Annotated in this window: 49 protein-coding genes, 6 tRNA genes, 3 rRNA genes, 2 other RNA genes and 2 pseudogenes (2 of these 62 cut by a window edge); 15 read left to right on the top strand and 47 right to left on the bottom strand. The window is 49.5% G+C overall.

Annotated features, from left to right (window positions below):
- The 9 genes from ftsZ to FBF24_00830 all read right to left on the bottom strand — a co-directional run.
- A protein-coding gene (gene ftsZ / locus FBF24_00870) for a cell division protein FtsZ (GenBank protein ID QCT40445.1) crosses the window boundary here: on the bottom strand, window positions 1–705 show its 5' portion. The gene continues 486 nt to the left of window position 1, outside the view; 705 of the gene's 1,191 nt are visible here — the first part of the coding sequence; it begins with the start codon at window positions 703–705; its stop codon lies beyond the left edge, outside the window.
- A 53-nt stretch (window positions 706–758) separates the two neighbouring features.
- Window positions 759–1,982, bottom strand: coding sequence for a cell division protein FtsA (gene ftsA, locus FBF24_00865; protein QCT40444.1), 1,224 nt, complete (start codon window positions 1,980–1,982; stop codon window positions 759–761).
- Between the two features lie 21 nt (window positions 1,983–2,003).
- On the bottom strand, window positions 2,004–2,771 hold the full coding sequence (gene map / locus FBF24_00860) for a type I methionyl aminopeptidase (protein QCT40443.1): 768 nt from the start codon (window positions 2,769–2,771) through the stop codon (window positions 2,004–2,006).
- Window positions 2,759–3,310, bottom strand: coding sequence for an oxidoreductase (locus FBF24_00855; GenBank protein ID QCT40442.1), 552 nt, complete (start codon window positions 3,308–3,310; stop codon window positions 2,759–2,761). The genes map and FBF24_00855 overlap by 13 nt, the downstream gene beginning before the upstream one ends.
- Window positions 3,311–3,333: 23 nt before the next feature.
- Window positions 3,334–3,792, bottom strand: coding sequence for a GatB/YqeY (locus tag FBF24_00850; protein QCT40441.1), 459 nt, complete (start codon window positions 3,790–3,792; stop codon window positions 3,334–3,336).
- Window positions 3,792–4,010 carry a hypothetical protein gene (locus FBF24_00845; GenBank protein ID QCT40440.1) on the bottom strand — a complete coding sequence of 73 codons (219 nt, stop codon included), beginning with the start codon at window positions 4,008–4,010 and terminating at the stop codon, window positions 3,792–3,794. The genes FBF24_00850 and FBF24_00845 overlap by 1 nt, the downstream gene beginning before the upstream one ends.
- Before the next feature lie 130 nt (window positions 4,011–4,140).
- Window positions 4,141–4,746, bottom strand: a complete 606-nt coding sequence (locus tag FBF24_00840) for a hypothetical protein (protein QCT40439.1) — start codon at window positions 4,744–4,746, stop codon at window positions 4,141–4,143.
- Window positions 4,747–4,946: 200 nt separating this feature from the next.
- A complete protein-coding gene (gene recJ / locus FBF24_00835; GenBank protein ID QCT40438.1) occupies window positions 4,947–6,584 on the bottom strand; it encodes a single-stranded-DNA-specific exonuclease RecJ in 1,638 nt (545 codons plus the stop codon).
- Window positions 6,584–6,886, bottom strand: coding sequence for an ArsR family transcriptional regulator (locus FBF24_00830; protein QCT40437.1), 303 nt, complete (start codon window positions 6,884–6,886; stop codon window positions 6,584–6,586). Before FBF24_00830 ends, recJ begins: the two co-directional genes overlap by 1 nt.
- A 165-nt stretch (window positions 6,887–7,051) precedes the next feature.
- Between FBF24_00830 and priA the strand changes: the two genes are divergently transcribed.
- From priA to fmt, 3 genes are read left to right on the top strand one after another with little or no spacing between them, the layout of a single operon-like run.
- Complete coding sequence (gene priA, locus FBF24_00825) at window positions 7,052–8,995, top strand: primosomal protein N' (GenBank protein QCT40436.1); 1,944 nt, start codon at window positions 7,052–7,054, stop codon at window positions 8,993–8,995.
- A gap of 23 nt (window positions 8,996–9,018) precedes the next feature.
- Window positions 9,019–9,594 (top strand): peptide deformylase, encoded by a 576-nt coding sequence (gene def / locus FBF24_00820; GenBank protein QCT40435.1) that lies wholly within the window; start codon window positions 9,019–9,021, stop codon window positions 9,592–9,594.
- A gap of 1 nt (window position 9,595) precedes the next feature.
- Window positions 9,596–10,471 (top strand): methionyl-tRNA formyltransferase, encoded by an 876-nt coding sequence (gene fmt / locus FBF24_00815; protein QCT40434.1) that lies wholly within the window; start codon window positions 9,596–9,598, stop codon window positions 10,469–10,471.
- Between the two features lie 31 nt (window positions 10,472–10,502).
- Here fmt and FBF24_00810 read toward each other — a convergent pair whose 3' ends face one another.
- The 6 genes from FBF24_00810 to FBF24_00785 form a co-directional block, all read right to left on the bottom strand.
- Window positions 10,503–10,952 (bottom strand): hypothetical protein, encoded by a 450-nt coding sequence (locus FBF24_00810; GenBank protein QCT40433.1) that lies wholly within the window; start codon window positions 10,950–10,952, stop codon window positions 10,503–10,505.
- Window positions 10,953–11,048: 96 nt separating this feature from the next.
- The gene (locus FBF24_00805) at window positions 11,049–11,342 is read right to left on the bottom strand and encodes a hypothetical protein (GenBank protein ID QCT40432.1); all 294 of its coding nucleotides are present in this window, start codon (window positions 11,340–11,342) and stop codon (window positions 11,049–11,051) included.
- Between the two features lie 28 nt (window positions 11,343–11,370).
- Window positions 11,371–13,545 (bottom strand): hypothetical protein, encoded by a 2,175-nt coding sequence (locus tag FBF24_00800; protein ID QCT40431.1) that lies wholly within the window; start codon window positions 13,543–13,545, stop codon window positions 11,371–11,373.
- A 151-nt stretch (window positions 13,546–13,696) separates the two neighbouring features.
- Window positions 13,697–15,463 (bottom strand): translation initiation factor IF-2, encoded by a 1,767-nt coding sequence (locus FBF24_00795; GenBank protein QCT40430.1) that lies wholly within the window; start codon window positions 15,461–15,463, stop codon window positions 13,697–13,699.
- 70 nt (window positions 15,464–15,533) lie between these two features.
- Window positions 15,534–16,604 (bottom strand): S1 RNA-binding domain-containing protein, encoded by a 1,071-nt coding sequence (locus tag FBF24_00790; protein ID QCT40429.1) that lies wholly within the window; start codon window positions 16,602–16,604, stop codon window positions 15,534–15,536.
- A 122-nt stretch (window positions 16,605–16,726) separates the two neighbouring features.
- Window positions 16,727–17,170 (bottom strand): hypothetical protein, encoded by a 444-nt coding sequence (locus tag FBF24_00785; GenBank protein QCT40428.1) that lies wholly within the window; start codon window positions 17,168–17,170, stop codon window positions 16,727–16,729.
- A gap of 76 nt (window positions 17,171–17,246) precedes the next feature.
- On the opposite strand from FBF24_00785, the gene FBF24_00780 reads away from it, so the two are divergent.
- Window positions 17,247–18,050, top strand: a complete 804-nt coding sequence (locus FBF24_00780) for an ROK family protein (GenBank protein QCT40427.1) — start codon at window positions 17,247–17,249, stop codon at window positions 18,048–18,050.
- On the top strand, window positions 18,016–18,492 hold the full coding sequence (locus FBF24_00775; GenBank protein ID QCT40426.1) for a hypothetical protein: 477 nt from the start codon (window positions 18,016–18,018) through the stop codon (window positions 18,490–18,492). Before FBF24_00780 ends, FBF24_00775 begins: the two co-directional genes overlap by 35 nt.
- Window positions 18,493–18,536: 44 nt before the next feature.
- Here FBF24_00775 and FBF24_00770 read toward each other — a convergent pair whose 3' ends face one another.
- From FBF24_00770 to FBF24_00730, 9 genes are all read right to left on the bottom strand, one after another.
- Complete coding sequence (locus FBF24_00770; GenBank protein QCT40425.1) at window positions 18,537–18,812, bottom strand: hypothetical protein; 276 nt, start codon at window positions 18,810–18,812, stop codon at window positions 18,537–18,539.
- A 459-nt stretch (window positions 18,813–19,271) separates the two neighbouring features.
- Window positions 19,272–21,164 carry a hypothetical protein gene (locus FBF24_00765; GenBank protein QCT40424.1) on the bottom strand — a complete coding sequence of 631 codons (1,893 nt, stop codon included), beginning with the start codon at window positions 21,162–21,164 and terminating at the stop codon, window positions 19,272–19,274.
- Window positions 21,165–21,252: 88 nt separating this feature from the next.
- Window positions 21,253–21,361, bottom strand: a 5S ribosomal RNA gene (gene rrf / locus FBF24_00760).
- Window positions 21,362–21,551: 190 nt separating this feature from the next.
- A 23S ribosomal RNA gene (locus FBF24_00755) occupies window positions 21,552–24,665 on the bottom strand.
- Between the two features lie 277 nt (window positions 24,666–24,942).
- Complete coding sequence (pyrD, locus tag FBF24_00750; GenBank protein QCT40423.1) at window positions 24,943–26,082, bottom strand: dihydroorotate dehydrogenase (quinone); 1,140 nt, start codon at window positions 26,080–26,082, stop codon at window positions 24,943–24,945.
- A gap of 20 nt (window positions 26,083–26,102) precedes the next feature.
- Window positions 26,103–26,795, bottom strand: coding sequence for a hypothetical protein (locus tag FBF24_00745; GenBank protein QCT40422.1), 693 nt, complete (start codon window positions 26,793–26,795; stop codon window positions 26,103–26,105).
- Window positions 26,796–26,883: 88 nt separating this feature from the next.
- Window positions 26,884–26,960: transfer RNA gene (locus FBF24_00740), tRNA-Val, on the bottom strand.
- A 76-nt stretch (window positions 26,961–27,036) separates the two neighbouring features.
- A tRNA-Ile gene (locus FBF24_00735) sits at window positions 27,037–27,113 on the bottom strand.
- A 51-nt stretch (window positions 27,114–27,164) separates the two neighbouring features.
- A tRNA-Ala gene (locus FBF24_00730) sits at window positions 27,165–27,241 on the bottom strand.
- Window positions 27,242–27,305: 64 nt separating this feature from the next.
- Between FBF24_00730 and FBF24_00725 the strand changes: the two genes are divergently transcribed.
- Window positions 27,306–27,542: a hypothetical protein gene (locus FBF24_00725; protein QCT40421.1), complete on the top strand. Its 237-nt coding sequence runs from the start codon at window positions 27,306–27,308 to the stop codon at window positions 27,540–27,542.
- A gap of 277 nt (window positions 27,543–27,819) precedes the next feature.
- On the opposite strand, the gene FBF24_00720 is transcribed toward FBF24_00725, so the two are convergent.
- The 4 genes from FBF24_00720 to gyrB form a co-directional block, all read right to left on the bottom strand.
- A 16S ribosomal RNA gene (locus FBF24_00720) occupies window positions 27,820–29,397 on the bottom strand.
- Between the two features lie 210 nt (window positions 29,398–29,607).
- Window positions 29,608–30,039 carry a divergent PAP2 family protein gene (locus FBF24_00715; GenBank protein QCT40420.1) on the bottom strand — a complete coding sequence of 144 codons (432 nt, stop codon included), beginning with the start codon at window positions 30,037–30,039 and terminating at the stop codon, window positions 29,608–29,610.
- A 10-nt stretch (window positions 30,040–30,049) separates the two neighbouring features.
- Window positions 30,050–32,503, bottom strand: coding sequence for a DNA gyrase subunit A (gene gyrA / locus FBF24_00710; protein ID QCT41162.1), 2,454 nt, complete (start codon window positions 32,501–32,503; stop codon window positions 30,050–30,052).
- A 68-nt stretch (window positions 32,504–32,571) separates the two neighbouring features.
- A complete protein-coding gene (gene gyrB / locus FBF24_00705) occupies window positions 32,572–34,548 on the bottom strand; it encodes a DNA topoisomerase (ATP-hydrolyzing) subunit B (GenBank protein QCT40419.1) in 1,977 nt (658 codons plus the stop codon).
- 159 nt (window positions 34,549–34,707) lie between these two features.
- Here gyrB and FBF24_00700 point away from each other — a divergent pair, with 159 nt between their 5' ends.
- Window positions 34,708–36,273, top strand: a complete 1,566-nt coding sequence (locus tag FBF24_00700) for a hypothetical protein (GenBank protein QCT40418.1) — start codon at window positions 34,708–34,710, stop codon at window positions 36,271–36,273.
- A gap of 16 nt (window positions 36,274–36,289) precedes the next feature.
- Window positions 36,290–36,853 (top strand): hypothetical protein, encoded by a 564-nt coding sequence (locus FBF24_00695; protein ID QCT40417.1) that lies wholly within the window; start codon window positions 36,290–36,292, stop codon window positions 36,851–36,853.
- Window positions 36,854–37,336: 483 nt separating this feature from the next.
- Here the strand turns inward: FBF24_00695 and FBF24_00690 are convergent.
- The 4 genes and pseudogenes from FBF24_00690 to ssrA all read right to left on the bottom strand — a co-directional run bounded on the left by FBF24_00690 (window position 37,337) and on the right by ssrA (window position 42,313).
- Window positions 37,337–39,925 (bottom strand): annotated as a pseudogene (locus FBF24_00690) (ATP-binding protein).
- A 4-nt stretch (window positions 39,926–39,929) separates the two neighbouring features.
- A complete protein-coding gene (locus tag FBF24_00685; GenBank protein QCT40416.1) occupies window positions 39,930–40,340 on the bottom strand; it encodes a hypothetical protein in 411 nt (136 codons plus the stop codon).
- Window positions 40,341–40,379: 39 nt separating this feature from the next.
- Complete coding sequence (locus tag FBF24_00680; GenBank protein QCT40415.1) at window positions 40,380–40,760, bottom strand: hypothetical protein; 381 nt, start codon at window positions 40,758–40,760, stop codon at window positions 40,380–40,382.
- 1,156 nt (window positions 40,761–41,916) lie between these two features.
- Window positions 41,917–42,313: a transfer-messenger RNA gene (ssrA, locus tag FBF24_00675) on the bottom strand.
- A gap of 66 nt (window positions 42,314–42,379) precedes the next feature.
- On the opposite strand from ssrA, the pseudogene FBF24_00670 reads away from it, so the two are divergent.
- From FBF24_00670 to rplT, 4 genes and pseudogenes are all read left to right on the top strand, one after another.
- Window positions 42,380–43,902 (top strand): annotated as a pseudogene (locus FBF24_00670) (ATP-binding protein).
- Between the two features lie 90 nt (window positions 43,903–43,992).
- A complete protein-coding gene (locus tag FBF24_00665; protein QCT40414.1) occupies window positions 43,993–44,487 on the top strand; it encodes a translation initiation factor IF-3 in 495 nt (164 codons plus the stop codon).
- Window positions 44,487–44,681, top strand: coding sequence for a 50S ribosomal protein L35 (gene rpmI / locus FBF24_00660; protein ID QCT40413.1), 195 nt, complete (start codon window positions 44,487–44,489; stop codon window positions 44,679–44,681). Before FBF24_00665 ends, rpmI begins: the two co-directional genes overlap by 1 nt.
- A 3-nt stretch (window positions 44,682–44,684) precedes the next feature.
- Window positions 44,685–45,026: a 50S ribosomal protein L20 gene (rplT, locus tag FBF24_00655; GenBank protein ID QCT40412.1), complete on the top strand. Its 342-nt coding sequence runs from the start codon at window positions 44,685–44,687 to the stop codon at window positions 45,024–45,026.
- A gap of 49 nt (window positions 45,027–45,075) precedes the next feature.
- Here rplT and rnpB read toward each other — a convergent pair.
- Both rnpB and FBF24_00645 read right to left on the bottom strand, forming a co-directional pair.
- Window positions 45,076–45,419: RNase P RNA component class A (gene rnpB / locus FBF24_00650), an RNA gene on the bottom strand.
- Between the two features lie 170 nt (window positions 45,420–45,589).
- The gene (locus tag FBF24_00645) at window positions 45,590–46,246 is read right to left on the bottom strand and encodes a site-2 protease family protein (protein ID QCT40411.1); all 657 of its coding nucleotides are present in this window, start codon (window positions 46,244–46,246) and stop codon (window positions 45,590–45,592) included.
- A gap of 76 nt (window positions 46,247–46,322) precedes the next feature.
- Here FBF24_00645 and rpmB point away from each other — a divergent pair, with 76 nt between their 5' ends.
- Entirely contained in the window at window positions 46,323–46,538 is a 216-nt protein-coding gene (gene rpmB / locus FBF24_00640; GenBank protein QCT40410.1) for a 50S ribosomal protein L28, read from the top strand.
- A 60-nt stretch (window positions 46,539–46,598) separates the two neighbouring features.
- Here the strand turns inward: rpmB and FBF24_00635 are convergent, their stop codons facing one another.
- From FBF24_00635 to FBF24_00610, 6 genes are read right to left on the bottom strand one after another with little or no spacing between them, the layout of a single operon-like run.
- Entirely contained in the window at window positions 46,599–47,237 is a 639-nt protein-coding gene (locus FBF24_00635) for a Zn-dependent hydrolase (GenBank protein QCT40409.1), read from the bottom strand.
- A 10-nt stretch (window positions 47,238–47,247) separates the two neighbouring features.
- Window positions 47,248–47,838: a transcriptional regulator gene (locus FBF24_00630; protein ID QCT40408.1), complete on the bottom strand. Its 591-nt coding sequence runs from the start codon at window positions 47,836–47,838 to the stop codon at window positions 47,248–47,250.
- A gap of 24 nt (window positions 47,839–47,862) precedes the next feature.
- On the bottom strand, window positions 47,863–48,747 hold the full coding sequence (locus FBF24_00625) for a tRNA dimethylallyltransferase (GenBank protein QCT40407.1): 885 nt from the start codon (window positions 48,745–48,747) through the stop codon (window positions 47,863–47,865).
- The gene (locus FBF24_00620) at window positions 48,729–49,052 is read right to left on the bottom strand and encodes a cysteine methyltransferase (GenBank protein QCT40406.1); all 324 of its coding nucleotides are present in this window, start codon (window positions 49,050–49,052) and stop codon (window positions 48,729–48,731) included. Before FBF24_00620 ends, FBF24_00625 begins: the two co-directional genes overlap by 19 nt.
- A complete protein-coding gene (locus FBF24_00615) occupies window positions 49,030–49,665 on the bottom strand; it encodes a hypothetical protein (protein QCT40405.1) in 636 nt (211 codons plus the stop codon). Before FBF24_00615 ends, FBF24_00620 begins: the two co-directional genes overlap by 23 nt.
- Window positions 49,649–51,460 carry a threonine--tRNA ligase gene (locus FBF24_00610; protein QCT40404.1) on the bottom strand — a complete coding sequence of 604 codons (1,812 nt, stop codon included), beginning with the start codon at window positions 51,458–51,460 and terminating at the stop codon, window positions 49,649–49,651. The genes FBF24_00615 and FBF24_00610 overlap by 17 nt, the downstream gene beginning before the upstream one ends.
- Before the next feature lie 339 nt (window positions 51,461–51,799).
- On the opposite strand from FBF24_00610, the gene FBF24_00605 reads away from it, so the two are divergent.
- Window positions 51,800–51,876 (top strand) — tRNA-Val (locus FBF24_00605).
- Window positions 51,877–52,386: 510 nt separating this feature from the next.
- Here FBF24_00605 and FBF24_00600 read toward each other — a convergent pair.
- The 7 genes from FBF24_00600 to FBF24_00570 all read right to left on the bottom strand — a co-directional run bounded on the left by FBF24_00600 (window position 52,387) and on the right by FBF24_00570 (window position 56,781).
- On the bottom strand, window positions 52,387–54,069 hold the full coding sequence (locus FBF24_00600) for a glycosyltransferase family 2 protein (GenBank protein QCT40403.1): 1,683 nt from the start codon (window positions 54,067–54,069) through the stop codon (window positions 52,387–52,389).
- 4 nt (window positions 54,070–54,073) lie between these two features.
- Window positions 54,074–54,451 (bottom strand): hypothetical protein, encoded by a 378-nt coding sequence (locus FBF24_00595; protein QCT40402.1) that lies wholly within the window; start codon window positions 54,449–54,451, stop codon window positions 54,074–54,076.
- A 7-nt stretch (window positions 54,452–54,458) separates the two neighbouring features.
- Window positions 54,459–54,534: transfer RNA gene (locus tag FBF24_00590), tRNA-Thr, on the bottom strand.
- Window positions 54,535–54,600: 66 nt separating this feature from the next.
- On the bottom strand, window positions 54,601–55,629 hold the full coding sequence (locus FBF24_00585; protein ID QCT40401.1) for a hypothetical protein: 1,029 nt from the start codon (window positions 55,627–55,629) through the stop codon (window positions 54,601–54,603).
- A gap of 192 nt (window positions 55,630–55,821) precedes the next feature.
- Window positions 55,822–56,136, bottom strand: a complete 315-nt coding sequence (locus FBF24_00580; GenBank protein ID QCT40400.1) for a hypothetical protein — start codon at window positions 56,134–56,136, stop codon at window positions 55,822–55,824.
- Between the two features lie 7 nt (window positions 56,137–56,143).
- Window positions 56,144–56,220 (bottom strand) — tRNA-Arg (locus FBF24_00575).
- A 57-nt stretch (window positions 56,221–56,277) separates the two neighbouring features.
- The gene (locus tag FBF24_00570; GenBank protein QCT41161.1) at window positions 56,278–56,781 is read right to left on the bottom strand and encodes a nucleoside-diphosphate kinase; all 504 of its coding nucleotides are present in this window, start codon (window positions 56,779–56,781) and stop codon (window positions 56,278–56,280) included.
- A 107-nt stretch (window positions 56,782–56,888) separates the two neighbouring features.
- Between FBF24_00570 and FBF24_00565 the strand changes: the two genes are divergently transcribed.
- Window positions 56,889–57,671: the 5' portion of a hypothetical protein gene (locus FBF24_00565; protein QCT40399.1), read on the top strand. The gene runs 138 nt beyond the window's last position; the window shows 783 of its 921 coding nt (coding positions 1–783); the start codon lies at window positions 56,889–56,891; the stop codon falls past the right edge of the window.

Raw genomic sequence — 57,671 nt, 5'->3', positions numbered from 1 at the left:
CTCGCCATCGGCCCGACCGATTCCCATCAGCGCCGAACCAGCCCGACTCATCACCGCCTTGACGTCAGCAAAGTCGAGATTAATCAAACCATGCTCGGTAATCAGCTCTGATATCCCCTGCACGCCTTGGCGCAGCACATCGTCAGCAATCTTGAACGTCTCGAGCAGCGGCGTCCGCCGATCAATCGTCTGCAGTAATCGATCATTCGGGATGGTGATCAAGGTGTCAACTTGGCGGCCCAGGTGAGTAATTGCCCAGTCTGCATTCACCCGACGCTTCTCGCCTTCAAAACTAAACGGCCGCGTCGCCACGCCAACCACCAGGATGTCCATCTCGCGAGCGATCTCTGCCACAATATGCCCAGCGCCCGATCCGGTGCCACCACCAGCACCAATCGTCACAAACACCATGTCCGCACCCTCAAGTGCCTGGCGGATCTCCTCACGCGACTCATTAGCCGCCGCCTCACCAACCATCGGATCAGCACCGGCGCCCAACCCATTAGTCGTGGTGTGCCCGAGGTGAATCTTGACATCTGCCTTAGAATTATGCAGCGCCTGAGCATCAGTATTCATGGCGATAAACTGCACGCCAGCGAGCCCCGCATCTTTCATCCGATTGATGGCCGAACCGCCAGCTCCACCGACACCAACAACTTTGATACTGGCAAACGTTTGAACTTCACTTGGTGTAATCTGCGGCATTTTCTTCTCCCTATCTTTCTCTTATCAAGTATACCATCTTTGTCTACTAGCTCCTACTTAAACCTCGCTAGCAATCGACTAATCATTCCGCCGGCTTTCTTTGTCACCGAACCCACTTTGCTCTGCGCGTGCTCGGCCCGCTCGGCCCCTGCCCCGTCAATGAGCATCAGACCAATTGCCGCTGCAAACTCCGGCCCATTCGCCTCGTCGCTCACGCCCGCATATCCTGCCGGCACGCCTAGTTTAGCCGCCACGCCGAGGCTATTTTTGGCAAATTCGACCAGATCCTTAACCTTGGCGCCACCACCAACCAGCACCACGCCACTCGGTAGCCGCCCAATGCCACCGGCCCGCTTCAACTCTTTGGCAACTAGCTCGAAAATCTCCTCATAGCGCGCCTCAACAATCTCGTCAATCTCACTTTGTTCAAATGTATACACCTGTTTGTCGTATTTGGTATCAACGCGACCAACCTTACCGCCGCCCAGCCGGGCGTGCACCAATTTGACCGCCTCAGCGATCTCCGGGTCGGTCTTCAGCCCAATCGCCACATCATTTGTCACGTTCTGCGCCCCCATGGGAATCACCGCCACATGCTGCAAGTCACCCTCTTCAAACACGGCCACACCGGTCGTGCTACCACCAATGTCGATAACTGCCACGCCGTTCTCAATCTGCGACTCACTGAGCACCGCTCGCGCTGCCGCCAACACACTTGGTGTCAGGCTTGAGGCAGTGACATTCGCCATCTCGGCCGACCGGCGTAAATTCACCACATACGGCGTCAAGCCCGAGACCACATTTGCTCGCAGCTCCAGACGCGTGCCGCTCATCCCCACCGGATCCTTGATGTTGTCCTGTCCGTCCAACCGATAAGCATGCGGCACAATCTCTAAAATCTCTCGATTCGCCGGCACCTTCCCAGTGGTTGCTACCTCTTCAATCCGCAGCACATCCTCGTCCGTCACTTCACCGCCGCTCATCCCCACCGCGATCATACCATCGGCCTTGGTGCTCAAAATGTGCGACCCATTGACGCTCAGCGCCGCTGCATTAATATGATGACCACTCATGCGTTCGGCCGCCTCGAGCGCCTTGTCAATTGCTGCCGCCGGCCCCGTCAAGTTCGATACCGCGCCCTTACGCATGCCGCTATTCTCACTAACGCCAACGCCAACGATGTTCGGCAGCCCCGACTCCCCGATATGTCCGACCACGCAGCGCACGGTCTTCGTACCAACATCAATTCCTACAGCATATCGAGATTGTTCTTGCATATGCTTAGTATACCAGATAGCCTAGAGCGTCGTCAAAATCTCCGCACCCGTCTCAGTAATCAATACGGTGTGTTCAAAATGTGCACCCAAACTGCCGTCTTTCATGCTAATCGTCCAGCCGTCATCCTTGGTCACAATTTTCTCGCTGCCGAGGCTGGCCATCGGCTCAATAGCAATTGTATCACCTGCGTGCAGCACTGGCCCGGTACCGCGCCGGCCATAATTTGGAATCTCCGGACTCATGTGCATCTGTAGTCCCACGCCGTGGCCAACCAGCTCGCGAATGATACCCAATTTGGCTTTCTTCAATACCGCTTCCACGCCCGCCGAAATATCGCCAACGCGCGTCCCGTCACCGGAAATCGCATCAATTCCCGCATACAAACTCTGCTCCGTTGCGTGCAGTAAATGTTTTTTAGCGCCGCGCGGCTCTTCGTCAATCACCATCGTAAAGGCGCTGTCAGTTTTCATGCCGCGGTAACCGATTACCAGATCAAAGCTCACTACATCGCCCTTCTCGAACATATATTCCGTCGGAAACGAGTGCACCAACTGTTCATTAGTCGACACGCAAATCACCCCTGGGAATTTCACCTCATCCGTCAAATACGTTGCTTCCGCGCCGAAATCCTTAATTCGCCCAGCCACAAACTCATTAACATCCAGCTCACTCATTCCGGCCGTTACCTTCCGACGCAACTCGTCATAAATCGTCGCCAACATCCGTCCGCATTCGCGCATATCCTTCATTTGCTGCGGCGTTTTCTCACCCGTAATTAAAGTTGACATGCGTGCGCCACCTCTTCATAAATCCGGTCATGCACTTCGCCAGCCGTACCGACGCCATCCAAATGGACAATCCTAACGCCTGCCTCAGCAAAAATCCCCAACACCGGATACATTTTTTGTCGATAAATCGTCATTCGCCGGGCAATCGCCTCTGGCGTATCCTCCAGACGACCGCGCTTCTCTAGTCGCCGCATAATCTCCGCCTCCGGCACTTCCAGTGAAATCACCGTATCAATTTTCTCATTCATCCGCGCCATGTACTCATCCAGCCACGCCGCCTGCTCCTTCGTCCGCGGAAAGCCGTCGACAATAATATTTGGATAGTTTCTATCGCGCGCCTCCTGCACCGCCTGCTCAAACACTTGGTAAATCAACTCATCGCTCACCAGTTCGCCCGAGCGTAAAATATCAATCACCGCCGGATCATTACTGCGGCGCAGCATCTCGCCGGTTGATAGCCACTTCCAACCCTGGCGCGCCGCCAGCATCTGCCCCTGCATACTTTTACCAGCTCCCGGCGGCCCAAATAATAAGATCATCCTTTACTCCTTTTTCTGTGTTGTTATTGTTTTGCTAGCGTTTCTTTGGTAATTTTCGCAATCAAGGCGCCATCAGCCGCATTGCCGGCTTTAGTCTTCACCGCGCCAATCACCTGACCCATTTGCTGCATCGTCGCACCCAGATCAGCAACTACCGCCTCGACCATTGCCCGAACCTCGTCTTCGCTCAGCTGTTTAGGTAAAAATTCTTGTAAAATTGCTGCCTCTTGCTCCTCTGGTTCAGCTAGTTCCACCCGGCCATTTGCTCGGTATAACGTGGCACTTTCTTTGCGCTTTTTGACTTCGCGGGCAATAACCTTCTCGACTTCTACATCGTTTAGACCCTCGTCACGCTTACCGAGCAACACCTCCTCATTGAGAATCGCCGCTTTTAGATTACGCAGGACATCACCCCGAAAGCGATGCCGCCCTAGAAGAGCGGCTTTCATCTCATCAGCAATACGCGCTTTTAGCGCCGACATTAACGCGTTGCCCCCATACGCATTCTGGCTGTTTTCTCGGCCCGGCGCTCGCGGCGAATAATCGCTTTCTTACGACGCTCAACCTTGGAAATCGGCTTGGCAAATCGCATCACCGACTTTGCCCGTGCAAGGACACCGCTCTGCAGCACCCTGCGATTAAAGCGACGAATCACATTCTCGTTCGCTTCCTTCTGATCTTTACGTGTAACTTGAACCATACTTTTTGCATTATAACAGATGAGAAAATATTTGACAAATTAGCATCTAAGATCGGTTAGACTGAGCACGAAAAGACGCCACCCGATATTTATCCGTGCGGCGTCCGGCAACTAATTTTAGCCCAGCCAACTAAAGCTGCTCTCCTTCCGCGGTTTGGCTATCTTTTTTGTATGTTGCCTCAAACGCACCTCTTTCAATAATATATCTTTCTTTTTCACCATTACTGTTCTCAATTTGACTTTCTACAATTATGCAATTAGCCCCACCTGTCTGTTGACCACCCCACGGCGCATCAATGACAATCTCTTTACCCTCTGGGTTCTCCATACACTTCACAACATTTTTAGGCAAATACTTACCATTAGCAGCTACACCATTCTCTTCCGTAAGTGGCTCATAGAGGTTATGAAAATCTTTGGCATTTATAATATAACGCTCGCCTTTCTCGCCCGTAACGATTGCATCACCAGGATTCGCTATATTAACCGTCTCAACTCGCTCTGTTCCGTCTTCTTCTGTGATAACTGTTTCTACCTTCTGAGTGGTTTCTGAAATCTCAACCTCAATAGCCTTATTGGGATCTTTGATCTTACTATAAGTATCTTTTACTTTAGAAAAATCTAATGTAGATAGGTCCAGATGAACCGGTACATTCTCCCTACCGATCTCGGCCCAATTGGCAGCGTTTGGATTTGGACTTCCATTGCCATCGGTATGCTCATAATTTTGTGTCATGTTTGTTTCCCTCTTGTGTTTAGCAAATTTTATATTACGAATTCATGCTACTCTCTTTTTTGTTATTTGTCAAGTTACTGACATTACCGGAGGGAAGCGCGTAGTTTCGATACATAACATCGTTGCTAATTTCACAACGAAAAATCTACCATGCTCAAGCGACTAGTTGCTACATTCAAACAAAAGTTGTAATTACCACATCAATCAGACAAAGCCACGTGAACGAGCCGCCCCTCAACCGTCCGCACCCCTTGCCATTCATTAATGGTCGGCTGGAACCACGCCGTCACCTCGTCGCCTGGCTCGCGGAAAAATTCCTCCGGCGCGTTAAATGCCAGCATTTGCAACACTTTACCGTTTTTATCACGCAGTGCTAATTTAACGTGCTGTCCATCCGCACCCATTCGCCGCGCGCTCAGCACGATAGCTGTGGTAATTTTTACTACAGGCTCTGGGTTGCCATTGCCAAACGGCTCCATTCTTGCCAGATTCTCTACTAATTCCTCATCAATTTCCGAAAAATCATCGATTTCCACGTCAGCTCGCGGCAGCAAATATCGCTCTTGATTTATGAGTTGCAGCGAATCATAAAACTCATTTACTCGCCGGCGAAAATCGTTAATTCTCTCAGTCGCCAGCGTCACGCCCGCTGCCGCACCATGCCCGCCACCTTTGATAATAATATCGTCCGCTGCCCGCACAGCATCTGCCGCTGAAAAATCACCAAAACTGCGCGCCGAACCAGTCGCTTCCTCGCCGCGCTCGCCAATGATAAACACTGGCTTTTTATATTTTTCCACCAATTTCGACGCCACAATACCGATAACGCCGTGATTCCAACCATCACTACTTACCACCAGCACCCGGTCATCAGCCAATTCCTCAGCCTGCTCACACGCTTCCTCAAAAATCGCGTCCTGAATTCCACGCCGCTTGACGTTCAATTCCTCCAGTTTTTCGCTCGCCTCCAATGCCGCCAATCCATCGCGCGCCACCAACATATCCAGTGCATGCTGCGCCGTTTCCAGCCGACCCGCCGCATTCATTCGCGGACCCAAACCAAACCCCAAATGCCTAGCATTGACCTGCTCTGGTTCAATACCCGCCACTGCCATCAACGCTTTCAGTCCTGGGCGTTGTTGTTTTTTCAACACCTCCAAGCCCCAATACACATTTGCCCTATTTTCATCAGCCAACGTCACAATGTCACAAACCGTCCCCAACGCCACCAAATCCAGCAGCCATTTTTCATAGCCGTCAGGTAACCCATCTAGTTCTGTCTGCAGCGCCTGCACCAACTTAAACGCCACGCCCGCACCGCACAAATCACGAAATGGATAAGTATGTCCTGGAAATTTCGGATTCACCGCTGCCACACTCGGCGGCGGCGTCTCGGCCACGTTATGATGATCTGTCACCACCGTATCAATCCCCAAGCTAGCGGCATAGGCAATTTCCGCATGGCACAAACTACCGGTATCCACCGTCACGATCAAATCCGCACCCATATCGCGCACCTTGTCCACCGCACCCATGGTCATGCCATAACCCTCAACAAAACGGTTCGGAATGAAAGCATCGACGTCCTCAAAACCAAACTTACCAAAGGCATCCAGCAGCAGCGCCGTAGCGCTCAGCCCATCAATGTCATAATCGCCGTAAATGACGATTTTTTCGCCCTGCTCCCGCGCCTGTTTCAACCGCGCCACTGCCTTCTTCATGTCCGGCAGCAAAAACGGATCGTGCTTCACCGCCACATAATCCGGCTGCAAAAAAGCTTCGCGTGCTGCCCGCGTCGTCAAGCCCCGCGCTGTCAAAATCTGCTCAAATAAGGTCATCAATCTCTATCAACCGAGCCGCGCTTCGGCCGGGCCGCATGTTGCTGCGACTTAATCACCATACTCTGTAATTCCTTGAAAATCGGGAACTGCTTGTTCGTAAAGTATGCCCGCGAATTGCCTTGCTTCTCACTCCTCAGGAAACCAACCTTCTCTAGCCGCTTGAGCTCGCGCTGAATATTACCCGGATCTTCCTTGATCAGCTTGGCCAGGCCACGTACGTGCGTATGAAAATCAGGATACTTGGCGTACACGACTACGATTTTGCGTCTCACTCGTGATGTAATAAAAATGTCAAGCATTCTCTCCCCATGTTCCCTTTCGCTATCACTCAGTGTATCACAATTTTACAACACCCGACAAGCTTTTTTCGACAATTATACGCCCCACCCCTCAGTATACGTACTTACACCCTAAAACGCTCATGATTATATTCAACCAGCCAGCGCGGTATAATAAAGCAAGACATGCACTACTATTTGGTATCACCGATCAAGATCATTCGTGCCGATGCGCACTCGTTTACCTATGCACACCCTGAGCAGCTGCCAGTCGGTGCACTCGTGGTTATAGAAGTTGGCTCGGCTCAGTGCGTTGGCATCATTATGTCGGCAGTCGTTAAGCCCGAGTTTACGGTTAAAGAAATTGTCCAGATTTTAGATGACGCTCCCGTGCCGCTACCGCTCATCCAAACGGCTCTGTGGATGAGTAGCTATTATCATACGCATCTCGCGACCGTCTGGCAAACCATTCTGCCACGCGGTTTGACGAAAAAGCGCCGCCACATACCCGCACGCGCCGCCAGTCCGCAGGCCTCACGACCACCGACAACAGCGCTCACGCCCGACCAGAGAGCCGCCATCACCGCCATTGACGACATGCTCCCCGGCAGCGCCCTACTACATGGCGTGACCGGATCTGGCAAGACGCGTGTCTATATCGAGCTCGCCCGGCGGTTGATGGACGAGGGCTTATCGTCAATTATTCTGGTGCCAGAAATTGCCCTCACCTCACAACTCGTTAGCGAATTTGCGAGGTATTTCGACAATATTATCCTCACCCACTCGCGTCAGACCGAAGCCGAGCGGCACGTGACTTGGCAACATGTTATCAATTCACGCGACCCGCTCATCGTCATCGGCCCTCGATCGGCCCTATTCATGCCCGTCCAGCAGCTGGGCCTCGTCGTCATTGATGAATGTCACGAACCCAGCTTCAAACAAGAACAATCGCCCCGCTACTCAGCGCCGCGCACTGCGGCCATTCTCGCTCGCCAGCATGAAGCCAAGCTCGTTCTCGGCAGTGCCACCCCTACGATCAGCGATTATTTTCTGGCGAAAACCGCTGGCCGGCCTATCATCGCTATGCCCACGCCCGCCCGTTCAGACGCCGTCAAGCCGCGCATCTCGCTGGTTGATATGACCAAGCGCACGAACTTTACTCAGCATTTCTTTCTCTCTGATCAACTACTCTCGGCTATCACCGGCTCGCTGAATGACGGTAATCAAGCCCTCATCTTTCATAATCGCCGCGGCACTGCCGCTATCACCCTATGTGAACAATGCGGCTGGAATGCTGGCTGTCCGCGCTGCTTCGTGCCGCTCACACTACACGCCGACCAGCACCAGCTCCTCTGTCATATTTGTGGGTTTGCTGCACCCGTACCCACCAGCTGCCCCGAGTGTCGTCATGCCGATATCATTCATAAAGGCCTCGGCACCAAGCGCATCGAGGCAGAATTACGCAAGCTCTTTCCCGCAAGCACCATCGCCCGCTTCGATGCCGATACAAGTACCAACGACGCGGCCGATAAGCGCTACAACGAGCTCAAAAACGGCTCAATTGACATCATCATCGGCACCCAAGTGATCGCCAAGGGCCTCGATCTACCGCACCTACGCACTGTTGGTGTCGTCCAAGCCGACGCCGGGTTGACACTGCCTGACTTTTCCTCGAGCGAGCGCACCTTTCAGCTGCTGGCCCAAGTCGTTGGCCGCGTTGGCCGCTCCCATCACGCCACCGACGTCATCGTCCAGACCTTTCAGCCGGATCATCCCGCCATCCGAGATGGGCTTGCCCAAAACTATACTGATTTCTACGCCCGCACTATCGCCCAGCGACGCGCCACTGACTTTCCACCGTTCGTCTATCTACTTAAATTAACCTGCGTCTACAAAACCGAAGCTGCCGCCATCCGCAACGCCAAAAAGCTCGCCCAGACACTGCGGGCAGCTGCCCCGGCCGACGTACGCATCCTCGGCCCAACACCAGCATTTTATGAGCGAGTCCGCGACACGTACCGCTGGCAGCTCATTCTCAAAAGCCCCCGCCGCGGCGACCTCGTCAGTCTCCTTGACCTCGTGCCACCGACTCATTGGCAGGCTGAGCTCGATCCGACCAGCCTCCTCTAGCCACATATGCTATAATGATCACAATGACTAAAGACGATATCATTGCTCTACCAAATCCGCATCTCCGCCAAAAATCAGCTAAAATTCACGTCATCACCGACGAGGTGCGTCAGTTATCAGCCGATATGATCGCGGCCGCTCTTGACTGGGAAGATTCTCGCCCTCATGAAATCAGCGCTGCCCTAGCTGCCATCCAGGTTGATCGCCTCGAGCGCGTCATCATCGTCCGCAGCGACTTTGACGACAAAGCAACTCGCGAATTCACCACCTTGATCAATCCTGAAATTGTCAAATACGAGGGAGAAATTGTCGCCGATTTCGAAGGCTGCCTCAGCGTTAAGCAAGTCTACGGCAAAGTCCCCCGCCATTCTAAAATCCGTGTCAAGGCTCTTGACCTTGATGGCAACGAGATTCGCCTTAAGGCCGAAGGTTTCCTCGCCCGTGTCATCCAGCACGAGATCGATCACACCAACGGCGTCGTCTTTATCGACCATATCCGTGACCAGCACGATGCTTTTTACACGCTTGATGATTCTGGTGAATTGCAGCCGCTTGATTACGAAGCCGACATCAAAGATAATGCTCAGCTGTGGGACTAACATGCCGCCAATCATCTTTTTCGGCACCGAAGCGTACAGTCTGATTACCCTTAAAGCACTCTACGAGGCAGGATTTCCCATTTGCGCCGTCATCACCAAACCCGATATGCGTAGCGGCCGCGGCCATAAGCTTACCGAACCACCAGTCAAGACCTTTGCCCGCCAACATGGCATCCTCGTCTGGCAGCCCAACAAGCTCCGCGACATTATCCCCGATATCACCGCCCTTCAGCCCGTCGCCGGCGTCCTCGTCGCTTATGGCAAAATTATCCCCCAGTCAATCATTGACCTCTTCACTCCTGGTATTATTAATCTCCATCCCTCGCTACTGCCAAAATGGCGTGGCCCTTCGCCCATTGAGGCCGTCATTGCACACCAAGATACAGAAACCGGTGTTTCCATTATGCAACTTGACGCCCAGATGGACGCTGGCCCAATTTACACCCAACACCGTCACCCGCTCACTGGCACTGAAACCAAACCGCAGCTATATGATGAACTGTTTGCTGCCGGCAGCGACCTGCTCGTGCGCACGCTGCCAAGTATCCTCGCCGGTACGCTCCAGCCGACCCCACAAAACGACACCGATGCCACGTATTGCCAGCTGCTTTCCAAGGATATGTCACTCATTGACCCGACGGCAATGACCGCAGCCGCCGCCGATGCCCATGTGCGGGCGTATCTCGGCTTTCCACGTAGTCGTCTGCGCATTCATGACCGTGAACTCATTATCACCAAAACTCGCGCCTCAAACGCCCCAGAATCGCCGCTGAGCGTTAAGTGCTGTGATGGACGATATCTTGCCGTCCTCGAGCTGATTGCCCCGAGCGGCAAACAAATGACCGCAGAGGCGTTTCTCCGCGGCCATCAAGGCTAAGTTCATGAGCTAAGGCAGCTAAAGGCTCGCTCTAAGCTTGTCCCGGCGCCGAGGATGCACCCATACCGCCTAAAATAGCCTCGCGGTTAGTTATAATCTCCTTCTTCAGCTCGTCCATTGTTGCCGCCACCACGTCGCGATAATCAGGCCGATTTACCTCCAGCCACTTCGTCGCCGCAAACTCATCTTTTAGACCCGGATTATTCGGATCAGCCTTGGTCGCCTGCACCAGCCGCTGAAACATTGGCTCCTGCTGGTAATTTGGTGCGTGTTTGGCGAGAAACTCATCTACCGCGCCCGGCGCCTTGTCGATAATGTTCGCAAACTCATCCAGCTGCGCGTCGCTCATCCCCTGACTCAGCCGCTCGCCGACCCGTAGCTCCAACTCGCTATAAATATGCTGCAAAAACGGCTTCTTCTGCTCATCTGGCAGTTGGTCTAGTCCTAATTCTTTCAAAAAATTATCATCTAGTTGGAACATATCGTCTCCTCGTTTATGGTTCCCGTTCTCTCTATACTAGTATAGCAGCATCCTGATCAGAATGCTACTATACCTTCATGAGAGCTATTCGACGACCTATGTGTCCAACCGACTTTTTAGACGAACAATCTCATCCTCCAGTATTGCCTGGTATAGCTGTCCAGCCTCTGGTATATGAGTTTTTAGCCACTCACCGACAACGCTAGGATCACCATCATGTGCGTCAACGAGCTTATTTAATTCCTCATCTTGTTCTTCCGTTAATAGCTCATCACTAACGCTAGCAAATTGGACCTCAACCGCACCAACGAGGTTGTGGAGAGTGCTCTGCTTAACCTCATCACTCGCACCAGTAATGCCTAACTGCTCAAATATTTGTTCATGTGTCATTGTTTGTGTTCTCCTATTGTTTTAATTTCTAAACCTTAGTAACATCTTTCATAGCCTCAATGGCTCGCACCGCTTCATCACTAAAGCGCACACTCGTGTTAACATTCCAAGCCCCAAACTGCTGGTCGCCAGCTTTTCCCGTAAACATATCTACTGGGTTATTGTTAGCGTCGGCAAAAACCTTATCTTGACCAACGTTGTCTGCAAGCTTCTTCAGAAACTCCGTCGAGTCGCCCTCAAGCTTATAGCCAAGATGCTGCAACTGATCGCCAACCACGCTCTCTGGCGCACCGTTCGTGTTAACCTCGGTAAGGTGAGGCTGAGCGGGCGGGGTCTCTGATGAAACTGTTGGTGGAACATTTCCAGCACTATCACCGCCTCCAGTTTCTGACTTTGGATTTTCAACGTTGCCACTCCCGCCGGCACTTCCTGATCCCATCAAATCCGTAGAAAATTTAATGGCTGCAGCTAGCGCCACCGCACCCAACACTGGCCTGGTAAGACGCTCGGTACTCTTGCCAGCCTCAATTGATGTCTCATATAGATGCGTACCGACGATATCACGAGCACCCGGCTCCCAATCAGAACCCTCTTTTTGCGCCTCCTCAGTCCGAGCCTGCATAGACTCCAAGAACTGTTGATGATATACGTCTGCCACAGCTTCGGCTTTATATTCTTTATTCAACGGATTTTTATCTTCTGGACTAACTTTCATGTTAGCGTTCCGCTTATTTGCCAAGCCGCGAAATACACCGGCACCAGCCCCAGCAACGGCAATACCAAGCGGTATATTAAACATCGCCGTTACGCCACCAATCGCACCAGCAGTCAGATAGCCCAGACGTCGCAACCACTTGCTCATTGGACGACGACGGTTGCCGTCCTCATCTTTGCCGCGATCCATCTGCAGACGCGCAATTTCTTGGACATTACCGTAATGCTCTGCTGTAAAGAACTGGCTACGCAAACCGCGTACTTCCTCTTTTGTTAGATTACCATGATCAATCTCCTGACCGAGGAAGTTGTGCCGGTCAACGTCAACCTGCGTCAAGGCTGCTTCGTAGGCTGCCGCTGCCTCCTGCTCTTCTTTAGACGGGCGTGTTAGACGATCAGCGAGCTTAGCGCCCAATCGACCACAACCTAGCAAGCGTTCCATAAGCTTACCGTTTGGATTGATGCGTAGTCCACAGCTCTTTTGTTTAAGAGCCATAACTTCTTGGAAACGCTCACGTGCAGCTTCATAGCGCCTAATATGCTCAAGATACGTGTATCGTTTCTCACCAGTAGCAGGGTCTATCTCATACGTATTCTCAAAGAAATCGCTCATGCGAGTCATAGCATCGCTGATTCTCTCCTCGGCTGGGCGTGGATCATCCTCACCACTACCATCAATCTTCTCTATGATTGCCTGAATAGCTTTGCGTGCCTTCGCCTTGTCTTCAGCAGAGGCGTCTGGATCACTGAGAACTCGCGAAGCCTCACCCATTAGCTTAACGGCTTCATTTGTGAGATCTTTTTTACCACCCTCACCGCTACTACCTTGGCCTTCAGGCCCCTTGTTGCCTGCTGAGCCCCCTTCCGGACTTTTCTTGGCTGGCGGCAAAGCAAGAGGAGACTTATTATTCTTGCTACTCGGACCTGGCTCTAGAGCCGGTAATGTATTCAGAGGAGATGGGCTGGATTCACCTTGTGACTGGCTCGTCTGATCTCCCTTTCGCTTCTCAGCCTTGTAATCCTCATAATTCTTAGCAAAAGCGTCCTGTGCCTGACGTAGTGCCCGCTCGGTAATCACGGCTTCTGCCGACCAAGTGCCACGGGCCCTACCACCGGTGCGGTCTTGCAGTTCTTGTTTAAGGCTATCAATCTTATCACCACCAAGCTCACCATACAACTCAGTAAGCGCACGGTGCTCATTCTGTAAACCAGCAATTTGCTGATTGTATCCGATAATCTTGTCACGGTAGATGTCATGACCACCATACTTCTCGACGAGCTGAGGAGAAAGTTGCTTGTTAGCCTTATACTCTTTTGTGGTCGCCCGCTTCGAGGCGACGACCTCATTCATTTGCTCAGAGATAGAAGAAAACTTGCCAGCAAATTCCTGCATTGCTGCATTAGGGGCTGGAATCTGTTCTGGCGAGTTGGCGACTCGTTCCGCAGATGGCATAGTATTGCCGCGGCGAGGGATATTTCTTTCTGACATGTGGTGGTTTCCTTTCAGAGAGTAAGTGACTACTAAAACAGTTTGACTATCTCATAAAATATATGTTTATAGCTTAGACTTTAGCAGATTTATATAAAAAAGTCAATAGAAAATCGTCCGATATACTAAAATTACCCACAGTGACAAGTTGTTACAACGTCTTCTTCACCAGTTCCCGCGTAAAGAACTCCAGCGTGTCACCTTCCTCGACAACGACTTTTCGCGTAGTTTTGAGGCTGAGCCCACACATTTCACCCTCAAACACCTCTTTGGCTTCCTGATGTTGACGCTGGACGGACGATACTTCAACCTCGGCAATATGCTCATCGCCACGCTTCAGGCGCGCCAACAGGCCCTTATAAACCTTACCCGTCATCACTTCACCACCAGCGATCACCTCTTCGCGCACCGTTCGGAACACGCCCTTAACGCTCAGCTGGCCGACCTCGGTCTCGACGACCTCTGGGGCCAGTAACGCTTCCATGGATTGCTTGGCGTTATCAAGTAGTTCATAAATCACTCGATACAGCCGCACCTCAACATGCTCACGTGCTGCCAGGCGCTTCACTGCTGGCGGCAGATCAACATTAAAACCATAAATGACCGTGTTCTCGCCAACTGCCAGATGAATGTCATTTTCTGAAATATTACCAACCCCACTACCGATGACATGTAGATCCACCAAGCCACCTGTATCAATCAATTTCAGGCTATCAATCACCGACGTGAGCGACCCCTGAACATCAGCCTTGACGAGAACATTGAACGACTCAGCGTCATGCTGCTGACTCATCATTTTCAAAATATCCGAGCTGGTGACATTGGTGCTGGCAGCCATTTTTTCCTGCTCTAGGCGCGCTGCCTGCGCCAAATGCCGCGCCTCTTTCTCATTTTTAGCCAACCGAAAGCTATCACCAAACTGCGGCAGCTCCTTAAATCCAGTTACGTTAACAGGTGTACTCGGGCCGGCCATTTTCATTGTCTGACCACGAAAGTCCGACATTGTTCGTACTCGACCGTACGCCGTGCCGGCCACCAGATAATGCGCTGGTTTTAGCTGACCGTGCTCGACGAGTAGCCCAACCACCGCGCCGCGCCCAGTTTCCATATGTGCCTCAATTACCAAGCCCTCCGCCGGGACATCCTCATCCGCCCGTAGATCTTCCATATCTGCTACGAGTAGCACCATGTCAAGCAGCTTATCCAAATTCTGGCCAGTTTTAGCACTGACTTCCACCATCACCGTATCGCCGCCCCACTCCTCAGGATTAAGGCCATGCTCAGATGCCAGTTGCGTTTTTACCAGCTGTGGGTTGGCGGTATCTTTGTCAATTTTATTGATCGCCACCACGATTTTCGCGTTAGCCGAACGGGCAAATCGAATCGCCTCGACCGTCTGCGGCTTGACGCCATCGTCAGCCGCTACCACAATAATCACCACATCAGTCAGCACCGCACCATGTTGCCGCAGCGCTGCAAATGCCTCATGCCCTGGAGTGTCGAGCAGTGTAATCATCCGCCCATTACGCCTCGTTTGGTAGGCACTAATGTGTTGCGTAATACCACCGGCCTCGCCTGCAGCAGTCTTGTTACCCAAAATCGCATCCAGCAAGCTCGTCTTGCCGTGATCAACATGCCCCATCACCGCCACAATCGGTGGACGCGGCACTGCCCGTTCCGACAGCGTATGCTCCACACGCGCATGACCAACGGCCGCCTCCTTTTTCTTAAGCGTTACCTCAAGGCCCAGCTCTTCAACGATGATCGACGCCGTCTCAAAGTCCAGTCGCTGATTAATCGTCGCCGCGATACCATTCTTAAACAGCTCGCCAATGAGCGTCGTGACCGGTAGATTCAAGGTGGTAGCGAGCTCTCCGACGGTTACTGAATCTGCGATTGCGACAATCTTTTCTGTCATCTGCTCGTGCTCCTTTCATCGCCCGTGTGACACTCCCGGCGAACTGTTTACGTTACTCTTTTTCTATAGGCTATTTTTTCTTGCCGCCAGCCAGCGACAGCGAAATTTTGCGATTATCTTTATCAATTTCGAGCACCGCAAAGGTCTTGCGCTCATTTAATGTAAAGACTTTCTCCGGGTCAGTCCCATCGCCACCCAGCTCCGAAACGTGAACGAGAGCCTCGACGGCCGGACTCAACTGCACAAACGCACCAAACGGTGTAATCCGTGTGACTGTGCCTTCGACGTCCTCGCCTGACTTGAACTGCTCCACTTCATCCAGCCATGGGTCCTTCGTCAGTTGCTTCATGCTCAAGCTGAGGCGCTCCTTATCAATAGCGATAATCTTTGCCTCCACAGTCTGGCCAACCTTGACGTAATCACTCGGATTGTTGACCCGCTCCCAGCTAATTTCTGAGATGTGAATCAGTCCCTCAATTCCCTCAACGTTCACAAATACGCCAAAGTCTACCACGCCAGTCACGATACCCTTGACGGTATCGCCGACTGACAATTTCTCAAACCGCTCCGCCAGGCCCTCTTTGATGGCTTCTTTTTCGGAAAAGATGAGCTTATTCGCCTTGCGATCAGCATCCAAAATCCGTACGCGAATCTCTTTGTTGACCAGCACGTTAAGCCGCTGCAAGATCTCGTCCTTGTCACTTGAACCAACTCGCGGATAATGCTCAGCCGATAGCTGCGATACCGGCAAGAAACCGCGCACCCCTTCATATTCAGCCAACAGACCACCACGATTGGCGTCATACGGCGTCACCGTTACAATTTCACCGCTCTCCAATTTGGCTGCAACCTCGTCCCAACCACGATCGCGCGCCGCTTTACGCATACTGAGCAGTGAATAACCGTTGTCCAGCTCAACCTCGACAACACTCGCAGTTACCTCATCACCTTCGGCGTAATTGTTCGACATGCTCACCTCGCGGCGCGGCACCAAGCCAACGCCCAAAGGCCCCAGATCAATCAAAACTTCGTGTTTCTTTATTGATAAAATAGTTCCGTGCACAACCTCGCCCGCGGTCAGCTGTTTCACGGAGTCGCTCGCCTGAGCAAGCAGATCGTCCATGGTCAATGGATTTGCCATACGTCCAAATAGACTCCCATATTACGTTAATATTCTTATCCAAGCGGCCTGCCAAAACAGTCACCTCTTGGAGGTCTCGCTTTATTATATCGTAGATAACGCCTCGAGTAAAGAGAAGGAAGCTAAACTACCAACATTGACCGGCGATAAGCAAAGCCCGCGGCCACAATCAGCCCCAACACGAAGCCAACTGCCAACGAGTCAGCCGGCCCAGTTGCTGGTAAGCGGGATGACCCACGGCTATTGTTTTGAGCTGGCGGCGTTGGTTGATTCTGCGCGTGTTGTTGAGGCTGCTGCTGCGCGGACTTATTTGACTCAGCCGAAGAAGTGTCTTTTTTCTCATCGCTCTTCTCGTTCTTCTTTTTGTCGGCCGATTTATCGTCAGTTTTCGTGTTGTTCGTCTCTTTTTGCTGCTCACTCGTCGCAGCATTTTCCGTCGATGAGGCGGCCTGGTTCTGTGCTGATAATTGTCGCAACCCGTATAACGTTGCCAAAGCGATCGCCGCCAAAATAATCCCTACAATCACGTAGATTACGACATATCCTCGCTGGCGGTTCTGCTTCATACTATTATCTCCCTGATGTTACTAATACTTACTGTACCATATTGTCACCGCTCTCGTAAAGGGGTATACTAGCTTCATGATTATTGCGATTGATACTGGAGGCACAAAAACATTAGTCGGACGATTTACCGACAACGGTACACTAGAAACAACAACTCGGTTTGCCACCCCAACAGACATTACGGCGTATATCAAACAGGTCGTTGACACCATCACCGTGATCGCCGAGGGCGCACCTGTTACAGACATCTCGATCGGCCTACCCGGTACCGTCACTGACGGTGTCGCTACATATTGCATTAACCTCGGCTGGTGCGAGGTGCCCATCCGCGACCTCCTGGCCGAGCACTTTCCCGACGCCCAAATCATCCTCGAAAATGATGCCAACCTCGCCGGCCTCGCCAGCATACGTCGCCTTGAACCACAACCAGCCTGCGGCCTCTATGTCACTGTCGGCACAGGCATCGGCACCAGCATTATCCTTAACGGCGCACTCCACCCCAGCCTACGTAGCAGCGAAGCCGGTCATATGCAAATCGCGTATCAGTCAACCATCGATTCGTGGGAAAACCTCGCTTCCGGACGAGCGCTCAGTCAACAGTTTGGTGAATTATCGGACGCAACACCGCCCGAAGCTTGGTTTGAGGCTGCCAAGAGACTCAGCCTAGGACTGCAGGCACTGATCGCTGCTATTCAGCCAAACGTTATCGTTATCGGCGGCGGTGTCGGCCGCTACACTGACAAATTCTCTGCGTCACTAGCCGGACTTATCACCGAGAAACTACCGTCATTCATCACCTGCCCGCACATCGTTGGTGCAGCACACCCCGAGGAGTCTGTACTCTATGGTTGCTACGATAACGCTATCGCCCATCGTTAAGCAGCTGGCCAGCGATTATCCAGAGTATCAGTTCCAGGCTGGCGATGTTTTTTCGTGGTCACACCATTCACGGACTATCACTTATATTAACGAGGCGTCACCAGCTGCTACCGCCCAGCTGCTCCACGAAACCGCCCACGCCATCCTGGGTCATCATCACTATACTCGTGACATCGACCTCATCGCCATGGAACGCCAAGCCTGGGAATTAGCCGTCCGTCAATTAGCCCCGCGATATCACATTACTCTGGCCATGAGTGACGACGTCGTTCAGGATGCGCTTGATAGCTACCGCAAGTGGCTACACGCCCGCAGCACGTGCCCGACATGCAGCGCTGTCGGTATAGAAATCGCCAAGCACCACTATCGCTGTCTCCACTGCGCTAGCAACTGGCGCGTCAACGAAGCTCGATCCTGCGAACTCCGCCGCTACCGTAAATAGCCCTCTACGAAAAGAGGGCTATCGCATCATTTTAAGCAGTGTGGCTACGCGGCCAGTGTCACGTCGTCTTGAGCCGTTGCCTGTACTGTTGATACCGTCGTTGCTGGATTAACGGTTGTCGTGGCCGTCGTCGTTGCCTTACGCCGACGAGAAATGCGACCACCTTTAGCACCAGCGATCCGTGCCAGAGCTGGGTTTGCCGCAAAGCCACCGGTCCGTCCGTTCCGACCGCCCTTCGCGCCGATCTTGGCATAAAAGTCTGGGTCACGCGCTAAGTTTTTCGCTGCCGCTTTCATACCGCCAATTTTTGTACCTGCCATGTGAGTTTTCCTCCCTAATTAAAAAGATTTCCACATCATCTACTATGGAAACCCTCGCCTTTATATATCACACATGATATGTGTTATATATACATCTTATCATACTGCTCATACTTTGTCAACATTTACATAAGCTACTTTTATTGTGAATAAAATATTGCAATCAGCGGTTTACTTCGCTATAATGAGACCTGTCACACCGTGTGACGGCACCTGTTGGAGCTTAGAAATGATGAGTTCCACCACTCAAAAACCACCCTTTCTGCGAGATGGGTGGTTTTTGATTGTGAAAGGAATTTCACTAATAGCTAAAATTGCCTAAATCGAAAATTACCCCGACGACGAGAAAAATACGTATACTCATCTTCAACTTTCCGACTACAAAGCCCGCGTCCATAGAGCTAGCTCAATAACAAAGACGCGGGGCCCCTGACTATACCGTCCTCACTTCAGTACCGATTAATGCACCGCCAACAGCTGCGCCGCCGGTCCAGCACCAGCTGTCATCGCCACAAACTGCGCTCTCGTCCAATAGAGTCGTCCTGCAATCGGGTCATTAACATAGAACCCGAGCGGATCGTGCGGCTCACCGCGAACCCCAACAATGAGGCGTACATGCATCGGTATTGGCCCGCTGACCGTCCGACCTGACGGCGTCCTCCAACTATCAATTTTTGCGCCAATCCGCCATACGCCCCACGCAATGACTGGATTACCGTTATGAATTTGCTGTGCTACGAAATTCGCATTGGCACCATATGCCACTGACGTCCTGCGACCATACTGCCCAGCCGCCCGTGCCACCGGACCAGCATATACACCCCAGCCCGTTCCCGTACCTTGGTTGCCGTTTACGTCGCCCACAAACTGCGCATTCGGATCGTCCCACTCATTTGTCGCCTTGTCTCGTGGTCGTGGACGGTACCCGAAACGCTGCAAAATGTTCCAATCATTATCATGTACACCACGATATGCCAAGGCCATACGCAGCGAGGCCGCTTCGCAGCTTTGGGCGTACGCCTGACGATAGAATGGTACGTTATTGAGTTTGACGACCCGTGAATTAGTTGTGAACGATGTCGCAATTCGCTCTACACTCGGCAGTCCAAATACTGGCTGCACGCCCGGCTCTACCCAAACCTGGACTTGCCGCTGAAAGCCCATATTGACCACCCGAGCAACCATCGTATTACCACGCCAGGAAATACTCTGAACTGTACCAGATGAAACCCTAAGGCGATCCTGGGCGCTCTTGTGGTCAACTGCCTGATCAAAGGTTATCCATACATCCTGCGCCGCTTGATCAACAGTGGTTCGCCGCGGGGACGCCCCCACACCACGCACATGCCCATTAGTGGTAAATATCTTTTTTACTTCCTCGACGAGAACACCTCCACGAGCTGTCCGTAGGCCTTTAGGAATGGTGTATGTGTATGTCTTGCCCGGCTCCAATTTATCTGCCTTGAATACGTACTCGGTATCGCTCCGCCACGAACCATTACCAGCCGTGTCAACCGCTATATTTGGCCGATCCTTTGCATCAATTGCTTCCTGAAACGTCAACTTCAATTCATCTGATGGCGTTACTGAATGCTCTTTAATCGGTGACCCAATCGCCGGTAGTGGCGCACTCTTCACCGTAAAACGTTTTAACTCTTCCTTCTGGGCTTTATCGTATAACTTGAAGGTGTACTGCGTGTCAGGTGCTAGTAGGCCAGCATATTTCCATGAAAATGTTTGATCATCAGACGACTCACGCTTCAGCCCAAGCGCTGGCTCAGTCGTCAATTCTAGATCGCGCAATTTACTCGCCCGCGACCCCAAACGCACCGTCAACGCCTGGTCCATCGCGATCACCTCTTTGCCGTCCAGCGATGTCGTATCCACTCGTGGTGCTTTTTGCGTCTTGAACGATACATCATGGATTGTCGCATTACCAAACAGCGAACGTCTCGCCCCCGGGAACGCCACGGTGTAATTTGTATCAGCTGCCAGTGGCTGGTCGGGCGTAAACTCCATCTCAAAAACGCCGAACAACTGTCGCTTTTCGCGCCACGTACCACGCACTTCTGGCTTAATCTCTGGCCTCACCTCGCCAAGCTGTTGATTAAACTTCAGGCGAATCGGCCGGTCAATCGCCTGCAAATCCTCGTCGGACACGCGCTCAGCGCCGACATTGCCACGCGTTGTGATAACAAACAGCACTCCAACTACTACCACCGTCAATGCAACAATACCGCCACCAATAATAACCCACGATTTTGGCCGCCTCAACCAAGACGCGCACATCACCACAAACCCCCCACGCTCCGACCTCAGGGACTCTGGCTGTTCTGTTTGTTTTTTATCCATTTCCTCATCATTATATCATACTTATGCTACTCGCAAGCGCCTCTGGCAAAAACGAAAAAAGACTCCCTATTCGGAAGTCTTTTTTATAATTCGGCACCGTGCTAGTTTCCCACTTTCGCAGTATAATCGCCGCTGAGGAGCTTAACTTCTGTGTTCGGGATGAGAACAGGTGTTTCCTCCTCGCCATGGGCACCGAAGGAGGGGGTTTAAAGCGCTTGGTTCCACATATACTCGCGTGGTGGGCCAAACCCCTTTCTTCGATGTCCAATCAAATCAGCACGAAATTGAATTGTTAATTGGCTGGTACTTGTTGAAAAGCACCAATTACTAGTCAAGTCTACCTTATCCGCGAGCGTTATGCAAGCATAAACGCTAGCAGACAAGGACATAAAAAGGCAATGGGACTATTAGTACGCTTTAGCTCCATGCATTGCTGCACTTCCACCTTGCGCCTATCAAACAGATAGTCTTTCTGTGTCCTCATAGGGAAACCTTATCTTGAGGTTAGTTTCGCGCTTAATATGCTTTCAGCGCTTATCTAGTCCGCACATAGCTACTCGACAATGCAGCAGGTGGCCACAATCGATACACCAGAGGTGCGTCCGCCCCGGTCCTCTCGTACTAGGGGTAGATCCTCTCAAGTTTCCTATCGTCCATACCGGATATAAACCGAACTGTCTCACGACGTTCTGAACCCAGCTCGCGTACCACTTTAATCGGCGAACAGCCGAACCCTTGGAAGGTGCTCCCCCTCCAGGATGTGATGAGCCGACATCGAGGTGCCAAACAGCGCCGTCTATGTGAACTATTGGGCGCTATAAGCCTGTTATCCCCAGGGTAACTTTTATCCGTTTGCGCTGTCGATCCCACATTCATGTACAAATGTACGTACAGCGGATCACTTGCTCCGACTTTCGTCTCTGATTGGAATGTACTCCTCACAGTCAAGCTGGCTTATGCGCATACACTATCACTTCGATTTCCATCCGAAGTTAGCCAACCTTTGAACGCCTCCGCTACTCTTTAGGAGGCAACCGCCCCAGTTAAACTACCCACCATACACGGTCCGCTAACCGGATAACGGTCAGCGTGAGAACACAATCACAACAAGGGTGGTATTTCACTTGGTGACTCCACAAATACTGGCGTATCTGCTTCAACGTCTCCCACCTATGCTACACATGTTGAAACCGTATTCAATGTAAAGCTGTAGTAAAGCTCCATGGGGTCTTTTCGTCCTGGTACGGACAGACGGCATCTTTACCGCCAATGCACTTTCACCGAGTCCTTCGCTGAGACAGTGCCCACATGATTACTCCATTCGTGCGGGTCAGAACTTACCTGACAAGGAATTTCGCTACCTTAGGACGGTTATAGTTACCGCCGCCATTGACTAGGGCTTCAGTTCGCACCGTGAAGCGCTCCCCTTAACCTTCCAGCATTGGGCAGGAGTCAGCCCCTATACATCCACTTTCGTGTTAGCAGAGACCTGTGTTTTTGATAAACAGTTCCGTGGGCTCTTTTGCTGCGACCCCCACATCGTTAGATGTCAGAGATTCGCGTTCAAAAGAACAATTCATTGCTCTATCTCAGAAAATTCGTTTTGTGATTAAAAATGTACTCTTTAACCTATTATTCACTGAGTGAACGCGGCTGATATCCACCGAAGTGGGGGCAGACCTTATCCCGAAGTTACGGTCGCTGTGTTGCCGAGTTCCTTAGCGAAGGTTCGCTCGTAAGCCTGAGTCTACTCGACTCGAGCACCTGTGTTGGTTTGCGGTACGGGCGGCTAAGTCCACACGTACACCTGCTTTTCTAGCCAGGGCTTTCACCAAAATCGCGACTCCGAAGAGTCACTTTCACTCCCTTTGCGTTCCCGCTCGGTTGGACGGATAAACCATGAATCCGCTTCGATTACTTCCCCGTGAACAGTGTACAAAACTTAACCGGTTCAGGAATATTAACCTGATGTCCATCGCCTACGCTCTGCGCCTCGGCTTAGGCCCGACTAACCCTGAGATGATTACCATGGCTCAGGAAACCTTGCTCTTACGGCCGAGAGGATTCTCACCTCTCTTATGGTTACTCATTCCAGCATTCTCACTTCCTACCGCTCCACCGAACCTTCCGATTCGACTTCACTGCTGATAGGAACGCTCCTCTACCGCCCATACTAATGTATAGACCCATATCTTCGGTATAACGTTTTAGCCCCGTTACATTTTCCACGCAAGATCTCTTGACTAGTGAGCTGTTACGCACTCTTTAAATGAATGGCTGCTTCTAAGCCAACATCCTAGCTGTTTAAGAAATCTCACCTTGTTTCCCACTGAACGTTAATTTAGGGACCTTAGATGATGGTCTGGGCTGTTTCCCTTTCGAGCGACGAACTTAGCTCCGCCGTTCTAACTGCCGTGATTCCGCATACGGTATTCGTAGTTTGTTAAGGGTGGGTACAGTTGCCCGCCCCAGTCCTTTACAGAGCTCTACCCCCGTATGTTACGACACGACGCCAGTCCTAAAACTGTTTCGAGGAGAACCAGCTATCTCCGAGTTCGATTGGCATTTCACCGCTAACCACAAGTCATCCAAACACTTTGCTGCGTATCCTGGTTCGGTCCTCCACCACCTGTTACAGTGGCTTCAACCTGCTCATGGTTAGGTCACCCGGTTTCGGGTCTAATCCTTACAACTAAACGCCCTATTCAGGCTCGCTTTCACTGTGGCTCTGTCAATTGACTTAACCTCGCTGTAAAAATTAACTCGCTGGATCGTTCTACAAAAAGCACGCCGTCACCGGACAAGCCGGCTCCGACTCCTTGTAGGCACTAAATTTCAGGATCTATTTCACTCCCCTCCCGGGGTTCTTTTCACCTTTCCATCACTGTACTAGTTCACTATCGATCGTATATTATATTTAGCCTTGGCTGGTGGTCCAGCCAGATTCAAACAGGGTTTCTCGTGCCCCGTCCTACTCGATAAAACATACATAAGGTCAGCGTCGTTTTCGCGTACACGGCTTTCACGTTCTTTGGCTAGTCATTCAAACTATTCTGCTAACCACGCAATTTTCTTACCTTACTACCAGTTGATAGCCTGGCATCGCAAATCAGATACCTTCAAATTGCTCTGAAGTTCTCTGACTTGGTCATATGTAATATCACAACCCCTTATTAAGTATTCGTCTATCAACTTATTTGCCTAAATAAATAGGCAAAAACTTAAAAGGTTTGGGCTGTTGCGATTTCGCTCGCCACTACTTTCGCAATCGTTATTTACTTTCTCTTCCTCATCCTACTAAGATGTTTCAGTTCAGATGGTTCCCGCTCGCTTGCCTATGTGTTCAGCAAGTGGCAACATGACATGACTCATGCTGGGTTTCCCCATTCGGAAATCCCCGGATCAAAGCTTGTTGACAGCTTCCCGAGGCTTATCGCAGTCTTCCACGTCCTTCTTCGGTAATATACGTCTAGGCATCCATTTAGCGCCCTTGAGTACCTTTTTATGCATTGACTTAACTAGTAATTGCTACTTTGCAATTATCTGTTACCGTCAATTAAAAACTCAATTTCTTTTACTCTCAAATTGTTAATGATCATGCCTCGCATTTTGAGTGCACAATAGATTTGTTAAAAACTTAACACATCTGTCTGCATTCAACCAGTCATGCTTCACTGCCCTCGCACGTTTTCGCAGTGTATTGCCAGAGGTTCTCCTGAACATTCGCGTAACTAGTAATCAACTATACAGCAGCCGCAGCTGTTTTGCAAGAGTTTTTTCAAAGTTTTTTTGTCTTTTTTGGCTCGCTGCGAAAATCCGCACCAACTGCCTCAGAAATGTGGGAAAAACCATCCTTTTTCAATAGCTCCGCTAGCTCGCGATTGATCCGCCCGATTAGCTGCGGACCCTCAAAAAACAGCCCGGTAATCAGCCCCACCAGGCTGGCGCCAGCCTTAATTTTGGCATACGCATCCTCAGCCGAAAACACCCCGCCGACGCCAATGATCGTCAACCGGTCGCCATATTTCTTATACGCGTGACGAATCAGCTCCAAACTATGCTCGCGCGCCGGCTCGCCGCTCAATCCGCCGCGGATTTCATCAGTCAGAGGATCTTTGATGTCAATTTTACTACGGTCTTTCACCAGATTAGCCACCGTTACGCCCTGAATATTATGCCGAACAATAACTTTCAGCAGTGAATCGAATTGTTTTATATCGTACAAATGCGGCATTTTCACCCAAAACGGCACATCGCGCGGCACGCTGTCAAGTGCTGTTAATAATGCATCAAGCGGCTCTGCCTCAATAAACGGCTCCTTACCGGCGTTGGGGCAGGATATATTAATTTCTACAACACTCGCCAATTTGTTGTCACTAATATATTCTGTTGCTTTTTTCACATCGTCAATAATCGCTTCCTTCGTTAGTCGAGTACCCATACGCTCACGTGTTGTTTTATTTGCTACGACTGCCACCGACACAACTGTTGGCATGTTATCCAACCGCCGTCGATTACGACGAATATATCTGCTAATCTTTCTGAGACCATAATTTGGCATACCGGCATACACCACCACCGACTTTGTCCTCGGCAAACGATGAAACCATGGCCGCCGATTCCCTTTCCTCGGCTCTAGCGTCACCGACCCGCCCGAAGCAAACCCAAAGCCAACATCCTCCATCAGCGGCGACAGCTGGACATTTTTATCAAATCCTGCCGATAAGCCAATCGGATTACAAAAAGTAATGCCGCCCACCTCCTGTCGGAGCGACTTATCCTGAAAACTCCATGACTTACGAATGGCCCACCGAACAGGCGGCAACGCCTGTGCCACACGACCACAGAAAACAATCAGCTTATGCGTAAAGTCTGGCGTTAGCAAAAATAATAACGGTTTGATAACATGCTTATACATCTACTTACAGTATAGGGTAATTATCTATTAAAAGCGATATTATCCGGGTTTATATTCCATGAGGCAGTATTCATCCGAAACTTCCTGGCATCGTAACCAGCCTCCTCGATGACCCGCTGCCTATGATCTGTTAATGACTCTTCGCCATCCAACCCTACCGGATTTTCCCCAACCGCAAAACCAGGAGCGATGGCTAATGGGATAGCTCCCGTTTCCCTACCTTCAAAAGCACCCTCATACTGAGAATAAACTTCTTCAACTATCCTCAGTAATTTGTCTTGATTACCCCCACCGTACCGCTGTCGATATTTGTCAGAAAAAGCATAGAGCTCTTCGATATGCCGGCGCACTCCTGTCTTGTAAAACTCGACATCATCGGGGTTGTTCACTGACGTGTCGGTATCAAGCCGCCCCAGTACCTCTTCTATGGAATTACCTGGCATCTTTCTTGCCTCATCAAACGATTGAGGGAGTCCAGCGTATCGCTCCGCAGAAGACGCATTGAGGGCAGTACCCCCCATCGCCCGTTGCTTATAGATGATTTCACGCGCTATCTCATAAAAAGCTGCGTGCTTAAGGCCTTGATCAAACGCAAGGTGCGCAATAGTACTCTTGTTAGTGTCGTCAAGATCACCGTAGGCAGAAAACTGCTGCACAAAACCTAAGCGTTCACTATATGGGTTATTTTCTAAATTATGTTTGTTCTTTACCATATACGTTTGGTATAGTAACATAGTTTACCACATATGTCAATATCGACACCTCCAAATAAAAACACCCCAAACGGGATGGCTGTTTATTTGGTGGGCGACAAGGGACTCGAACCCCTGACCCTCTCGGTGTAAACGAGATGCTCTAGCCAACTGAGCTAGTCGCCCTTGTCAAAAAGTATGATAGGAAGGACTACCCTCTAGACGATCATTATATCTCACTCTGCTCAATACAATGACGTTATGGTGGGCGATGAGGGACTTGAACCTCCGACCTCGTCATTATCAGTGACGCGCTCTAACCAGCTGAGCTAATCGCCCTCATTGCAGTCTTGGTGGAGTGTCGTAGACGTAAGCCTACTTCACCCCATATGGTGGAGGCACAGGGACTCGAACCCTGGACCCCCTGCTTGCAAAGCAGGTGCTCTAGCCAACTGAGCTATGCCCCCATCTCGCCAAGACTTTATTCATTGTACCGTATCTTTTTTATTCTGGCAAGTGTATAATGGGGATATGTATTATAAATTTACCTTTGGATCTTTTTTTGTCGGCCTCATCGTTTTGATTATCGGCGCCATCATGACCGTATATCATCAAAAACTGGCAGACAATCTCGCGAGCGGTATCAGCAGCTACGAGCGCTTTAAGTTCTGGGGTCTGGTCGTCTGTGGAGTTGGCTTTGGGATTATGCTGTGTCTCCACACTATCCCGCTAGGCTGGCTGGCAGAATCGCTATTCGGTCGCCGATAGTTCCGCAGCCATCGCCATATCGCGTTCTGCCTATGCTCAGCCACACTGAAAGGAAAGGCCCCGTCATTAGTCATAGACGACAAAACGCCCTCCAAACAGGAGGGCGTTTTTATATTAACAACTTGATTGTGCAATTCATCAATCGGCTCATCGTAGAGAAGGTTTTGAACTTTGTCTCGTCCTCGAGAGGACTATTGTAAATATGTAAGCTCAGCATATTTACGAGACCGACCTAGCTCAACTTGTGATTGCTCGACAAGCTGGCATCTATTCTCCCTAGAAAGGAGGTAATCCATCCGCACCTTCCGGTACGGATACCTTGTTACGACTTAACCCCAATCATGCCCCCCACCTTAGGCCGACGAATCGGACTTCGGGTGTTGGTCACTTTCATGGTTTGACGGGCGGTGTGTACAAGACCCGGGAACGTATTCACCGCAACTTGCTGATTTGCGATTACTAGCGATTCCGACTTCATGGAGGCGAGTTTCAGCCTCCAATCCGAACTGGGACTAGCTTTGATGCGATTTGCTTCACCTCGCGGCTTCGCTGCGCATTGTACTAGCCATTGTATTACGTTTCTAGCCCAGGACGTAAGGGAAATACTGACCTGACATCATCCCCTCCTTCCTCCCCGTTACCGGGGCAGTCCAAGTAGAAAAATACAACTACTTGCAAGGGTTGCGCTCGTTGAAGGACTTAACCTAACATCTCACGACACGAGCTGACGACGGCCATGCATCACCTGTCACAGGGTTCCAAAAGGCACAGTCTACTTTCGCAGACCTTCCCTAGATGTCAAGCCCTGGTAAGGTTCTTCGGTTATCATCGAATTAAAGAACATAATCCACCGCTTGTGCGGGTCCCCGTCAATTCCTTTATGTTTTAGCCTTGCGGCCGTACTCCACAGGCGGGATACTTAACGCGTTAGCTTCGCTACTGAAGGGGTCGATACCTCCAACAGCTAGTATCCATCGTTTACGGCGTGGACTACCCGGGTATCTAATCCGGTTCGCTCCCCACGCTTTCGTGCCTTAGCGTCAGAAATGGCCCAGTAACCTGCCTACGCCATTGGTGTTCCTTCTTATATCTACGGATTTCACTCCTACACAAGAAATTCCAGTTACCTCTACCATTCTCGAGTAAGCCAGTTTGAATAATAGTCTGTATGGTTGAGCCACCAGGTTTCACTATTCACTTGACTTACCGCCTACGCAACTCTTTACGCCCAGTCACTCCGGATAATGCTTGCACCCTACGTATGACCGCGGCTGCTGGCACGTAGTTAGCCGGTGCTTATTCATGAGTTACCGTCATATTCTTCACTCATAAAAGAAGTTTACAACCCGAAGGCCTTCATCCTTCACGCGGCGTTGCTCCATCAGGCTTTCGCCCATTGTGGAAGATTCCTCACTGCTGCCTCCCGTAGGAGTCTGGACCGTGTCTCAGTTCCAGTCTGGCTGATCATCCTCTCAGACCAGCTATGGATCGTCGGCTTGGTGAGCCATTACCTCACCAACAACCTAATCCAACGCAGGCTTCTCCCAAAGCGGATAAATCCTTTAATCCGAAGACCATATGCGGTATTAGCTACCCTTTCGGGCAGTTATCCCTCACTTTGGGGCAAATTCCTACGCGTTACTCAGCCGTTCGCCGCTCGCCGGCATTCTGCACTATCAGTTTGAAATCACCCCAGACACTCACTCCTTTGGAAATGATGCGGCTGACTTCCCTTCGGAAATCCCCGCGTCCAGGCTTCAAGTTGATAGTGCAGAACCCGCTGCCGCTCGACTTGCATGTGTTAGGCACGCCGCCAGCATTCATCCTGAGCCAGGATCAAACTCTCCGTTAAAAATCTACTTTGTATCAAAGTATTAAGGCTCTACAAAAATATAAACTGACGATGATATTGCACAATCAAATTGTTAAAGACCATAGTCGGGTTTGTGTGCCGCTTTCGCTTCACCTAACAAATTAGCGTGATTGTCGCTTGGCTCGCACTCCAGCAACCAGACTGATATTCATCTTACCTGATATTAGTGGTCAGGTCAAGAGTTATTAGCAATTATTTTGTAGCGAAAATTACAACAAATGTTACAATCGCGCCCACGGCCGCCCCGACAAGCATTTCTGGCAGTGTATGACCATGCGCCACCCTAATCGTCGACAGTTTTGGATAATCTTTTCGCACCACTCTATTGAGCAAGTCACCTTGCTGTCCAGAGGAGAACCGCACCATCACCGCATCATACAATACGATCGCCGCGAACCACGCAGCTAGGCCAAACAGCGGACTCTCCCATCCCTGGTAGTAGCCGATAGTCAGCGCAAGCGACACCACCGTTGCACTGTGAGCGCTCGGCATACCACCCGAAAATAATACTGGCGAACGGGGGTTCGACTGCGTAACTCGACGATTGCGGCCAAACAGCCGGGCCAGATGCTTTGATGACTGCGCTACAAACCACGCGATGCCCGGTATCAGGATGTATTGCATCGGCACTTGGCTAATCCTCCTCGTCTGGACGCTTCTCCATTAGGCCAATCGACGACACCGCGTCGCCATCGCTCAACCGCATAATCGTCACACCCTGAGTTGTTCGACCGAGCAACTTGATGTCACTCAAGCCCAGACGAATTGTTTGACCATTTTGCGATACCAACAGTGCTTCGTTCATCGTCGGATCAATCGTCTGCACTGAAATGATTGGGCCAGTCTTTGCCGTCACAATTGCCGCCTTTATCCCTACACCACCGCGCTTATGACTTGGGAAGTTAGTCACTTTCGTGCGCTTACCAAAGCCCTTTTCGCTAATGACCAGTAGTGTCTGCTCATCGCTGGTAACAATATCCATACCAACAACGCAATCGTTCGGACGTAGACGCACCCCGCGTACGCCACGAGCCGCTCGACCCATCGGCCGGGCATCCTGCTCGTTGAAACGAATCGCCTGGCCAGCTGATGTTGAAATAATTACATCACTTTTACCATCTGTTTTCTTGATCCAGCGCAGCTCGTCACCATCGTCTAGCTTAATAGCAATGAGCCCATTTGTCCGAATATTGGCGTAGTCACCAAGCGGCGTCTTTTTGACCGTACCGTTCTTAGTCGCCATAAACAGATAACCTTGATCACCAGCATTCTTCTCGTGTTTAATGATAGCGGTGATCTTCTCTTCTGGCTGTAGCTGGAGCAGGTTCACCGCCGCCACACCTTTGGCACTGAGACTGGCAGCTGGCACTTCATACGCCTTCAGACGGAAAATCCGACCTCGATTCGTAAAGAACAACAAATAGTCATGGGTATTTGCTGGCACCACCTGGTCAATGATATCCTCCTCTTTGGTGGTCATGCCGCGCTTGCCCTTGCCACCACGGTTTTGCTTGCGATAGTCACTGAGCAGGGTCCGCTTGATGTAATTCTCACCAGTCAGCAAAATGACCGCCTCCTCATCCGGAATTAGCTCCTCGTCAGAGAACTTACCCAGCTCATGGTTGATAATTTTACTACGCCGCTCGTCGCCATACTTTTCCTTCATCTCCAGGAGCTCAGTCTTGATGATATTCAAGATCTCTTGCTCGTCGGCCAAGATAGCCTCTAACCTTGCGATCAGTTTCAGAAGCTCGCGCAGTTCATTTTCAACCGCTTCACGCTCAAGTCCAGTCAGGCGTCTCAGCTGCATCGCCAAAATAGCCTTGGCCTGGATCTCGCTCAGTCCAAACTTAGCGCGCAGATTCTTTTCCGCTTCATCCTGAGTTTTTGAGGCACGAATCGTCTTGATCACCTCGTCGATATGATCCAGTGCAATCTTGTAGCCCTCCAGAATATGCGCTCTTGCCTTAGCTTTTTTCAGCTCAAACTCAGTACGGCGGCGCACCACAGATTGACGGTGTTTCACAAATTCGCTCAAGATATCGTGCAAGCCTAAAATCCGTGGCTGCATGGTATTGACCAGTGCCAGCATGTTGTAATTAAAACTTGTTTGTAAAGCTGTTAATTTATACAGCTGGTTCAGCACCTTCTTTGGATACGCATCTTTTTTCAGCTCGATGACAATGCGGACCTTACCTCGAGAACTTTCATCGCGCAGGTCAGCCAGTTGTACTCGCTTTTCTTTATGCAATTCACCAATCTTTTCAATTAGTGTTGCTTTATTTACACCATACGGGATCTCTGTGACGACGATCTGATGTCGCCCCTTCTTGGTCTCCTGAATCTCTGCCACCGCCCGCATCATTACACTACCGCGACCAGTCGCATATGCCTGACGCATCGGCGCGCCTCCATAGACAATTGCCCCCGTCGGAAAATCCGGACCCTTAACGTGCTTCAGTAAATCATCAACCGTCGCCTCAGGATTATTGATCAGCTCAACCGTCGCATCCACCAACTCGCCCAGGTTATGCGTCGGGATACTCGTCGCCATACCAACAGCGATACCAATCTGACCGTTCAGTAGCAGGTTTGGTAATTTTGCCGGCAACACAATTGGCTCACGCTCTGAACCATCAAAGTTATCCTTGAAATCAACCGTTTCTTTCTCGATGTCAGTTAGTAGTTCTTCAGCCGGCTTATCGAGTCGCGCCTCAGTATAACGGTGAGCGGCTGGTGGATCTCCGTCCATTGAGCCAAAATTTCCTTGGCCCTGCACCAAGGTATAGCGCATCGCCCAATCCTGCGCCAAGCGCACCATTGAATCATAAATCGCCGAGTCACCATGCGGGTGATATTTACCCATCACGTCACCGATGATACGCGCTGATTTGACGAACTTTGCAGTACTACGGTTGCCGTTTTGATTCATTGAATACAAAATACGGCGATGTACGGGCTTTAGACCATCGCGCACGTCCGGTAGTGCCCGATCAACAATGACACTCATCGAATAGCGGAAGAAATTATCCTGCATCACATGTTCGAGTCGACGTCGCTCCAAGCCTGTTGGCGTCTCGGTTACCATGTCTGGCGTCGCCTCAATTGACTCGTGGTCACCGGTTGATTGTATCTGTTTGTCCTGATCACTCATGATTAAATATCCAAATCCTCCAAGTTAGCATTTTTTGCCCAGCTTTGAATAAAGTTTTTGCGCAAACTCACGTCATCGCCCATCAACCGCGTAAAGATCGCATCCGCCTCTTCGGCGTCTTCCACGCTGACTTGAATCAATACACGATTTTCTGGATTCATCGTTGTCTCCCACAGCTGGTCGGCATCCATCTCACCAAGACCCTTAAATCGTGAAATTGTCACGCCAGCCTGCTTGGTGACATCTTGTTCATCATCGATTGCTGTACCACGACTTTTCTTATCGGCAATTAGGCTCGCCAATACTTTGTCTTTCTCATCCTCATCATACGCATAAATCTTCTTCTGCCCACGGTTGATTGAGTACAACGGTGGCTTGGCAAGGTACACATAGCCACCCTCAACCACCTCTTTCATATAGCGGAACAGGAATGTCAAAAGCAACGTCGCGATATGACTACCGTCAACATCAGCATCGGTCATGATGATAATCTTGTGGTAACGCAAACCATTGATGTCAAACTGATCGCCAATGCCAACACCAAATGCCTGGATCATCGCTACGATCTCTTTATTGGCAAACATTTTATCAAGCCGAGCTCGCTCAGTGTTCAACACCTTACCACGAAGCGGCAAAATTGCCTGGGTTTTACTGTCACGACCCTCTTTGGCTGAACCCGCTGCTGAGTTACCCTCAACAATATAAATTTCGCTATCACTCGGGCTTTTACTTGAACAGTCCCATAACTTACCCGGCAGCCCCATACCATCAAGCGCACCCTTACGAATCACATTGTCGCGAGCTGCTCGCGCTGCCTTACGCGCCCGGGCCGCTAAGGTCGCCTTGCCGACAATTTTCTTAGCAATACTCGGGTTTTCCTCGAGATAATACGCAAAATACTCGTTCATCACTTGCTCGACATAACGACGCATTTCTGGATTACCGAGCTTATTTTTGGTCTGACCTTCAAACTGTGGATCAGGCAATTTAACCAAGATAATTGCCGTCAAGCCCTCGCGAATGTCGTCACCGGTCAGGTTATCTTCCTTTTCTTTCAGCAGGCCATTCTTACGCGCGTAGTCGTTGATGACCCTCGTTAAGGCTGAGCGAAAACCGATCAAGTGTGTACCGCCATCTGGTGTTAGCACGTTGTTGGCGAACGGCTTTACTGTCTCAATGTAAGTATCATTATACTGTACGGCAATCTCTACCATGCAATCTTCAACCTGTCTCTCAACATAAAAGACATCGTTTGATAAAACATCTTTACCAATGTTGAGGTGCTTCACGTAGCTCTGAATACCGCCCTCAAAGTAAAATGACTGTCGCTCACCTGTTCGATTATCGATAACCGAGGTGTGCACGCCTTTGGTGAGGTATGCCTGGTGGCGCAGATAACTAACCACCCACTTATAGTCAAACTCCACCGTCTCCTTAAAAATCGTTGGATCTGGGTAGAATATTATGCGCGTCCCGGTTGGCCGATCGGTTTTACCGACCTTTTCGAGCGGCTCAACGATACTGCCAGCCGCAAACACCACGCGATACAGCTGACCATCACGCACTACTTCAGCGATCATTTTGGTTGAAAGCGCGTTTACCACGCTTGAGCCTACGCCGTGGAGTCCAGATGACACTTTGTAGCCGCCGCCGCCAAACTTACCACCAGCATGCAGCACTGTCAGCACGGTTTCTAGAGTAGACAAACCAGTTTTTGGATGTTTATCAACCGGAATACCGCGCCCATCATCAGTCACCTGCACACCACCGTCTTCTAACAGCACCACCTCTACTCTCGTCGCATGGCCTGCGATTGCCTCGTCAATTGAGTTATCAGCGATCTCCTTGATCAAATGGTGAATACCATCATACCCCGTGCTACCAATGTACATTCCCGGCCGCTTACGCACCGGTTCGAGACCCTCCAAAACCTGGATTTGCGAGCCATCGTAGGCTTGCTTATCTGTTTGTTTAGCCATGCTTCCCTCACTATTTCTGATTTGTCAGCTATTTACAACTCCCCCATTATACCGCAAAAAAAGTGTTCACTCAAGCTATTTGCGTAAAAGCGATCACTGTGCTATAGTGGAGACGGAATTTTTACGAAAACATAAAACTAATGAAAAATAAGGAACGGCATGTTTAAGAAAATCGTCTCCCACCTCGCGTTTAGTCCAAGCCTCATCCAAGAGCTCGGCTTTTACGCGAAACGCCTCCACAAAGAGGAAATCACTCGCAAAACCGGTCTCATTCTGACCGCCCTAGCGCTCATTGTGCAGTCATTTGCCGTTTTCCAACCACCTGAATCTGCCAATGCCGCCAATGCTTCAGACCTCGTTTATGGCGGTATTCATACGAAATCACAGCTGCTCGCCGCGTGGGACAATAACTCGCAAAATTATCGTGACATGCTGCAGCACGCTGGCATCACACGCGAGAACTTGGCGAGTGCTCGCGACTCTGAGATCAGTACTCGCAGCAGCGGCCGCGATAATGGCTGGCAGTCATGGAGCCGAGTTTCACGCTTCGGCCTTCAGCGCGGAGAAGTCCAGTTTCAGGTTGGTAGCTTAACACTGTATTCGCGACCAATGGCTGAATTTGACACCGGGCGCAACCGCAGCGGCTCAGGCTCATGGTATAAATCATTCGTCGGCACGACTAGTGAAGGTAAACCGTTTGCCATTATGAAGGCCTGCGCTAACATCATGCTCAAAGAATTGCCAAAACAAAAACCGAAACCAACCGCCGCTTGTAAATTACTTGAGCGACCCGTCGTCACCGACCGTACCAAAGTCTCGATGACAGCGTATGGCGATGTCCAAAACGGTGCGACTATCGCTGGCTATACCTTCATCATTAAAAACTCAGCCGGCACCGAGGTGCTCCGCAAACGTGTCAATACCACCGCTACGAGCACGTCATTACAGCACACACTCGACAAGGACGGCACGTATACCGTGTCCGTTATCGTCCACACCAGCCTCGGTGACCAGACGAATAGTGCCTGTGCTTCAACCGTTACGATCAGTCCGAAGCCACGCTGTCCACTTAACCCAAGCCTGCCGATAGACCATCCCGACTGCCAGCCGTGCCCAGGCGATGCTACAATTTGGGTCAAAGACACAACCTGTAAAGCCCAGGTCACCCGCACCAAGGCGGCACATAACCTGACCTCTGGCGGCGATGCCACCAAGAAAAAAGCCAACGCCAGCGACCGCATTGAGTATAAGCTAACCGCTAAAAACGAAGGCAAAGCTCCAGCAACAGTTGATCTGAAGGACGAGTTATCCGATGTACTAGAATATGCCGATATCTATGATAATGGTGGCGGCACCTTTGATAAGGAAAAGCGCACTCTTTCGTGGCCACGAGTCACCCTCAAACCAGGCGAACAAAAGGTTATGACCTACGTCGTCCAGCTCAAGGGTCAACTTTCAGCTAAACCACGCGGCACCAGCGACCCGTCATCATACGATTGCCGCATAACCAATGTCTTTGGTACTGGGGTTGAAATCCTCGTCAATTGCCCAACGCCAAAAGTCGTCGAGCAGACCGTTGCTACCCTGCCACGAACCGGCCCTGGAGAAAATATGCTATTTGCTGGTATCATTGCAGCTGTTGTCACCTTCTTCTATTGCCGCTCGCGCCAACTAAGTAAAGAGGTCCGCATCATTCGCCACAACATCACAGCGGGAACGTTATAACATAGGGAGGGTAAATATGTCAGAAAAAATTCATGGGGCTAATCCAGAGCTAGCAAAAAACGCTGGCGAACTTGAGCGATCAGCTGGCGAGATAAAGGAGTCGGCAGCTGAAAAGTTACAGGAACAGGCTGAACAAGCTGCCGAACGACAACACAAAAAGCTTGACGACGCTCGTCACGAAGCATTAGAACAAGCCGAGACAAGCCAAACCGTTGAAACAGAGAAGCCATCAGCTCCAGAAACACCTCGCCAGATCACCAAAGACGACCGCACCGCTAGTTACCAAAAGACGATGAAAAAAATGCAGAGCGAACTACCGCCAGCCTCACGCGCCTTTAGCAAGGTTATTCATAACCCAGCTGTCGAAAAAGCCAGCGAGGCTATCGGCAACACCGTCGCACGCCCAAACCTTATTATTGCCGGCGCACTCGGTGCGATCGCCTCAGTTATCGTCTACTTCGTTGCCCGCCACTACGGCTACGTTCTCTCTGGATCAGAAACCATCATTCTCTTTGGTTGCGGTTGGGTTATCGGCGCCATTATTGAGTACGCTCGCGTTGGCTTCCTCAATAAAAGATAGCCTGGCCCACGCTTAGCGTAGCTTGATTGATACTTCACCGTTATCGTTATTATCACCACGCAGGTCGAGGCGGTTTTGCGGCTCTGCCTGCTGCAGTTCCGCCGCCATTCTATCAGCAATTGATAGCGGCGCGGTCTGCGGTGCTGCATCCGGTCCAGCCACTGTTGGCGCAGACGCCGGATGCCGATCTAGCGATCGCAAACTATCATGAGGCGCACTCGCTGGCTGCCCCGATGGCCTGTTCAACGAAGCACCAACTCCCTGCGGCATCTGGCCAGCCGTCTGGGCGGGCATAGCGATACCTTGTGGCGCAGCACCTTGCCCAATCTGTGGTGGCCGCATAGAAGCTGACTGCGATTGTGCGCCCGTCAAGCCCGGAGTCGGCGATACTAATCGCGACGTAGCTGGCTGCCCCGGCTGCGGAGCTAGCGGCGATGGCGTACCCAACCGAGATTGCCCCGCACCTGGAGCAGCAGCACCCACAACCCCTGGCTTACCACCACCAAGTTGTTGACGTTTTGACAACCACTCGTCCAGGAAAGACGAACCACTCTTTGCAGTCGGCCGATTGAGTGATGGGCCAGTCGACGAAGCTGCTGGCTTTTTATTGCGACCAAGCCGCTCAAATATCTCCTTCTCAACCACCGCGCGTGGCTTGCCATACTTTGCTGCCGATAGTCGCACCAACGCATCGCGAAGCTGATTGTTAACCTGCCCCATCGGTGGCACCCAGTTCATGCTAAACGGCGCTGACGGCACATTATTGATCATCACCGAAGCGATCGACTGGAAATTTGGTAGCTTTGATAAGTCATCAATGTCAAACACTGGCTGAAACTTCTTGACCATCAATTCCGCGTCGGTGATACCAATACGCCCCGAGATAACCGTACCAATGTTACCAATAATAGCCTCACGAATCTTCTCTGTTAGCTGTGTCATAAACTGGTTACCCATGATCAAACTCAGCTTATATTTTCGCGCCTCAGACAAAATTGATTCAAAACTATCAGTCGCAAAGTTCTGCACCTCATCAACATATAGTGAAAAGTCTTCGCGCTGCTCTTCCGGGATATCAGCCCGCGACATAGCTGCCGCCTGGAACTTCATGATAAAGATAATTCCTAGTAGCTTGGCATTGAGCTCACCAAGCTTACCTTTCGACAAATTAACTAGCAGAATCTTTTTATTATCCATAATCTCACGGATGTTAAACCCTGACTTCGTCTGGCCGATGATATTACGCATCGAATCGTTAGAGATAAATGGGCCAAACTTCGAGACCACCCACGATATCACCTCACCGGCCTCATTTGATCGCTGTGAGGCCGGGAACTCCTTCGTCCAGAAATCAATCACCTGCGGATCAGTGACGTACTTCAGCTTGCTCTTCACGAATTCTGGGTCAATGAGACACTTCGGCACATCAATAAATGTTCCACCCGCCGGATCCGCCATTAACAGCAGCGCACAGTTACGAAAAATATGCTCAAGCCGTGGCCCCACAATACCGGTATGCCCCGGATCGTACAGCCCATACAGCATGTTAATCGCTTCCTGCACCAGAAAGTCCTTTTGATCCGGACTGTCGAATTCAAACATATTGAGACCAATCGGGTTTTCCATATCGGCGGGGTTGAAATAGATAATATCTTCCACTCGCTCTTTCGGCACCTTCCCCATGAGCGACTCGACCAAATCACCGTGCGGATCAATCAGTGCAAATCCTCGGCCATCCATCATATCTTGATACGCCATATTTTCCTGCAATACCGACTTACCAACACCAGTCTGACCGATGATGTAGACGTGGCGACGACGATCCTTCGTACCGATACGAATTGGCTTTTTCGTACCGCGAAATTCATTGTAACCAATCAATAGTCCCTCGTCCAAGACATCAGTCGGCCCATCAACCTGCTTGGACATCTGCCGCTTAACCTGTGAAGTTGGGATAGCGGTTGCGCTCGGCAAGTGAAACAGAGTCGCCATCTCGACACTATTAAGGATATTACTGCGAATATGCTGCGGGAAAAACCGCATAATATACGCCGTAGTCATTTCCTCAATATTATTTGTCAACGAAAAACGAAAACCGTTATTGCGTGGCGAGTCAAACATCGCAAACGCAGCGATAATATTTTTAAGCAGCACCTGTGAACGAGCGGCAGTATTTGATGAAATTACCACCCGCACCAATACCTCATACGCCGGATAACGCGTCTTCTCGCTAACGGCATCAACCTCTGCCTGCTCTAGTGATGACAGCTGCTTGTCCTCAGGCTTGATCTCACCTTCTTTTTCTTTTGCCGACTGTGGTGGTTTCCACAACGCCTCAAAAATGTCCCCGACCATTGAGATATCAACGCCCGCCACCTTCGTTGATTTCTTGCCCTTGTTCTTCTTCATTTTCTCAACATGCTCTTCTGAGGCACGCGACCAACCCTCCCGCGCCGGCCGAACCAAGAACTGCAAGCCGATACCATCGTCTTTTGTCGCCGCCGACATGGCATTCAGTAGCGCCCGCGACGCATCTCGCTTTGACTCCTGATATGTTGCGATAGGATAGACGAACGACTTACGAAGCGAGAATTCGCCGCCAATTGTCCCGCTCATCTTGCCAATTTTACTAAACACATTCGTATCAGCCACTTCTTCCAACCGTGCCGCCGGATAAGCTGCCGCAATCGCTTGGCGAATTACATCAACCAGCACCGTCGGTACCACGGCATAATAATGCACCAAACCGCCACGTGCAATAATCTCAAACGACAAATGGCGCTGCCCGTAGAGTCGACTCTTAAATCCTTTCGTTGCCGTACTTGATATAATGTTATACATCACTTGCGCCTGGCTGAGAATTTCTTCCGTTAGATCACGCTGGTCACGACTCGCCCCATCAATATCTTCACTTGATGGCGGCAAGTGAATCAGTAGCGGCACCATTTTTAGCCCGCGCTCATAATTTTTTGCTTCACGTAGCATCTTGCGATACTGCAGTGTAACAATCGTTACACCGATCGCCAACACTACGACGACGATAAAACCAGTAATTAACGGCCCGCTATCCATATTCCTATCCGTTCGATTGGCCCATCTCCCTGTTGTATCTCTTTTTGAGATAATCAGCCTGTAGCTGCGCAATTACCCGCGCTCGCTCGTATGGATCATCTTTTGTCAAAGTAATAATCCGCTTCAATTTGTCAACCCACTCCTTCTCAATCAAATCATCATCACCAGCTATCAGCGGCGTATCGTCAGTTGACGTCGTCGATGCAGGAGTCTGTACCGCTGGAGGCGCTGGCACCGGAACGGTCGGTAGTACCGTTGCTGGTATCGGTGAGTTCGCTACATTTACCGCTGGGCGTTCGGCAGATCGTCTCTCAGCCTCTACCTGATTTGCATCACCATCCAGCCGAAACTCACCGCTTGAAGCAGGCGGTAAACTCTCAACCGGTGGACGCACCTGAGGCAACTCTGGATTCATACCTATATTGTACCACGTTACCGATAGAGTTCCTACGCCCTAAAACCGTTTGTGTATGTAAAAACAACCAAGGCCCAAAAAAAGCGCCAAAAGCAAAATATCCCACGCCGTAACACCACCAATTGACTGCATACCAAGTAAGATAACCGGTATCAGCCCGATAATACTCGCATAATAATATAATTTCAACGGCGTTACCGAAGCCAGGCCACGATACATATTATGTCGAACAACACGCATCGCTACACGCCGCGCCGCGACCATCACTAAATAACAGCACGACGCAGTTGCTACATACAGACACACGAAAAACGCTAGGACGCCCAACGGACCAACGCTCATTGGCGTCACCGTGTGCACCAATACGACATCTGCCGTCGCAGCCAGCGCCGCGACCATAGCAACATACCGATACTTCATACTCACACTATACCATAGACTAAGGGAGCCCAGGCGACGAACCATTATATGATCAAGTGAACCATCCGCCGCATTCAATAACTATTAGGGCGCGGTCACCTGTTCAAAGTCCGCCGCTCAGGGCAACTGACCGCTCCGAATTTCGGAGCATGTCCTTGCGCAACGTTCCTCATCCCGCACATCCAGTAGTCTCATCGCTAATCACCTAACAAGGATTAACTGGATGCGCAGTGGTACTAATTATACGCGCGCTCAACGCGTTACATCGCAACTATTAACTACACGTTAATAATCACAAGTTCGGCGGAGCATCGGCAACACTATGGCGGAATAATCTTTTGTTATTCCGGCTTCATACTGCTGCCGACTATACGCCAAACGACATGCGTTACTGTGAATTCGGTCACGTAAATTGTTAATGTTATTATTATTGTACTGATTTTTGCTTTTTATTTTCTTAAAAGCTTGTACTAATACTATCATGTATATGTTTATCGGTCAATACTTCACATAAAAAATATGTTGTATTTATAACATTTTTGTAATACTCTTTATATATTTTCATCTGTTATATTTTATAAAATGTTTTATACACAACATTGTAATATAAACATATGCTTGCTGTACCGCCCGCTAATTCATAGTTCTTGTATAGTCACCCCACACGACATCATGAATCCAACAAATAATCTAGTAATTGATACAGCTCGCTGAACGTTTATACAAATTAAAACGCCAAAACAACCAGGCCCTCAGCATATCCCGTTTCGCCATCTCGCGGGTAAAACACCGGCTGTGCGGGGTACCAACCAAGAACCGCCAGGGTTCAACCGTCTCGTCCGGCAACAACCTATATTTTTCATCGAACTGCTTCACTAACTCTCTAAATTATGTGGTATTTTTTACCTAGATTTTTTCTCAAAAATTATTGACATAACCATTTTTATCATTTACTATAGAGGTAGCTTCTGAATAAAAAAGTTATACACAAACTTGTCAGGGGCCAAAAATAAACAGCACACGTAAAACTCCACTTTTTGAAAACAACCACTACTCGCAGGTGGTTGTTTTCATTTTTAGTAATATATTTATAGCCGCATTGCCACTAGTTTTATGACAAAAAGAATCGACCTCCTCGGGTCGATATGTAACTATGTGGTGGAGCTGCCGGGTACCGCCCCCGGGTCCAACTGGTATCATGATATTCGTCTACGAGCATAGTCTCATTTAAAATTTTATAACGTTACCCGACTAAAAAATGAGTCGAAAAAATCAAGCTTCGTTACGCGGAAAAAGTCCCGCATGTCCGCCGCTTCCGAACATGCAGCCAGCAACATATATATGACACCCTAGGCTTTGCCTGTTGCCGCAAAGCAAGGACGGTCGCTTAAATTAAGCAGCGACTGGTGCAGCAGCCATCGGAGTGAAAACGCTCTTTAAGCTAGCAAATACACCTGCAAGTTTAGACTTTGCAACTAAAGCATACGTTACGCGTATCGTCGGCCCGCAGAATACCTTGATAAAGTCCAATTGTCGAAAGCTATATCAGCCCCATCAATCCACCTCAATTATAGCAACCTTCCCTTTTCAAGTCTAGCTATCTATGTTTTACTAGGTATATGGTTAGCAAGGTAGCTTCAGCGACACCATATGGCTTTCACGGTCAGCTTATTGAAATTGAAGGCGACATATCACGAGGACTACCTGGACTACAAATCGTCGGACTCGGCAACAAAGCAATCGATGAATCACGTGATCGCGTTCGCAGCGCCATCAAAAACTCATTACTCGATTTTCCAAAAGGCAAAATTACCATCAACCTCGCCCCGGCGGAACTGCCAAAAGACGGTACGCAATTTGACCTACCGATAGCCCTCGCAATTCTCTGCCTTGGCAAGCAACTTCCTCAAACCGCCCTGGAGGGAGCGCTATTTGCTGGTGAATTGGCACTCGATGGTAGTCTTCGCCCTATTCGCTCGGCCATCACCATCGCCGAAACCGCCAAACAACACGGTATCTCAACCATATACCTACCGGCCTCTAACAGCAAACAAGCCCTGCTCATCCCCAACATTACTATCATCCCCATCAATAATCTAACGGAATTATTCCTCCACCTCAAACAAGAAAAACTCATCCAACCCGCAGTAAAAACAAAGCAGCAATATCGCCAAAAGAAACGCGGCATCATCATTGATGACATCCGCGGCCAGGAGCAAGCCAAGCGAGCCGTCGCCATTGCCGTCGCGGGTAGGCACAATATTTTGCTGTCCGGACCACCGGGATCCGGCAAGACCATGCTAGCACGCGCACTCAATTCACTCCTGCCGCCGCTATCTGACGCTGAAATTATCGAGGTGACAAAACTCCACAATCTTGACGGCAATCAAGTTAGTCATGATATCGTTACCGACCGACCGTTTCGCACACCACACCACACCACACCGCAAGCCGCATATCAATGATTGGTGGTGGCGCAAAGGCCACGCCCGGCGAAATTAGTCTCGCGCACCACGGCACACTATTCTTAGACGAATTATTAGAATATCCACGGACGACATTGGAGTCGCTTCGTCAGCCGCTTGAGGATAAGCAGATCACAATTTCCCGCGCCCAAGGTAAATACTACTATCCCGCCAATTTTATGTTAGTTGCCACGATGAACCCTTGTCCATGTGGTTATCTGGGCGATCCTGAAAAAAGTTGCCGTTGCTCATCGACCCAAATCTTGAACTATCAGAAACGATTATCCGGCCCGCTCCTTGATCGTATTGATCTAACAATCAACGTTTCCCGCGTCGCACATAAAGATTTATTGTCCCGTAATTCATCGTCGGATTCACAACAAAAACAGTTTGAAAATATGATTAAGGTAGCTCGTACACTACAAACTAACAGATACGGTAATAGTAATAAATACAACGCTGATATAGATAGTAGTAGTGTTGATAAAATAACCACCCTAACGACTGAGGCTAAGCAATTTCTCCTTGCAGCCGCCAAAAAGCTTGACCTAAGCGCTCGTGGCTATTTCAAAGTTATCAAGGTCGCTCGCACTATCGCTGATCTTGAGTCGTCACTAGAAATAACTATTCCTCATGTCGCCGAAAGCCTACAATACCGGCAGATTATCCCGACCTAGTGCTTGAAATCCACCCCTATACCTGATACAATGACTGGTGAAATTAATCTAAAATTGCTTCAAAAGGAGAGCTAGGAGATTAATAAATCAATTCGTATCAACGGAGCGATCCGTGCTCGGGAACTGCGCGTTGTTGGTTCTGATGGTGAACAGCTGGGGATAATGCCCCTGCGCGACGCCCTTCAGGCGGCGGAGGATGCGGGACTTGATCTCGTTGAAATATCACCAAATGCCAATCCACCAGTCGCCAAGATTATTGACTGGGGCAAGTTCCAATATCAGAAGATCAAAGACCAGCAGCGCAACAAGCGCGCGGCAAAAGTCGGCGATCTTAAGCAAATGCGCTTTGGCCTGAAGATTGGCGCTGGCGACCTCGAAGTCAAGCTGCGCAAAATACGGGACTTTCTCGCCAATGGACACAAGGTCCGTATCCAAGTCGTTTATAAGGGTCGCGAGATGGCGCATAAAGAAATCGGCTACGAATTGATCCAAAAAATCACTGATCAGCTTGAGGAGGAAGCAATTCTGGAACAAAAGCCTCAGATGGCTGGTCGCAATCTGAGTGTGGTAATAAGGAGTAAATAATGCCAAAACTAAAGACCCACAAAGGTACCGCGAAGCGCATTAAGTTAACGAGCTCTGGCAAGTTAACTCGTCAACGTGCATTTGGCGGTCACTTCTTAGCCAAGAAGTCAAAAAGCCGTAAGCGGGCAATTAATACAACAGCAAAGGTAACAGGCTCGATGGCAAAAAATGCCCGACGAGCAATGGGAGTTTAATTTATGAGGGTGAAACGAGGCGTCCCTGGACACGCAAAGCACAAGAAAATTCTAAAAGCCGCTAAAGGCATGCAGCACAATCGAACTCGTAGCTTTCGCTTAGCGAAGCAGGGGGTAATTAGAGCTCTGCAATATGCCTACCGTGATCGACGCAATAAAAAACGAGACCTCCGCAGTCTGTGGATTACCCGGATTAACGCAGCCGCTCGCCAAGAGGGCGCAACGTACGGTAGGCTCATGGCTGCCCTCAAGGCAAAGAATATTGAGCTTGATCGAAAAGTGTTGGCGGAGTTAGCCGTTAACGAACCTACGGCCTTCACCGTAATTGTTAAAGCAGCACTATAAGAAAGTGCTTTCAGTAAACTAAAACCTTCTCCGCTGAGAGAAGGTTTTAGTTTACAGCCTACCGATAAGCCGGGTTCTGTCGCGAGCGATCATCTATCTAGTTTACCTGTTGCCAGGTAAATCAAGCGGTTATCGGCCTACGAGCGGACAACTCATTTGTAGGCCTCCTTGCAGTCGACAGGGTTTACCTCTCCTCTGTGTCACCACCGAGGACTGTAAGCTCTTACCTTACTCGTTTCACCTTTTCCTTTGTGTCTATCGCCACAAAGGTAGTTTTGTTTCTGTGGCACTTTCCCTAGGGTTACCCCCGGTCGCCGTTAGCGACTGTCGGTGTCCTTTACTGCCCGGACTTTCCTCTTGGCTTCACTGCCAAGCGATCGCTTAGTAGACTGCCCTATTATTATACATCATAAAAGCCCCAAGCAGTGCAAGCGCGTGATATTCCCCCGCATAAATGCAAGGTGGGTATCCGCAACCAGTCACCACGATGACTGACCATTAGGACTCCCTATCATATGATGTTAGGAAAATCATATGCGCCCGCTTACCTGAGGCTATCTCTATTATACACCAAAAATCATGCAAAAGAATTGGATAATACCGTTCGTAGCAAACGCCATAATTCTTCCAATTGCCGCCTGTCCGATCATAATGATAATGAACACCACCATTACCCCGTAGCGCTCAATCCACTCCATGCCACGGCGCACACCCTCTGGAGCAAGCGCGTACAGCACCCGCGACCCATCAAGTGGTGGCAGCGGCAACATATTAAACACGAAAAAACCTAAATTGACCAACACGACGAGGCTAATGATTTGCCCCACTAATATATTTTGAATCAGCCCGCCGCTAGTAATAACCCCGCTGACGACACCCACGCCAAACGCTAAAAACGCTAAAAACAAATTAGTCAGTGGCCCAGCAAGCGCTACAAACGCTGCGCCCCATTCACCGTGTCGTACGCGCTGAGGATTAAATGGCACCGGTCGAGCACCACCAAAAATTGGCAGCCCTAGCATAGCTAGTAATAATGGCAGCAAAAGCGTCATGAACGGATCAATATGCTTCAGCGGGTTTAATGTCAGCCGCCCCTCTGCCTTGGCTGTATCATCTCCAAGGAAATAGCCCATAAACGCATGCATCGCCTCGTGTAGCGTCATTGAGACGAGAATGACCACCAAGACCATACCTAAATATGCCAAATCCATAATTACCATTATAACACCTTGACTAATTATAGAAATACCGCTACAATACGATAGATTGTTTAGTTAATATAAAGCGAGGTTGGAAATGGCATCACGATGCGAACTAACCGGCAAAGGCAAGCAATACGGTCACAACGTTAGCTTTTCCCTTCGCCGTACCAAGCGCACTTTTAAGCCAAACCTACAGAAGAAAACTCTTGTAGTAGATGGTCAAAAAGTCACGTTGGTTCTGAGTACTCAAGCAATTCGTACTCTTAAAAAGAAAGGGCTGTTACGCCCGATACAGACAAAAACCGCCTAAGCTCAATCCCCCTCCTGACAAGGAGGGGGATTAGATTATTGGTGCAACGTATCGACCAGCCTAGCTCCGCGCGACAATAATGATTGATAGTTGTTCAGGTAAAGATGCCACCCCTTTCACCTTCCACTTTGGCCCAGCGTCAACAGTCTCCACGCCCATTTCGCTAACAAACACCGACAGGTCGTCTTGTGGCACTTCGTAGTGTAACGCGCCATCAGCATAATGCACTGGGATAACTACTTTCGGCTCCAGCTGGCGTACCATATGAACCGCAGATGTCGCGTCAAGCGTGTAACCACCACCGCCAACCGGTATCACAACAACATCAACGACACCAATCTCCTCTAGCTGAGACTCTGACAATTTTGGGGCAACGTTACCTATAATCACAACACGCACACCACCAATTGCTAAACGGTAAATCGTTGATTTTTTAACATCAGTTTCCGTATCAATGTGTCGCCAGGCTGCCACCCCTTTCAGAGATACGTCGCCGACCTCATATTCACCCGGACCGCTGAAGAGTAACCGTGGTGTTACATTACTTGCGGCAAATCTATCCTCTGACAATATCTCAACATCCTGCCCCCCGAGATTATCCTTAAGACCAACCAGCGATAACGCTGGATCAAACGCAATTTTTACCATTTTCGTTGTAAAAATAACATTATTTGCACCTTTGTATTCTACTTCAAACATATACGTCTCCTTATCCTAGTATGCTCTCTGCGTCTACCACAACCGAGTGCTTACTATTCATTATTTCCATCACAAACTTATCTCTAACGCTCAGACGATAGTAAAAATCATCATAGCTCATTACAGCATAATTCAGCTCTCTCCCCTCGGCTTTTTCAATTTTCTTAATGGCGACACCCACTCTCGACTCCGATAGCCGACCAACTAACAGTATATCAACCCGACTCGTTGATCCACGCACTAACGCACCGGCAACTATAGCGATCTTCAGCCCGGACAGCCGAGCAATATCGTTCACCCACGGTATACTGTTCTTCTTGTTATGGTCAACCTGTTCACTCGGTCGTTCATCGGCAAAAATCATCTTTAGTGGCGTGAAGTATGCATACTGCTGATTCGCAGCATAATACAACTTATTGTCATAATTATTCGAAACAATGACTCCGACTCTGAGCATATTTGATAGTTCACGCCGTACCGAGTTAATTTGCTCGCCGATCAATCGCGTAATCTCTCTAACATAAAACGATTTTTCAGGGTTCGCTAAAAACAGGTGTAGTAACTTCACCCTCGTTTTTGAGCCGAACAGCGCATCAATCATGTATTAAAAATTGTACCATAAATTTTACGCCTGAGCCAAAAGTTGTGACAAATAGTGTTCAGCAGAGTTAAGCGTCGCCCACATGATAAACGGATTGCGCCGCAGCCACGTCATCTGTCGCTTCGCCAACTGCCAATCGGCTACAACAAATTGCCGCTTTAATTCACTTTCGGTAATATTTTTATTCAAAAACTCTCGAACCAACGGATAGACATTACCTGTCATGGCCTCATTATCCCAGCCATATTTTCGACTTAATCGTATTGCCTCATCCACAACATTATTTGAAAAAAGTTGTTCAGATCTGAGCATAATTCTTGTTCGTAATATTTCCTTATTTGTTGCTATACCTACAACGATACTATTATCTCTAATCATAAATTCATATCTGTTATTTTTATTTTTTTGTTCAATAGCACGTATAAGATAGCGCTTATTCTTGTTATTCTCTGGTGATTTTATGTTGTATTTACAACAATAATATTGCAATTCAGCTACCGTCTTTTTTTCTAGCTCACACCGTAAAACAGAATCAGGAGGGTCTCCAAATTGAAAATCAAAAAGTACTGCATCAATATAAAGACCCGTACCACCAACAAGAAATGGTAACCGCCCCCGAGAGCGAATTTCACTTATTTTTTGCAAAGCATACTCCTTAAACTGTGCGGCGCTAAATGCCTCGCCCGGACTAACTAAATCAAGACCCCAATGAGGCACTACTTCTCGCTCAGTCATGGTTGGCTTTGCCGTACCAATATCCATGTCTCGATATATTGTTCTGCTATCGGCACAAATTATTTCGCCATTATATTGTTTTGCCAGACGAATCGCTAGCGAGGTCTTACCACTAGCAGTCGGCCCCGTGATAACAACTAGGGGTAATTTTGCTTTTATAGTTTCGGCCGCCATCGTCGTTCCTCAAAATCAATTATCCGCCACCTCTCATCGCAATAAATACCATCTTGTTCAAGTAGCTGCCTTTGCACACCTTGCCCACCCGGAAAACCTACCGCCAAGCCACCTTTCGCGTTCACTAGGCGATGCCACGGCAAATTCTCTGGGCCACCATGCGCTATCCCACCCACAATTCGCGCTGCGTGCGGGTGTCCAGACAGTGCTGCCAAGTCACCGTACGTCGTCACCTTGTCGTCAGGTAGCTGCGCCATGAGAATATAGATCCGGTCTCGCAAGCTAGCTATTGGCAATTCGCTCAATTTCCACCTCCACTTCTGACCACGAATGGCATCGCACCACTCTATCCGGCAAGCTATCTGCCCTATTCCAAGTATAATCACCAAATAAGATGGCGTTACGACCAGTCTCGGAAACAGCTAAACAATGTTTCAACTGATCATCAATTAAAACATCAGCATTAATTTGCGTGATTAACTCTGTTTTTGTCAGTTTATGAGAGTCCTCGTACACCGTATCCCATAGGCCAGAGAAGTAGACCGCAGAACTGGCGAAAACCCCTGGAAAATGCTCCTCGATCCAAAGCAGTGTATCGCTTTGCACCTGCAAGCGACGCGAAGTAGCCACCATGAGATGATGCACCTGCGACATGTTTCTAAGCACCTCCTCCGCCCCCCCTATATGAGCATATCCCTTTATCGCACCAGAGTCGTGAAAGACATGAGCACGCCGTTCTGTCTCCTCGCTATCAACATGCCACATCTCTGACCAATGTTCGCTATAGTCATCAACCCTCAATCGTGTGCCCCACCGTTCATTGCTAAACGCCACAAACCCGATTGCATTTTCTGCTAGAACATCGTCGATATCAATTGCAATTCTTAGCCTACGCACAAGATTACAGTCCCCGTACATACTCAGCTAGCTGTTCAAGCGGAATTTGCTCTTCACCCGCATGCGTCCTGATGCTTACGACACGTGCTATCTGATCCTTTGGCCCAACAATAATCTGTATTGGTATTTTTACAACAGTCGCCTCACGAATCTTTTTCCCGAGGGATTCATTACGACTATCTATTGTAAATCTTACATCGTTGTATTTTATTGGTTTCATTAAGGTCACCCCTGATAAAATCGTTGTTATTTCATCAACATAGTCTAAAACAGTGTCATTAATTGTTAAGATACGTACCTGCTCTGGTGCCGCCCAGAATGGGAACCAACCACCCGTGTGCTCGATGAAGACGCTCAGGAATCGCTCAATCGAACCCAGCAATGCACAGTGAATCATCACAGGTGTTGTAAAATTGCCATCACTATCTGTGTACTCCAAGCCGAACCGTTGCGGCTGCACGAAGTCTAGCTGCACTGTCGCAACTTGGTGCTCACGACCGATAGCGTCAGTTGCCATAAAGTCAATTTTTGGTCCGTAAAAAGCGGCCTCACCTTCCTGCTCGAAATAGTCCAAGCCAACTTTTTCAACTGCTGATTTTAATTGATCTTGTGCAGAAGCCCACAATTCACGTTCACCCAAATATGCATCAGAGTCATCACGGTAACTGAGTCGGACCCGTAGCTTCATATTAATAGTACCGTACAATTCCTGGGCAGCGGACAGCAAATTATTGATTTCTTGTTCAATTTGGTCTGGACGACAAAAGACATGACTGTCATCCTGAGTCAGCGAGCGCACACGATTCAGACCACCAAGCTCACCGGTTTTCTCGTCACGATAATCAGTGGTCGTCTCCAAGTAGCGCACCGGCATATCGCGGTAGCTACGAGGTTGTGAAGCAAAAATCTGCGTATGGTGCGGGCAGTTCATCGGCTTTAACGCCATTTCATCACTGGTTTCCTGACTTTTAACCAAAAACAGCTCTTCGCCAAATTTGGCCCAGTGGCCTGACGTTTCATACAGATCCTTTTTGGTAATATGCGGCGTCCAGACTTTTTCAAAACCAAACCTCTGACGCAGCTGATTTGAGTATTGGGCCACGATATCGCGCAAGATAGTTCCACGAGGTGTAAATAACGGCAAACCGACACCCACTAACGGTGAGGTTGTATATAGATCAAGTTCCCTGCCTAGCTTTCGGTGATCACGTTGTTTGGCTAGCTCTAATTTCTTCAAATATTTATCCAGCTCTTCCTGCGTAGCAAAAGCCACGCCGTATAGTCGCTGCATTTGAGGATTCTTTTCATTGCCCCGCCAATAGGCGCCCGCAACCCGCATCAGCTTAAACGCGCCAACCTCACTGGTATTTGCAACATGTGGTCCACGACACAAATCCTTAAACGATCCGTTTGTGTAGAATGAGACTTCATCAAGCGCACTATCACCTTCAGCAATTGTACCCATTTCTGCAGCGTCCAGATCTTTTGCTACCGTTGTCCCGGCACGTTTTAGGTCATTAAGGAGTTCTTCTTTATACGGCTGATGGCTGTCTTTGGCCCATTGAATTGCTTCATCAATCGGGCATTTTGTGCACACAAAATCTTGCTTTTCGGCAATGATTCGTCGCATTACCTTTTCAATTTTATTGAACTGCTGCTCACTGATCTTCGTTTCACCAAGATCAATATCATAATAAAACCCATACTCAACAACCGGACCAACTCCGAATTTCGCATCTGGCCATAATCGCTGTACGGCTGCTGCCATGATATGCGCCAGGCTGTGTCGCATTGCATAGAGTTTATCTTCACTCATAAAACCTCCTTTTAAGTAATTATAAAAGCACGCCCAACGCATATAGCGTGCGTGCCTCGGTCCTGGGGACGAGCCAGGAGGTTCCACCTTGGCGATGACTCTTGCTCCGGCTGGTTTCGTGCGCCGCAACCGCTTTCACGTTGCTCGAGAGGTGGTTAGTCTCTGTCCTCGCTACTCTCACCGTAGCATAGTTAAAAGTTCCGGGCAACCCTTACGACGCATAGACTAGGTAGCGGATCCGTAATGCTACACCAAGAAACGACGTGCCAGCCAACCCCCACACTCTCCACAAGAGATAATTGCATTCACCATTGATTCCTGCTATTATTGGGAATAGACGGGCGATTAGCTCATTTGGCTAGAGCGCTTCATTGACGTTGAAGAGGTGAGAGGTTCGAATCCTCTATTGCCCACCATTATTGCATACAACCCTCGCAGTACGGAGGGTTTTTAGTTTTTTCTATTTTACACATTTTCATATACTTTTCCACTAGTATTTTTTATAGCGATATGTCAATATATTGATATGATTTGTATAAATTGTTTTCACGATAAAACTACTACCAAAAACTCCCGCAAGCACACGAAACACCCCAGTGTCTGGCGACGACGGGCCTGTCCAGAATGTGGTGCGGTCTTTACGACATACGAACGGGCTACACTAGACGGGCGCATGGTGCTAACACACGACGGGTCAACCACCCCTTTCAATCTAGGAAAGCTCATCATAAGCATTAGCCGTAGCTTTCAACATAATAAGCATGCTGCAGCACATGACAGCTACTTCCTTGCACAAACTGTGCAGGAACAGATTATCAAGCAAGGTAAGCCGCTATCTACACAAATCATCGCTCAAATAACACACATGATTCTCCAACGTTACGACCCGGTAGCGGCACTCCAGTACGCCGCCCAGCACCGACTCATCACTTCTCGGCGACGCGGGAGGCCTTCGACCGTTTACGTGCAGTCGCTTTCTGGCGAGCATTAATCGCCGCTGTGGCTTTTTCGGTGACGTCAAACTTATCAAGATACCGCCCAACTAACAGACGGGTCTGTGCAGTGAATGCTGCGGCGGAGCTATAGACAATGGCCGTCACTGGCATCAGCACCCACTGCAAGAGCATCCAGATATTCCGGCGGCGCGTGTAGCGAATTGGACGTGACGGTAAAAGCTTGAAGGCACTAAAAATCGCTATCGCCATACCAATTAGCGCAATTTGCTGCAGCGTGCTCACCGTATCAGGCAATTGATGCGCGGCGACACTACGGGCGGCCTCGGCATTAATGATAAGTGGTACCCAGCCACCAAAAGCGATCAGAATTGAAACACAGGCTAACGTCACGTGTCCATCAAGCAACCTGACAAATCGCGAAAAGCCAGCCCAAAATGGTACATTACGCTGCTTAGTAAAGACCCGTTCGCCGACATACGCGACATCAGATGCTCCATACGCCCAGCGACGAAGCTGAATAAACTGCGCTTTGAGCGTTTTCATATACGTGGCTGACAATACTGCGTCTTGATAAATCGGTACATGGAGCGGCACGACCCCGTAGTTACCACCAAAATAGAAATAACTGCGCCAATATTGGTGGCCATCTTCGACAATCGTTCGAACACTCCAGAAGTCCATCTCAACGAGCGCATCCATCGGCTGAGCATGTGAAGCAAAATTACGTAGCGAATGAGGGCGCATTGAGCTAATAATATTCCAAAATGAGTTACCCGTCGCGACCACACGCATCGGCGCCGGTACGTCCCAGATGTTACTAGTGAATAGGCAAACTGGTTGATATGAGTAGTGCTTACGGTCCTCGCGGACGATATATTCGTATGTCAGGTAGTCAAAGTAGGTTTCATGTGGCTTATTGTCACAATCCATCGTCGTAACAATAACGTTACTATACGGAATATGCTGCTCCTTGAGCCACCCCTTCAGCCAGCGCCCGGCATGCGTAATATTGCCACCCTTGCCGATCACCTCATTCGGAATGTCTTTTGGATGCTTGACGATATGAAAGGCGTGAAAATACTTGCCATAGCGTTTTTGTAGTGTCTTGGCGGTCGTGTCGATATCCTTACCGCCCCGCTCCTCATACGCAAACACCATAATCATATGTTTTTTGTCGTACGTAGTGGTAATCACTGATTGAATGGCTGGCTCAATCACCTCAATACTCTCATTGTAGGCGGGCATGATAACTGCGTTATAAATTTCTGACGGCTTCGGGAAAAACCCTGGCTGCGCGGAAGCGATGAGGCGTACGTTTTCTTTATGCTGCGCAAAACCAACCTCCTTATGTCGTTGGTCGCGAATACGTGCATATACCGTCTGTGCATCTTCAAGATCTTCAAGACGCGCATGCCAATCAATCAGACTCGCTTTATCCATTTTGGCGCGGCCAGCAACCATATGATACGTGATACCGACAACGCGTACCATCATCGACAGAATAATAATGAGCAGATAGAGCGACGCAATCAGCGGACTAAACATCGACAACACGATAAGAAGAATAACCGCGCCATAGCTTAACAGACCCGGCAGGACCTCCAAGAATCGATAGAATGGCTTTCGTTTACCAAGTGGTATCTCTATATCCATAACTCTACACCACCGACGCAATTACGATTATTGAGTAAGCAAACAGTGCTAGCATAACTGATATAGCAATTGTGAACCAAAGGAACGCCAATGCTAAATCACGACGCTGGGCCGCAGCAAGCTTGGCACTCAACATAATGTGCCCAACCGTAATCATAAGCTGCAGCACGCCGTACGCCCAGAGTGAATACCAGTGACCGCGATACAGCCCCGTCACACTAAACGCACTGTGCTGAACAATGACCTGAGTTTCCTTGGGTTTAATAGTAATAGCAAAGGAGATAATGATTACTAATGCCAACAAGACATTAGCAACGACGAGACCAAACAGCCAGCGATCTTTCATCATCTGTCGTAATGTACTTGTGATATGCTTCTTCATATTACTCTGGAGCCGCTGACCGGATTCGAACCGGTGACCTACGCTTTACGAAAGCGCCGCTCTACCAACTGAGCTACAGCGGCATGCCTCCCCAAGGATTATAGCAGATGGGCAAGGCTTTCGCAAAGATGACAATGGATAACAGAAGGCTATTTCTGCTCACTTGACTTTTGTTCAGCCGGCTGGTCAAGATGGACATAGTAAGTGACTTTTTTACCATTGATCAACTTATCAAAATTAGTTTTGAACGTCGTCAGTGGAATCTTGAGATATGAATAAGTAACCGAACTATCGTCTCGCGAGCGTGGCTGAACAAAGTAGTAGCCATCACCACCGAGCGGTTTAATAACCCCAGAGATCGTACCATCTGCAGTTTTAATCGCCGCCTCGGTCAAGCCACCGTCTTTGTTGGTCTTCGGAACAACCGTCTCTGGCATTACTTGTACTCGTTCACCTAACGCCGTTGCGACATCCGTCAACGATTTACCGGCCTTGAGCTGCGCTTCGACTTCCTTAACAAGGTTGGCCGCCGCTTCATCAACAGCGAATGATACCTCCCAGCGCAGCAGCGATGCCCTAATACCATCACGCGCCTCATTAAGCGACCAGCCTATCATATCTTTTACCGCCGAACGGTAGGCTTCTTTTGACAGGCCGGCATCCTTTTGCTGGCGGTCCATCTCTTCATCAACTCTTCGATCATCAACCGATATACCCCTTTCTCTCGCTAACTTGCGCACATATGCATCCTGCACCGCTTGGTTCATGGCTCGCTGCCGCTGAAAAGCAACTTTATCACCAGCCTGATCTTGACCCTGAGTCTTAAGCACCGCCATATTACCGCGATTATATAGTAAATAATCGCTATAGCGTACAAATTCCCCTTCAACTGAACCGGCCGGTAGCGGCAAAATTTTGGTAATACGATATGCTAAATCGCTCGTGTCCTTCCAAACATAGAGCTGAAGATATAATAGAACAATCACCGTTACAAGCCCGGCTATACTAATAAAAATCGTGTTCCAGACTAGCTTATGCTTGGAGTACTGTATCGGATATTTGTGTTTACGCCCACCAGCCAGCACCTTTTCGCGATGCTCCGCGACCGTGTCATTGGTAATCCGTGACGGCAGTGAACGCTTGTCCTTTTTTTTACCCTTCGTTGTTTTCTTTAGCACGATCACTCCTTTCAGCGGCGAGGTCCACCGCATCTTGCAGCTTATTATAAATCTTATCTGGATGTTCAACGTTTTTGATGACAAGATCACCAACAAACGTCTGAATAACTATTGTACCAAATTTGAACATTTCGCCCGTAAAACCAGGCACAACGTAGCTGATATTCTGGACTTTTGCTAGCTTAAGTTCAATTACATCCTTACCAAAAAACCATGCTGCGTTGTCTGGCGAAGTCGCTGATTTGTCACAATGTAATACGTATAAAACCACATCAAAAAATGATAACCAAACAGAACGAGTCCAAAAACAAAGCTACCAAGAAATACCCACAAAAGATTGAGATTATCCTGCCAGATAAGATACGGTAGCGCGCCAATCGTCATCGGAACGAGCAGTAAGTAAAAACCCTTGCGCATAGCAATAATATGTCGACGAAACACGAACAACAGCTCCTCGCCATCGCGCTGACCATCAAATGCTTTGATTGATTTGGCTTTCTTCGTCATAATGCTTTGGTACCCCGGGCAGGAGTCGAACCTGCAACCTTATCCTTAGGACGGATCTGCTCTATCCAGTTGAGCTACCGAGGCATACACAAAAACCACCCGTGTCAATTATAGCACGGGTAGTTTTGAGTGACGAGAATGCTATCGAGTAAACTTTTCGTTTAATGTAACATAATCCATCAATTCTTCGGGCTTAAACCAGTGAGCAACTTCCTGCTCTGCCTCATCAGAATCACCCGACGCATGGATCAGGTTTGGCACGCCCTTCCGACATTCGTTAGCATAGCCAAAGCTAACATGCGAATAGTCACCACGAATCGTACCCATGTCGGCAGACTTTGGCTCGGTTGGGCCAACAATTTTACGCACCACGGCGACCGCCTCAACCCCCTCAAGGACCATAGCGATAACTGGCCCGTCCATCATCATATCAAGCGTCATACCAAAGATTTCTTCACCACGGCGCGTTACCATCTTGCCAATCGTTTCGTAGTGCGCAAAGTAGTGCTCACGACCCGGGGCCACCATCTTGACACCGATAATCTTGAGGCCAACGCGCTCAAATCGCTGCAAGATTTCACCGACGATTCCCCGCTGTACTGCATCAGGCTTGAACACAATCAGTGTTCGCTCAATGCCACACATATTCTTCTTTTTTGACTCAGCCATACGCCTCCTTCGTGTATTATTTTCTTCATCATAGCAAAAAGTATTCATTTGATAAACGGTATAGATGTTGTTAAAATTAAACTATGTATTTCTCCGAAGCATTAGCAGATTTCCTGGAGCACCTAGAAGTTGAGGGTGGCCGTAGTCCTCGCACCATTGAGAACTACAAATTATACCTTGAACGCTTCATTGATTTTGCTGGTGATATTGATGTTGCAAAAATAACATCAGAGACAATTCGTAAGTATCGCCTCTGGTTAAACCGTTATAAAAATAGCAACACCGGTGAAGAATTGTTGTTAATTACACAAAATTATCACTTGATCGCCCTACGTGGATTATTGACGTATTTATCACAACGGGATATCTCATCACTGGCAGCCGACAAGATTACCCTACCAAAAACCGTTCGCAAACAAGTCACATTTCTTCACTACGACGAGGTGGTACGACTAATCGAGCAGATCCCTCTGGACAATGAACCGGGCCTTCGCGACCGAGCAATCATTGAGCTTTTGTTTTCGAGCGGACTGCGCGTGTCGGAGCTTGTTAACTTGAACCGTGACCACATAAATTTCGCTCGACGCGAGTTTATGGTGCGCGGCAAGGGCCAGAAAGACCGGCCGGTATTCGTTTCAATGTCCGCTGCCGAGCACGTCAAAAACTACCTTGATGCGCGAAGTGACAGCTTGCCGGCTCTATTCATCAGCTATAGCAGGCGCCTAGCAAAGCCTTCAGTTTCTGGCGATTATCGTCGGCTGGGTGCTCGCTCGATCCAGCGGATGGTGTCGCACTACGCCCGACTTGCTGGCATCACCAAGCACGTCAGTCCGCACACTATGCGTCATAGCTTTGCCACCGACCTT

It is taken from the genome of Candidatus Saccharibacteria bacterium oral taxon 488 (genome assembly GCA_005697215.1).
GTDB lineage: Bacteria > Patescibacteriota > Saccharimonadia > Saccharimonadales > Saccharimonadaceae > Nanosynbacter.
Note: the sequence above shows the minus strand (reverse complement) of the source record. Positions and strands in the feature narration are given on the sequence as shown.

Excerpts from the sequence above, each read along its gene's own strand:
- ftsA (QCT40444.1), bottom strand. The coding sequence starts at position 1,982 with ATGCAAGAACAATCTCGATATGCTGTAGGAATTGATGTTGGTACGAAG.
- map (QCT40443.1), bottom strand. The coding sequence starts at position 2,771 with ATGTCAACTTTAATTACGGGTGAGAAAACGCCGCAGCAAATGAAGGAT.
- FBF24_00855 (QCT40442.1), bottom strand. The coding sequence starts at position 3,310 with ATGATCTTATTATTTGGGCCGCCGGGAGCTGGTAAAAGTATGCAGGGG.
- FBF24_00850 (QCT40441.1), bottom strand. The coding sequence starts at position 3,792 with ATGTCGGCGCTAAAAGCGCGTATTGCTGATGAGATGAAAGCCGCTCTT.
- FBF24_00845 (QCT40440.1), bottom strand. The coding sequence starts at position 4,010 with ATGGTTCAAGTTACACGTAAAGATCAGAAGGAAGCGAACGAGAATGTG.
- FBF24_00840 (QCT40439.1), bottom strand. The coding sequence starts at position 4,746 with ATGACACAAAATTATGAGCATACCGATGGCAATGGAAGTCCAAATCCA.
- recJ (QCT40438.1), bottom strand. The coding sequence starts at position 6,584 with ATGACCTTATTTGAGCAGATTTTGACAGCGCGGGGCTTGACGACGCGG.
- FBF24_00830 (QCT40437.1), bottom strand. The coding sequence starts at position 6,886 with ATGCTTGACATTTTTATTACATCACGAGTGAGACGCAAAATCGTAGTC.
- priA (QCT40436.1), top strand. The coding sequence starts at position 7,052 with ATGCACTACTATTTGGTATCACCGATCAAGATCATTCGTGCCGATGCG.
- def (QCT40435.1), top strand. The coding sequence starts at position 9,019 with ATGACTAAAGACGATATCATTGCTCTACCAAATCCGCATCTCCGCCAA.
- fmt (QCT40434.1), top strand. The coding sequence starts at position 9,596 with ATGCCGCCAATCATCTTTTTCGGCACCGAAGCGTACAGTCTGATTACC.
- FBF24_00810 (QCT40433.1), bottom strand. The coding sequence starts at position 10,952 with ATGTTCCAACTAGATGATAATTTTTTGAAAGAATTAGGACTAGACCAA.
- FBF24_00805 (QCT40432.1), bottom strand. The coding sequence starts at position 11,342 with ATGACACATGAACAAATATTTGAGCAGTTAGGCATTACTGGTGCGAGT.
- FBF24_00800 (QCT40431.1), bottom strand. The coding sequence starts at position 13,545 with ATGTCAGAAAGAAATATCCCTCGCCGCGGCAATACTATGCCATCTGCG.
- FBF24_00795 (QCT40430.1), bottom strand. The coding sequence starts at position 15,463 with ATGACAGAAAAGATTGTCGCAATCGCAGATTCAGTAACCGTCGGAGAG.
- FBF24_00790 (QCT40429.1), bottom strand. The coding sequence starts at position 16,604 with ATGGCAAATCCATTGACCATGGACGATCTGCTTGCTCAGGCGAGCGAC.
- FBF24_00785 (QCT40428.1), bottom strand. The coding sequence starts at position 17,170 with ATGAAGCAGAACCGCCAGCGAGGATATGTCGTAATCTACGTGATTGTA.
- FBF24_00780 (QCT40427.1), top strand. The coding sequence starts at position 17,247 with ATGATTATTGCGATTGATACTGGAGGCACAAAAACATTAGTCGGACGA.
- FBF24_00775 (QCT40426.1), top strand. The coding sequence starts at position 18,016 with ATGGTTGCTACGATAACGCTATCGCCCATCGTTAAGCAGCTGGCCAGC.
- FBF24_00770 (QCT40425.1), bottom strand. The coding sequence starts at position 18,812 with ATGGCAGGTACAAAAATTGGCGGTATGAAAGCGGCAGCGAAAAACTTA.
- FBF24_00765 (QCT40424.1), bottom strand. The coding sequence starts at position 21,164 with ATGGATAAAAAACAAACAGAACAGCCAGAGTCCCTGAGGTCGGAGCGT.
- pyrD (QCT40423.1), bottom strand. The coding sequence starts at position 26,082 with ATGTATAAGCATGTTATCAAACCGTTATTATTTTTGCTAACGCCAGAC.
- FBF24_00745 (QCT40422.1), bottom strand. The coding sequence starts at position 26,795 with ATGGTAAAGAACAAACATAATTTAGAAAATAACCCATATAGTGAACGC.
- FBF24_00725 (QCT40421.1), top strand. The coding sequence starts at position 27,306 with ATGTATTATAAATTTACCTTTGGATCTTTTTTTGTCGGCCTCATCGTT.
- FBF24_00715 (QCT40420.1), bottom strand. The coding sequence starts at position 30,039 with ATGCAATACATCCTGATACCGGGCATCGCGTGGTTTGTAGCGCAGTCA.
- gyrA (QCT41162.1), bottom strand. The coding sequence starts at position 32,503 with ATGGTAACCGAGACGCCAACAGGCTTGGAGCGACGTCGACTCGAACAT.
- gyrB (QCT40419.1), bottom strand. The coding sequence starts at position 34,548 with ATGGCTAAACAAACAGATAAGCAAGCCTACGATGGCTCGCAAATCCAG.
- FBF24_00700 (QCT40418.1), top strand. The coding sequence starts at position 34,708 with ATGTTTAAGAAAATCGTCTCCCACCTCGCGTTTAGTCCAAGCCTCATC.
- FBF24_00695 (QCT40417.1), top strand. The coding sequence starts at position 36,290 with ATGTCAGAAAAAATTCATGGGGCTAATCCAGAGCTAGCAAAAAACGCT.
- FBF24_00685 (QCT40416.1), bottom strand. The coding sequence starts at position 40,340 with ATGAATCCAGAGTTGCCTCAGGTGCGTCCACCGGTTGAGAGTTTACCG.
- FBF24_00680 (QCT40415.1), bottom strand. The coding sequence starts at position 40,760 with ATGAAGTATCGGTATGTTGCTATGGTCGCGGCGCTGGCTGCGACGGCA.
- rpmI (QCT40413.1), top strand. The coding sequence starts at position 44,487 with ATGCCAAAACTAAAGACCCACAAAGGTACCGCGAAGCGCATTAAGTTA.
- rplT (QCT40412.1), top strand. The coding sequence starts at position 44,685 with ATGAGGGTGAAACGAGGCGTCCCTGGACACGCAAAGCACAAGAAAATT.
- FBF24_00645 (QCT40411.1), bottom strand. The coding sequence starts at position 46,246 with ATGGTAATTATGGATTTGGCATATTTAGGTATGGTCTTGGTGGTCATT.
- rpmB (QCT40410.1), top strand. The coding sequence starts at position 46,323 with ATGGCATCACGATGCGAACTAACCGGCAAAGGCAAGCAATACGGTCAC.
- FBF24_00635 (QCT40409.1), bottom strand. The coding sequence starts at position 47,237 with ATGTTTGAAGTAGAATACAAAGGTGCAAATAATGTTATTTTTACAACG.
- FBF24_00630 (QCT40408.1), bottom strand. The coding sequence starts at position 47,838 with ATGATTGATGCGCTGTTCGGCTCAAAAACGAGGGTGAAGTTACTACAC.
- FBF24_00625 (QCT40407.1), bottom strand. The coding sequence starts at position 48,747 with ATGGCGGCCGAAACTATAAAAGCAAAATTACCCCTAGTTGTTATCACG.
- FBF24_00615 (QCT40405.1), bottom strand. The coding sequence starts at position 49,665 with ATGTACGGGGACTGTAATCTTGTGCGTAGGCTAAGAATTGCAATTGAT.
- FBF24_00610 (QCT40404.1), bottom strand. The coding sequence starts at position 51,460 with ATGAGTGAAGATAAACTCTATGCAATGCGACACAGCCTGGCGCATATC.
- FBF24_00600 (QCT40403.1), bottom strand. The coding sequence starts at position 54,069 with ATGGATATAGAGATACCACTTGGTAAACGAAAGCCATTCTATCGATTC.
- FBF24_00595 (QCT40402.1), bottom strand. The coding sequence starts at position 54,451 with ATGAAGAAGCATATCACAAGTACATTACGACAGATGATGAAAGATCGC.
- FBF24_00580 (QCT40400.1), bottom strand. The coding sequence starts at position 56,136 with ATGACGAAGAAAGCCAAATCAATCAAAGCATTTGATGGTCAGCGCGAT.
- FBF24_00570 (QCT41161.1), bottom strand. The coding sequence starts at position 56,781 with ATGTGTGGCATTGAGCGAACACTGATTGTGTTCAAGCCTGATGCAGTA.